Origin of the sequence: Pseudomonas sp. Je.1.5.c, from assembly GCF_051129895.1 — a bacterium.
In the GTDB taxonomy this organism is placed as follows: domain Bacteria; phylum Pseudomonadota; class Gammaproteobacteria; order Pseudomonadales; family Pseudomonadaceae; genus Aquipseudomonas; species Aquipseudomonas urmiensis.
The window spans coordinates 57165-114254 of record NZ_JBCPSP010000014.1; the positions used below are offsets into that span (position 1 = coordinate 57165).

General features: G+C 62.6%; 53 protein-coding genes (1 of these 53 cut by a window edge). 30 read left to right on the forward strand and 23 right to left on the reverse strand.

Translation table 11 applies throughout. From position 1 onward, the window contains the following. Nucleotides 1–1163, forward strand: partial view of an ABC transporter ATP-binding protein gene (locus AAZU54_RS12915; protein ID WP_186557479.1) — the 3' portion only. 670 nt of this gene lie to the left of the window's left edge; only the last 1163 of its 1833 coding nucleotides appear in the window; its start codon lies off the left edge, out of view; its stop codon occupies nt 1161–1163. Between the two features lie 138 nt (nt 1164–1301). Here AAZU54_RS12915 and AAZU54_RS12920 read toward each other — a convergent pair whose 3' ends face one another. Then, entirely contained in the window at nt 1302–2429 is a 1128-nt protein-coding gene (locus AAZU54_RS12920; RefSeq protein ID WP_434727240.1) for a GNAT family N-acetyltransferase, read from the reverse strand. Between the two features lie 252 nt (nt 2430–2681). Here AAZU54_RS12920 and AAZU54_RS12925 point away from each other — a divergent pair, with 252 nt between their 5' ends. Further along, complete coding sequence (locus tag AAZU54_RS12925) at nt 2682–3926, forward strand: putative porin (RefSeq protein WP_186557477.1); 1245 nt, start codon at nt 2682–2684, stop codon at nt 3924–3926. A gap of 574 nt (nt 3927–4500) precedes the next feature. Here the strand turns inward: AAZU54_RS12925 and AAZU54_RS12930 are convergent. The 4 genes from AAZU54_RS12930 to hrpA form a co-directional block, all read right to left on the reverse strand. Beyond that, nucleotides 4501–5343, reverse strand: a complete 843-nt coding sequence (locus AAZU54_RS12930; protein WP_434727258.1) for an IS3 family transposase — start codon at nt 5341–5343, stop codon at nt 4501–4503. Beyond that, entirely contained in the window at nt 5340–5648 is a 309-nt protein-coding gene (locus AAZU54_RS12935; RefSeq protein WP_434727241.1) for a transposase, read from the reverse strand. The genes AAZU54_RS12930 and AAZU54_RS12935 overlap by 4 nt, the downstream gene beginning before the upstream one ends. A gap of 742 nt (nt 5649–6390) precedes the next feature. Next, nucleotides 6391–7512, reverse strand: a complete 1122-nt coding sequence (locus AAZU54_RS12940) for a beta-ketoacyl-ACP synthase III (RefSeq protein ID WP_264237078.1) — start codon at nt 7510–7512, stop codon at nt 6391–6393. Between the two features lie 240 nt (nt 7513–7752). Continuing rightward, nucleotides 7753–11658 carry an ATP-dependent RNA helicase HrpA gene (hrpA, locus tag AAZU54_RS12945; protein WP_434727242.1) on the reverse strand — a complete coding sequence of 1302 codons (3906 nt, stop codon included), beginning with the start codon at nt 11656–11658 and terminating at the stop codon, nt 7753–7755. 506 nt (nt 11659–12164) lie between these two features. Between hrpA and AAZU54_RS12950 the strand changes: the two genes are divergently transcribed. Further along, nucleotides 12165–13529: a glutamine synthetase family protein gene (locus tag AAZU54_RS12950; RefSeq protein WP_186557725.1), complete on the forward strand. Its 1365-nt coding sequence runs from the start codon at nt 12165–12167 to the stop codon at nt 13527–13529. 30 nt (nt 13530–13559) lie between these two features. Next, the gene (locus AAZU54_RS12955; RefSeq protein WP_434727243.1) at nt 13560–14867 is read left to right on the forward strand and encodes an NAD(P)/FAD-dependent oxidoreductase; all 1308 of its coding nucleotides are present in this window, start codon (nt 13560–13562) and stop codon (nt 14865–14867) included. A gap of 60 nt (nt 14868–14927) precedes the next feature. Here the strand turns inward: AAZU54_RS12955 and fadD1 are convergent, their stop codons facing one another. Further along, nucleotides 14928–16625: a long-chain-fatty-acid--CoA ligase FadD1 gene (fadD1, locus tag AAZU54_RS12960; RefSeq protein ID WP_186557723.1), complete on the reverse strand. Its 1698-nt coding sequence runs from the start codon at nt 16623–16625 to the stop codon at nt 14928–14930. Between the two features lie 338 nt (nt 16626–16963). Beyond that, on the reverse strand, nt 16964–18652 hold the full coding sequence (gene fadD2 / locus AAZU54_RS12965) for a long-chain-fatty-acid--CoA ligase FadD2 (protein ID WP_405129660.1): 1689 nt from the start codon (nt 18650–18652) through the stop codon (nt 16964–16966). A gap of 203 nt (nt 18653–18855) precedes the next feature. Between fadD2 and AAZU54_RS12970 the strand changes: the two genes are divergently transcribed. After that, nucleotides 18856–19800, forward strand: coding sequence for a lysophospholipase (locus AAZU54_RS12970; RefSeq protein WP_434727244.1), 945 nt, complete (start codon nt 18856–18858; stop codon nt 19798–19800). A gap of 33 nt (nt 19801–19833) precedes the next feature. Beyond that, a complete protein-coding gene (locus AAZU54_RS12975; protein ID WP_186557720.1) occupies nt 19834–20304 on the forward strand; it encodes a MaoC family dehydratase in 471 nt (156 codons plus the stop codon). 134 nt (nt 20305–20438) lie between these two features. Here the strand turns inward: AAZU54_RS12975 and AAZU54_RS12980 are convergent, their stop codons facing one another. From AAZU54_RS12980 to AAZU54_RS12995, 4 genes are read right to left on the reverse strand one after another with little or no spacing between them, the layout of a single operon-like run. Further along, nucleotides 20439–21677 carry an RNA polymerase sigma factor gene (locus tag AAZU54_RS12980; RefSeq protein WP_312153003.1) on the reverse strand — a complete coding sequence of 413 codons (1239 nt, stop codon included), beginning with the start codon at nt 21675–21677 and terminating at the stop codon, nt 20439–20441. Next, nucleotides 21677–22159, reverse strand: a complete 483-nt coding sequence (locus AAZU54_RS12985) for an SRPBCC family protein (protein WP_186557718.1) — start codon at nt 22157–22159, stop codon at nt 21677–21679. Before AAZU54_RS12985 ends, AAZU54_RS12980 begins: the two co-directional genes overlap by 1 nt. An 18-nt stretch (nt 22160–22177) precedes the next feature. Next, a complete protein-coding gene (locus AAZU54_RS12990; protein ID WP_186557717.1) occupies nt 22178–22522 on the reverse strand; it encodes a YciI family protein in 345 nt (114 codons plus the stop codon). Nucleotides 22523–22579: 57 nt separating this feature from the next. Beyond that, on the reverse strand, nt 22580–23005 hold the full coding sequence (locus AAZU54_RS12995) for a YybH family protein (RefSeq protein ID WP_186557716.1): 426 nt from the start codon (nt 23003–23005) through the stop codon (nt 22580–22582). 1157 nt (nt 23006–24162) lie between these two features. Between AAZU54_RS12995 and AAZU54_RS13000 the strand changes: the two genes are divergently transcribed. After that, nucleotides 24163–24954 (forward strand): helix-turn-helix domain-containing protein, encoded by a 792-nt coding sequence (locus tag AAZU54_RS13000; RefSeq protein WP_434727245.1) that lies wholly within the window; start codon nt 24163–24165, stop codon nt 24952–24954. Here AAZU54_RS13000 and AAZU54_RS13005 read toward each other — a convergent pair. Both AAZU54_RS13005 and AAZU54_RS13010 read right to left on the reverse strand, forming a co-directional pair. Next, on the reverse strand, nt 24924–25562 hold the full coding sequence (locus AAZU54_RS13005) for a LysE family translocator (protein ID WP_312155736.1): 639 nt from the start codon (nt 25560–25562) through the stop codon (nt 24924–24926). The two genes, AAZU54_RS13000 and AAZU54_RS13005, sit on opposite strands and share 31 nt — an antisense overlap. Before the next feature lie 121 nt (nt 25563–25683). Continuing rightward, entirely contained in the window at nt 25684–26637 is a 954-nt protein-coding gene (locus AAZU54_RS13010; protein WP_186557435.1) for a threonine dehydratase, read from the reverse strand. A gap of 77 nt (nt 26638–26714) precedes the next feature. On the opposite strand from AAZU54_RS13010, the gene AAZU54_RS13015 reads away from it, so the two are divergent. Then, nucleotides 26715–28076 carry a PLP-dependent aminotransferase family protein gene (locus AAZU54_RS13015; RefSeq protein WP_186557436.1) on the forward strand — a complete coding sequence of 454 codons (1362 nt, stop codon included), beginning with the start codon at nt 26715–26717 and terminating at the stop codon, nt 28074–28076. Here the strand turns inward: AAZU54_RS13015 and AAZU54_RS13020 are convergent, their stop codons facing one another. Continuing rightward, complete coding sequence (locus AAZU54_RS13020) at nt 28077–28334, reverse strand: DUF2790 domain-containing protein (RefSeq protein ID WP_434727246.1); 258 nt, start codon at nt 28332–28334, stop codon at nt 28077–28079. It abuts the gene before it with no gap. A 321-nt stretch (nt 28335–28655) separates the two neighbouring features. Between AAZU54_RS13020 and AAZU54_RS13025 the strand changes: the two genes are divergently transcribed. After that, nucleotides 28656–29105, forward strand: coding sequence for a GNAT family N-acetyltransferase (locus AAZU54_RS13025; RefSeq protein WP_409456873.1), 450 nt, complete (start codon nt 28656–28658; stop codon nt 29103–29105). Here the strand turns inward: AAZU54_RS13025 and def are convergent. From def to AAZU54_RS13040, 3 genes are all read right to left on the reverse strand, one after another. Continuing rightward, on the reverse strand, nt 29060–29596 hold the full coding sequence (def, locus tag AAZU54_RS13030; protein ID WP_186557438.1) for a peptide deformylase: 537 nt from the start codon (nt 29594–29596) through the stop codon (nt 29060–29062). The two genes, AAZU54_RS13025 and def, sit on opposite strands and share 46 nt — an antisense overlap. After that, on the reverse strand, nt 29596–30555 hold the full coding sequence (locus tag AAZU54_RS13035; protein WP_186557439.1) for a YihY/virulence factor BrkB family protein: 960 nt from the start codon (nt 30553–30555) through the stop codon (nt 29596–29598). The genes def and AAZU54_RS13035 overlap by 1 nt, the downstream gene beginning before the upstream one ends. Before the next feature lie 165 nt (nt 30556–30720). After that, the gene (locus AAZU54_RS13040) at nt 30721–30900 is read right to left on the reverse strand and encodes a CsbD family protein (RefSeq protein ID WP_186557440.1); all 180 of its coding nucleotides are present in this window, start codon (nt 30898–30900) and stop codon (nt 30721–30723) included. A gap of 243 nt (nt 30901–31143) precedes the next feature. Here AAZU54_RS13040 and AAZU54_RS13045 point away from each other — a divergent pair, with 243 nt between their 5' ends. Both AAZU54_RS13045 and AAZU54_RS13050 read left to right on the forward strand, forming a co-directional pair. Then, a complete protein-coding gene (locus tag AAZU54_RS13045) occupies nt 31144–32616 on the forward strand; it encodes a right-handed parallel beta-helix repeat-containing protein (RefSeq protein WP_186557441.1) in 1473 nt (490 codons plus the stop codon). A gap of 162 nt (nt 32617–32778) precedes the next feature. Continuing rightward, complete coding sequence (locus AAZU54_RS13050) at nt 32779–33159, forward strand: hypothetical protein (RefSeq protein WP_186557442.1); 381 nt, start codon at nt 32779–32781, stop codon at nt 33157–33159. On the opposite strand, the gene AAZU54_RS13055 is transcribed toward AAZU54_RS13050, so the two are convergent. The 3 genes from AAZU54_RS13055 to AAZU54_RS13065 form a co-directional block, all read right to left on the reverse strand. Continuing rightward, nucleotides 33160–33996, reverse strand: a complete 837-nt coding sequence (locus tag AAZU54_RS13055) for a CvfB family protein (protein ID WP_186557443.1) — start codon at nt 33994–33996, stop codon at nt 33160–33162. Nucleotides 33997–34122: 126 nt separating this feature from the next. Next, nucleotides 34123–35139: a hypothetical protein gene (locus AAZU54_RS13060; protein WP_434727247.1), complete on the reverse strand. Its 1017-nt coding sequence runs from the start codon at nt 35137–35139 to the stop codon at nt 34123–34125. 125 nt (nt 35140–35264) lie between these two features. Next, nucleotides 35265–35414: a hypothetical protein gene (locus AAZU54_RS13065; RefSeq protein ID WP_186557445.1), complete on the reverse strand. Its 150-nt coding sequence runs from the start codon at nt 35412–35414 to the stop codon at nt 35265–35267. On the opposite strand from AAZU54_RS13065, the gene AAZU54_RS13070 reads away from it, so the two are divergent. Next, nucleotides 35413–36282 carry a DUF6279 family lipoprotein gene (locus AAZU54_RS13070; RefSeq protein WP_186557446.1) on the forward strand — a complete coding sequence of 290 codons (870 nt, stop codon included), beginning with the start codon at nt 35413–35415 and terminating at the stop codon, nt 36280–36282. The two genes, AAZU54_RS13065 and AAZU54_RS13070, sit on opposite strands and share 2 nt — an antisense overlap. A 15-nt stretch (nt 36283–36297) precedes the next feature. Here the strand turns inward: AAZU54_RS13070 and aceK are convergent, their stop codons facing one another. Then, nucleotides 36298–38016 carry a bifunctional isocitrate dehydrogenase kinase/phosphatase gene (gene aceK, locus AAZU54_RS13075; protein WP_186557447.1) on the reverse strand — a complete coding sequence of 573 codons (1719 nt, stop codon included), beginning with the start codon at nt 38014–38016 and terminating at the stop codon, nt 36298–36300. Between the two features lie 287 nt (nt 38017–38303). Here aceK and AAZU54_RS13080 point away from each other — a divergent pair, with 287 nt between their 5' ends. From AAZU54_RS13080 to AAZU54_RS13165, 18 genes are all read left to right on the forward strand, one after another. Beyond that, a complete protein-coding gene (locus AAZU54_RS13080; protein ID WP_186557448.1) occupies nt 38304–39188 on the forward strand; it encodes a DMT family transporter in 885 nt (294 codons plus the stop codon). A gap of 395 nt (nt 39189–39583) precedes the next feature. Continuing rightward, on the forward strand, nt 39584–40420 hold the full coding sequence (locus AAZU54_RS13085) for an ABC transporter ATP-binding protein (RefSeq protein ID WP_434727259.1): 837 nt from the start codon (nt 39584–39586) through the stop codon (nt 40418–40420). A gap of 31 nt (nt 40421–40451) precedes the next feature. Next, nucleotides 40452–41453 (forward strand): ABC transporter substrate-binding protein, encoded by a 1002-nt coding sequence (locus AAZU54_RS13090; protein WP_434727248.1) that lies wholly within the window; start codon nt 40452–40454, stop codon nt 41451–41453. A gap of 30 nt (nt 41454–41483) precedes the next feature. Further along, entirely contained in the window at nt 41484–42260 is a 777-nt protein-coding gene (locus AAZU54_RS13095) for an ABC transporter permease (protein ID WP_186557451.1), read from the forward strand. Beyond that, nucleotides 42257–43024, forward strand: coding sequence for an SDR family oxidoreductase (locus AAZU54_RS13100; RefSeq protein WP_186557452.1), 768 nt, complete (start codon nt 42257–42259; stop codon nt 43022–43024). Before AAZU54_RS13095 ends, AAZU54_RS13100 begins: the two co-directional genes overlap by 4 nt. 15 nt (nt 43025–43039) lie before the next feature. Further along, on the forward strand, nt 43040–43579 hold the full coding sequence (locus AAZU54_RS13105) for a cupin domain-containing protein (protein ID WP_186557453.1): 540 nt from the start codon (nt 43040–43042) through the stop codon (nt 43577–43579). A gap of 4 nt (nt 43580–43583) precedes the next feature. Continuing rightward, nucleotides 43584–44555, forward strand: a complete 972-nt coding sequence (locus tag AAZU54_RS13110) for an alpha/beta fold hydrolase (RefSeq protein WP_186557454.1) — start codon at nt 43584–43586, stop codon at nt 44553–44555. Beyond that, nucleotides 44552–45379: an IclR family transcriptional regulator gene (locus AAZU54_RS13115; RefSeq protein WP_434727249.1), complete on the forward strand. Its 828-nt coding sequence runs from the start codon at nt 44552–44554 to the stop codon at nt 45377–45379. Before AAZU54_RS13110 ends, AAZU54_RS13115 begins: the two co-directional genes overlap by 4 nt. 1 nt (nt 45380) lies before the next feature. Next, entirely contained in the window at nt 45381–46178 is a 798-nt protein-coding gene (locus AAZU54_RS13120) for an SDR family oxidoreductase (protein ID WP_405129665.1), read from the forward strand. Further along, a complete protein-coding gene (locus AAZU54_RS13125; protein ID WP_434727250.1) occupies nt 46171–47853 on the forward strand; it encodes a thiamine pyrophosphate-binding protein in 1683 nt (560 codons plus the stop codon). Before AAZU54_RS13120 ends, AAZU54_RS13125 begins: the two co-directional genes overlap by 8 nt. 10 nt (nt 47854–47863) lie before the next feature. After that, nucleotides 47864–48667, forward strand: a complete 804-nt coding sequence (locus AAZU54_RS13130; RefSeq protein WP_434727251.1) for an aspartate dehydrogenase — start codon at nt 47864–47866, stop codon at nt 48665–48667. A 10-nt stretch (nt 48668–48677) separates the two neighbouring features. Further along, on the forward strand, nt 48678–50168 hold the full coding sequence (locus AAZU54_RS13135; RefSeq protein WP_434727252.1) for an aldehyde dehydrogenase: 1491 nt from the start codon (nt 48678–48680) through the stop codon (nt 50166–50168). Then, the gene (locus tag AAZU54_RS13140; RefSeq protein ID WP_186557460.1) at nt 50165–51133 is read left to right on the forward strand and encodes a VOC family protein; all 969 of its coding nucleotides are present in this window, start codon (nt 50165–50167) and stop codon (nt 51131–51133) included. Before AAZU54_RS13135 ends, AAZU54_RS13140 begins: the two co-directional genes overlap by 4 nt. A 10-nt stretch (nt 51134–51143) precedes the next feature. After that, complete coding sequence (locus AAZU54_RS13145) at nt 51144–51371, forward strand: recombinase-like helix-turn-helix domain-containing protein (RefSeq protein WP_186557461.1); 228 nt, start codon at nt 51144–51146, stop codon at nt 51369–51371. 20 nt (nt 51372–51391) lie between these two features. Next, complete coding sequence (locus AAZU54_RS13150) at nt 51392–52426, forward strand: Rieske 2Fe-2S domain-containing protein (protein ID WP_434727253.1); 1035 nt, start codon at nt 51392–51394, stop codon at nt 52424–52426. 22 nt (nt 52427–52448) lie between these two features. After that, entirely contained in the window at nt 52449–53408 is a 960-nt protein-coding gene (locus tag AAZU54_RS13155) for a PDR/VanB family oxidoreductase (RefSeq protein WP_434727254.1), read from the forward strand. A gap of 448 nt (nt 53409–53856) precedes the next feature. After that, nucleotides 53857–55086: a hypothetical protein gene (locus AAZU54_RS13160; protein WP_186557464.1), complete on the forward strand. Its 1230-nt coding sequence runs from the start codon at nt 53857–53859 to the stop codon at nt 55084–55086. 148 nt (nt 55087–55234) lie between these two features. Then, nucleotides 55235–55705 (forward strand): DUF4265 domain-containing protein, encoded by a 471-nt coding sequence (locus AAZU54_RS13165; protein ID WP_186557476.1) that lies wholly within the window; start codon nt 55235–55237, stop codon nt 55703–55705. 36 nt (nt 55706–55741) lie between these two features. Here the strand turns inward: AAZU54_RS13165 and AAZU54_RS13170 are convergent, their stop codons facing one another. Together AAZU54_RS13170 and AAZU54_RS13175 are read right to left on the reverse strand one after the other, a co-directional pair. Next, nucleotides 55742–56635 carry a DMT family transporter gene (locus AAZU54_RS13170; RefSeq protein ID WP_434727255.1) on the reverse strand — a complete coding sequence of 298 codons (894 nt, stop codon included), beginning with the start codon at nt 56633–56635 and terminating at the stop codon, nt 55742–55744. A gap of 113 nt (nt 56636–56748) precedes the next feature. Beyond that, nucleotides 56749–56916, reverse strand: coding sequence for a hypothetical protein (locus AAZU54_RS13175; RefSeq protein ID WP_186557466.1), 168 nt, complete (start codon nt 56914–56916; stop codon nt 56749–56751). Between the last annotated feature and the right edge of the window lie 174 nt (nt 56917–57090).

Here is a 57090-nt window from a genome sequence, read left to right on the forward strand (position 1 = left end):
GCATTGTCGATGGCTACACCAACATCGCCACCCTCAAGCTGTTCGCCCATACCGACTACGAGCAGCAATACGCCCGCGAGGCGATCCGTGAGCAGACCGAGAAAACCCAGCTGGCCGCTCGCGTGGTGACCAGCATGGACGTGGTGATCACCACCCTCAACGGCTTGCTGGTCGTCACCACCACAGGGCTTGCGCTGTGGCTGTGGACCCAGTCGCTGATCACGGTCGGTGCCATCGCACTGGCTACTGGCCTGGTGATTCGTATCGTCAACATGTCCGGCTGGATCATGTGGGTGGTCAACGGCATCTTCGAGAACATCGGCATGGTCCAGGATGGCCTGCAAACCATCGCCCAGCCGGTGACGGTCACCGACAGCCCCAACGCACCGGTGCTCAAGGTCACTCGCGGTGCAGTGCGCTTCGACAACGTGGGTTTCCATTACGGCAAAGGTGGCAAGGTCATCGACGGCCTCAACCTGGACATTCGCCCTGGCGAGAAGATCGGCCTGATCGGCCCCTCTGGGGCAGGCAAATCGACCTTGGTCAATCTGCTGCTACGCCTGTACGACCTGGAAAGCGGGCGCATCCTGATCGATGGCCAGGACATCGCCGAAGTGAACCAGGCCAGCCTGCGCGCGCAGATCGGCATGATCACCCAGGACACCTCGCTGTTGCACCGCTCGATCCGCGACAACCTGCTGTACGGCCGCCCCGATGCCAGCGAACAGGCGTTGTGGGAAGCTGTGCGCGGGGCACGGGCCGACGAGTTCATCCCGCAGCTGTCCGATGCCCAGGGGCGCACTGGCTTCGATGCGCATGTGGGTGAGCGCGGGGTCAAGCTGTCTGGCGGACAGCGTCAGCGTATCGCCATCGCCCGGGTGCTGTTGAAGAACGCACCGATCCTGATCATGGATGAGGCTACCTCGGCGCTGGACTCAGAGGTGGAAGCGGCGATTCAGGAAAGCCTGGAGACCCTGATGCAGGGCAAGACGGTGATTGCCATTGCCCACCGGCTGTCGACCATCGCCCGGATGGACCGGCTGGTGGTGCTGGACAAAGGGCATATCGTCGAAAGCGGAACCCATGCCGAACTGCTCGCGCACCAAGGGCTGTATGCGCGGTTGTGGCATCACCAGACTGGCGGTTTTGTCGGCGTCGATTGAGTTTCAGGCTGGCGCGCCCCCATCGCGGGGCAAGCCCGCTCCCACGCTAACCAGCTATGCGGCTATGCGGCTATGCGGCTATGCAGCCATTGCGTGGGAGCGGGCTTGCCCCGCGATGAGGCCACAACAGCCCACCCATCAACCCCGCCGATAAGGCAGCATCCCCCGCGCCTCCTTGGCATAAGCCCTGACCCCCTCGCGCTCCTGCCCAAGAAAATCCTCCACCGCCCGCCTCAACCCCGGATGCAACAGATAGTGCCACGACCGCGTGATCACCGGCTCAAACCCGCGAATCAGCTTGTGTTCGCCCTGTGCCCCCGCATCGAAGCGCTGCAAGCCTTGGGCAATGGCAAAGTCCATCCCCTGGTAGAAGCACGTCTCAAAGTGCAACCGATCGAACTCGGCCAGGCACCCCCAATAGCGCCCATACAAGCTATCGCTGCCCACCAGGCTCAGCGCCATGGCCACATCCCGCCCCGCCTGGCGCGCCACCACGACGCGGATCGCCTCGGGCATGCGCTCGGCCAGCAGGCTGAAAAACGCCCGCGTGAGGTACGGCGTTCGCCTACGTACGGCATAGGTGTTGGCGTAACACAGATACACGAAATCCCACTGCGCTTGGCTCAGCTCATCGCCGCGATACCACTGGAACTCGATACCCTGCCCCAGCACCTGCTCACGCTCCTTGCGCATCTGCTTGCGCTTGCGCGAGCTGAGAGTATCGAGAAAGTCCTGGAAATCCCGATAGCCCTGATTGCGCCAATGAAACTGGCAACCCAGGCGCTCCATCCAGCCCGGCAGACCGGCAATCGACTGGTCCAGGGCGCTGTCGGTGAAATTGATGTGGGCGCCCGACAAGCCACCCTTGCCCAGATACTCAGGCAGCGCCTGCAGCAACAGCAGGCCATCGGCAGGATCCTCGGTTAGCAATCGCGGGCCACTGACCGGGCTGAACGGTACGGCGCCCAGTAACTTGGGGTAGTAGGCAATCCCGGCGCGCTCACAGGCATCGGCCCAACCGTGATCGAACACGTACTCGCCGAACGAATGCCATTTGCGATAGGCCGGCAGCACCGCGCGCACCTGCCCGTCACGCTCCAGGATCAAGTGCTCGGCAGCCCAGCCGGTGGCGGGCACGACGCTGCCGCTGTCCTCCATCGCGGTCAGAAACGCATGCCGTAGAAACGGCTGGCCGGCGGGCACCAGCGCATCCCAGGTCGCCGCTGGCAGGTCGCGCAAATGGGCAAGGCTGTACAGGCTGATCACGGTTTCACTCTCCAAGAGGCGCCTGCCAGTATCCCGGATGCAGGGCGCGACTGACAAACCTCAAGCGCACTGACAGCGGTTTTCTTAACGGCAGTGCCACTAAATAGACATTATTCTGTCATCCCCCCTCGCAATACTTGCGCCTGTTTTCCGGAACCCCAGCGACCTGTCTATTCAGGCCTTTTCCGAAGACTTGCCAACTCGGGGGCGGGCGCACAAGCCTCCCCATACTTTTCCAACAGGGAGAACCTTATGCGTCTTGTTTCTACACTTACTGGAGTGAGCCTCACCGGCCTGATGCTGGCTCTGAGTACTCCAGCCAGTGCTGCAGTCGACGCCAAGCTGCTCGAAATGCTCCGCGCCAACGGCTCGATCAACCAGGCGCAGTACAACGAACTGCAGGCCGACCTGTCGAAGGAAACCAAGGAAAAGGCAGACATGAAGGCTCAATCCGAGCGGATGAGCTCCTTTGAACAGAAAGTCGCCTGGGCCGCCAAGACCCAGATCAAGGGCGATGTGCGCCTGCGCTACGAAGACGTCAATGTCGACGAACCGAACAGCTCCAGCGGCAACCAGGACCGTCAGCGCGTGCGTGCCCGTGTTGGCTTCTACAGCGAGATCAACCCGCAGGTCGACGCCGGCATCCGTGTCGCCACCGGCAGCAGCGCTGACCGTCGCTCGACCAACCAGAGCCTGGACAACTACTTCGACAAGAAGTCGCTGTGGGTTGACCTGGCCTACCTCGACTGGCACCCAACCGCCCTGCCCGGCCTGCACCTGATCGGCGGCAAGATGGCCCAGCCTTGGGTCAGCATGGGCGACATCATCTGGGACAGCGACATCAACCCGGAAGGTGTGGCTGCTACCTACAAGACCGACCTGGGCGGCGCCGAAGTGTTCGCCAGCGCGGGTCAATACACCCTCAAGGACAACGTCGACGGCGACGGCGTGCAGTACAAGCACGACGCCCAGGTCTACCACGGCCAGCTGGGGGCGAAGTTCGCGCCGATGGATGCCCTCAAGGTCACCGTGGGTGCGAGCATCTATGGCTATGACAACGACAAGGAAGCCACCATCCTGCAGTCGTTCGGCAACACCACCAACGAGTTCAACCTGGTGGAAGGCTTCGGTCAGATCGACCTGACTGGCCTGGCTGTACCGCTGTCGGCCTATGGTCAGTACGTGAAGAACACCGAGAGCACCGATGGCGAAGACCAGGCTTGGCTGGCGGGCCTGAAGACCAAGCTCGGTGCCTGGAGCCTGGACTATAACTACCGCGATGTGCAGCGTAACGCTGTGGTCAGCCTGTTCACCGACTCTGACTTCGGTAACGGCTTCACGGGTTCGCGCGGTCACAAGTTCAAGGTGGGTTACGAGATCGACAAGAACTTCTCGGTGGGTGCTGCTTATCTGATGGCCAAGACCGATCTGTCGCAGCTGCCTAACAGCAATGCTGATGTCGATACGTTGCAGGTGGATCTGGAAGCTAAGTTCTAAGGTGTAGTTGCTCTGCGTTAGTGAAAGCGGGAAGTGCCGAACCCCATCCGGCGCTTCTCGCTTTTTTTCGTTTGGGTTGGGCTTGGGCTTTTAGAGGTTTGAGCATATCCATTGGCTAGGGTGGCGCTGAGTCACCTTTCCGCCCTTACGGCGGGTCACTTTTGGCAGACGCCCCAAAAGTAACCAAAAGGTCTGCGCTCCACCATCCGGCCCTACGCTGCGCTTCGGGTCCCCTCGCTTCGGTGCCTTCCGGGCCCGCGCGGCCTACGATTTGCTACGCAAATCTACATCTCGCGCCTTCGGCTACGCCGAAGGGTGCTGACGCACCTGGCCCTACAGACACCTACGCTCGGCCTCCTGAAGTCGCGAAGTTAGTGGCGGCGACTGGGCTGGCGTTATCTGGCGATAGTGGCAGGTGTGGTGGATAGTCGGCCGTCATCGCGGGCAAGCCCGCTCCCACGGGTACCGTCAGCCGCAAGAGCGGCGCAATACTAGTGGCAAATGTGGTGGATGTTCCGGCCTCTTCGCGGGCAAGCTGTTCTGGTCAAGTTTTGCCGGACACCGTTTACGGTGATCAAGCTGCCTGCTGCTCCATAGCTATTGGCGACAGGTAGTTGTTATAGCTGTGGAGCCTGATTCGGTTGTATCTCATGAAGAAGCTGGTCATATCCTGCCTGGCTTCTTCAATTGCCGCGTAGCCCTTGGCGGGCACCCACTCCGACTTGAGCGTCCCAAAGAAGCGCTCTGTTGGCGCGTTGTCCCAGCATTGCCCTCTGCGGCTCATACTTTGCGTTATTCCGTGCTCAAGCAGTTCGGACTGGAAGCGTTGGCTGGTGTATTGGCAGCCTTGGTCTGAATGAAACATCAAGCCTGCATGTTTTCCTCTAATCTCCACCGCCATTCTCAGCGCCTTGCTAACCAGGTTGGCGTCATTGATCAGAGAAAACGCCCAACCAACAATTCGGCGGGCGAACAGATCAATGACCACTGCCAAGTGATACCAGCGCTTACCGACCATCAGGCTGGTAACGTCGCCGCACCAGACTTGGTTGATTGCCGTTGGCTCGAAGTTACGGTCGAGCAGGTTTTTGGCCACAAATGCCTCGACGCCCTTGGAGCGATACTGATGACGACGGCGCTGCCTGCTGGCCAGGTTAGCCTCCGCCATGAGCCTTCCGGCCAGATAACGCCCCACCTTGAGTTGTTGAGCTTTCAAGTGCTGAGAGATCATCCGCGCGCCCACGCTTCCCCGGCTTTCAACGTGCAATTGCACGACTTTCGCTCTGAGCGCGTCACGCTTGGTATTCGGCGCTGAACGGCGGCGAAGCCAGTCATAAAACGCACTGCGGGAAACGCCCAGGGCGTCGCAAAGCAGGCTGGTCGGATACGAGTCCGACTCTCTCAGCTCCTCAATCAGGAAAAACGATCGGGATCCGACATCAAGAGAGCCGTAGCCTTTTTTAAGATTTCAGCCTCGGTCTCCAGTCGCTTGACCTTGGCTCGCAGTTGTTGGAGCTCTCGCTGTTCGTCGCTGATTGCCTTGGTGCCTGCCACTGGCTGGCCTTTCTGGCGCTCTTTTCGAACCTGATCCACCCAACGGCGCAGCGCCGTAGGGCCGACGTCCATTGATGCGCAGACGTCAGGAATCGAGCAGTTGTCATCAAGAACCATGCTTGCAGCACGGTGCTTGAACTCGCGGGTATAGGTCTTTCGTTCTTGCATGGAACCTCCTGATTGGGCGAATCATATCGCCCTTAAGAGGTGTCCGGGATCATTAGGCCAGTTCAAGCCCGCTCCCACAGGCTCACCGTCAGCCGCAAGAGCGGCGCGGTACTTGTGGCAGGTGTGGTGGATATTCTGGCCTCTTCGCGGGCAAGCCCGCTCCCACAGGTTCACCGCCAGCCGGAAGAACCGCGCGGTACCTGTGGGAGCGGGCTTGCCCGCGAAGAGGCCGGAACAAACCACACAAAAGAAAAATTCAAACCTTGGCTTTGGCTTTGGCTTTGGCTTCTGCGAGAGCGTAGCAATTCGCTGCTCTTGATCTTCATGCGCGCAATTCCAGGCGCCGCAGATTCGCGACTTCAGGAGGCTGAGCAGAGGTGCCTGGAGGGCCAGGTGCGCCAGCACCCTTCGGCGTAGCCGAAGGCGCGAGATGTAGATTTGCGCAGCAAATCGTAGGCCGCGCGGGCCCGGAAGGCGCCGGCGCGAAGGGACCCGAAGCGCAGCGGAGGGCCGGATGGTGGAGCGCAGACCTTTTTGGTTACTTTTGGCTGGGCCGGCACACCGGGCGTCTGCCAAAAAGTGACCCGCCGTAAGGGCGGAAGGGGCCAGTAGCAGCGCCCCAAAAAACGGATAAGCTCACATTCCAAGAACTCAACTCAAAACCAGCGCTAACCCCCACAAAATGGCCGCAAAGGTGACTCAACGCCACCCCCGCAACCAGAAAAAACCCAAACCCCAAAAATCACCGCTTACGCAAAATCACACTACCAATCGAATACCCAGCGCCAAACGAACTCAGCACCCCCACCGCCCCCACAGGCAAATCATCCTGATACAGGTGCAGGGCAATCACCGACCCCGCCGAACTGGTATTGGCATACCGATCCAGAATCACCGGCGCATCTTCCTCAGCCACATCCCGCCCAACCAGCTTCTTGACGATCAAGTGATTCATGCTCAAGTTGGCCTGATGCAACCAGAAACGCTTCACATCGCTCGGCTGCAGACCATTCTCTTGCAAGTGCTGGCCGATCAGCTCAGCCACCATCGGACACACCTCACGGAACACCTTGCGCCCTTCCTGAACGAACAGTTTGTCCGCTGCCCCCTCACCCTCCTCCGCCGCACGGTTAAGGAAGCCGAAGTTGTTGCGGATGTTGTTGGAGAACTGAGTCAGCAACTTGCTGCTGACGATCTCGAACTGATGCGCCGAAGTCGCCAGGTCAGCACGCTCGAGCAGCACGGCGGTAGCGGCATCGCCAAAGATGAAGTGGCTGTCACGATCACGGAAGTTCAGGTGAGCGGTACACACCTCAGGGTTGACCACCAGCACCGCACGGGCCTGGCCCAGCTGAATGCTGTTGGCGGCGGTCTGGATGCCGAAGGTGGCCGACGAGCAGGCAACGTTCATGTCGAAGCCAAAACCGTTGATGCCCAACGCCTGCTGCACTTCGATGGCGATAGCCGGATACGGGCGCTGCAGGTTGGAGCAAGCGACGATCACTGCATCGACATCGGCGGCAGTGCGACCTGCACGCTCAAGGGCCTGGCGGGCGGCGGTCACGGCCATCTCACAGAGGATCGAGGGCTCGTCATTGGAGCGCTCCGGCAACCGTGGCTTCATGCGCTGCGGATCGAGAATGCCGGCCTTGTCCAACACGAAGCGGCTCTTGATCCCCGACGCCTTCTCGATGAAGGCGGCGTTGGATTCGGCCAGGGCTTGGACTTCGCCACGCGCGATGGCCGCCGCGTTGTCCTGGTTGTACTGCGTGACCCAGGTATTGAACGACTCCACCAGTTCTTCGTTGGAAATGCTCTGGGCCGGGGTATACAGGCCGGTGCCGCTGATTACGACGTTATGCACGGTCGTTCCTCTGGTCAGAGGCCATCGCCGCGCGGCGCTGGCCGAAATAAGGGGCAAGATAATGGCACCTTGGTGCCAATTTACAATTGCAACTTCCCGCTGAAACGGGAGAACCAGCGAGGGCTATGCCCTCGTTCGCGGGTAAACCTGCTCCCAGAGTTCTCGTGGGAGCCAGTCTAGCTCGCGAATGACCGCAAAGCGGCCGCAAAACTCCAGCAAGTTTGCCACATTTGCAGCGGTTTAGCCCTCTACCAGGCTCCACTGTTTGCTCAAGCGTTTGTCGGAAACCGGCACCTTGGTGCCCAGCTGCTGGGCGAACAGCGATACCCGATATTCCTCCAGCAACCAACGGTACATGAGCAACTGCTCGTCGCGCTTGCCCTCCTGGGCATGCTTGTCGGCGCGTGTCTTGTACTGGGTCCAGAGAGTGGCCAATTCGCCACTCCAGACGCGGTCCTTCTGCACTTGCGAGCCGAGTTTCTCCAGGCGCAATTCGATGGCTTTGAGGTAGCGGGGCAATTCCTTGAACCACACCCCAGGCGTATCGCGCACAAAACCGGGGTAGACCAGGTTGGCCAACTGCAGCTTGATGTCGTTCAAGGCAACCGCCTGGTTCAAGTCGATCTTGCCTTTGAAGCGCTTCTGCAAACCATGCCACAGCTTGAGCACCTCAAGCGTCAGCCTGGCCAAGCGCTCGGCGTGCTCAGCCCAACTGCCGCGCTTGCGCTCGGCCAACGAAGCAAGGCCCGCCCCATCGCGCGGCAGCTGCACTTCACCTTCCAGGATGCAGCTGTCGAGACTGGCCAGCAGGATGTCCTCGACCAACGCCTCGACCCGGCCCATGTCGCGGTACAGCAGCCCCAGCTCGGTCAGCCCGGGCAACTTGCCCCGCAGGAACTTGGCCGGCTCTGCCAGCTGTTGCAAAAGCAAACGTTGCAATGCGCGGCGATGCTGGAACTGGGCCTCGGCGTGGGTCGAGAAACGTCCTTCACGTACGCTGCCGTTCTCTTCGACCAGCGCCGGGTAGACCGTCATCGACAGCCCGGCGATCTTTTGCTGGGCGGTTTCAGCGACGTCGGCGAAGGCCTTGGCCTGCACCGGCTGCTCGGACTTTTCCGTACGCGGCATGGCCAGTGCAGCTTGGCTTGCTGCGACAAATCGGGAAGTCAGCTCGGCCAGATCGCGCCCTTCGCCAAGGAACTTACCCTGGCCGTCGACCACTTCGATGTTCATCCGCAGGTGGCTCTCGACCAGCTCAGCCGCTTGCGCCCAAGCCTCATCGGTGACCCGCGCGCCGGTCATGCGCAGCAGCTCCTGACCCAGCGCCTGGGGCAAACCGCCCTGGCCAAAGGTCATCCGCGCCAGGGCGGCCTTGACGAAGTCCGGCACCGGCACGAAGTTCTTGCGCAAGGCCTTGGGCAGGTTGCGTACCAGGGCAATGCACTTGGCCTCGAGCAAGCCTGGCACCAACCATTCCAGGCGCTCACCCGGCAGGCTCGGCAGCAACGGCGCCGGCACCCGCACAGTGACGCCATCGCGCGGATGGTTCGGCTCGAAATGGTAGCTCAGCGGCAGGCTCAGCTCGCCCACCTTGAGGCTGTCAGGGTATTGCGCGGCGGTCACTTCACTGGCCTCGCGGGCCAGCACATCCTCTTCGCGCATGATCAGCAGATGGGCGTCTTTCTGGCTGGTCATGCGATACCAGGCGTCGAACGTCGCCGTCTGGTGAATCTCGGCAGGCAGGCGCGCTTCATAGAAGGCGTAGAGAGTTTCCTCATCGGCGAGAATGTCGCGTCGGCGCGCCTTGGCCTCGAGCTCGTCGAGCTGTGCGAGCAGGCGTTTGTTAGCCGCCAGGCACTTGGCCCGCGACTGAATCTCACCGCCAACCAAACCCTCGCGGATAAACAGCTCGCGTGATACCACCGGATCGATCGGCCCGTAGTGCACCGGGCGCCGGCCGACCAGGATCAAGCCATACAGGGTGATCTGTTCATAGGCCACCACTTGCCCGCGCTTTTTCTCCCAGTGCGGCTCGAAGTGGTTTTTCTTGATCAGGTGCCCCGCCAGCGGCTCGATCCAGTCTGGCTCGATCTTGGCCACCATGCGCGCATACAGCTTGGTGGTTTCGACCAGTTCGGCGGCCATCACCCATTGCGGGCGCTTGCGGCCGATGCCGGACGAGGGGTGGATCCAGAAGCGGCGCTGGCGCGCGCCCTGGTAGTCACCCTCTTCGGTCTTGTGGCCGATCTGGCTGAGCAGGCCACTGAGAATGGCCTTGTGCATGCGCTGATAGTCAATGGGTTCTTTATTAACGGTCAGTTGCAGGTCGCGACAGATCAGCGACAACTGGCGATGGGCATCGCGCCATTCGCGCAGGCGCAGGTAATTGAGGAAGTTCTTCCGGCACCAGTTTCGCAGCGGGTTGGCGGTCAGCGCCTGACGCTGCTCTTCGAAACCGCGCCACAGATTGACCAGCGCGGCAAAGTCCGAATCGACGTCTTTCCACTGCGCGTGGGCTTGATCCGCTGCCTGCTGACGCTCCGGCGGACGCTCGCGTGGATCCTGCACCGACAGCGCGCTGGTGACGATCAATACTTCCTGCAGACTGCCCAAGCGGGCGCCTTCGAGCAGCATGCGGCCCAGCCGCGGATCGATAGGCAAACGCGCCAGTTGCCGGCCGAGCGGGGTCAGCTGGTTCTCGCGATTGACCGCCGACAGCTCCTGCAGCAGGTTGAAACCGTCGCTGATGGCCTTGCCATCAGGCGGTTCGATGAAGGGGAAGGCATCAATCGCACCCAGGCGCAGGTGGAGCATCTGCAAGATCACCGCCGCCAGGTTGGTGCGCAGGATCTCCGGATCGGTGAACGCCGGCCGGCCGTTGAAGTCGTCTTCGCTGTACAGGCGCACACAGATGCCCGGCTCGACCCGCCCACAGCGTCCCTTACGCTGGTTGGCACTGGCTTGCGAGACCGCCTCGATAGGCAGGCGCTGAACCTTGGCGCGATAGCTGTAACGGCTGATCCGCGCGGTGCCACTGTCGATCACATAGCGGATGCCGGGCACCGTCAGGGAAGTCTCGGCCACGTTGGTGGCGAGCACCACGCGCCGGCCTGGGTGCGACTGGAAGATCTTCTGCTGCTCTGCCGGCGACAGCCGGGCGTACAGTGGCAAGATCTCGGTGTGACGTAGCTGGGCCTTGCGCAAGATCTCGGCAGCGTCGCGAATCTCACGCTCGCCGGGCAGGAACACCAGCACATCACCCGGCCCCTTGCCGACACTGCGTTCGTGCGCGGCGATTTCATCGAGGGTAGCCAGGATCGCCTGATCAACTGTCAGGTCGTCTTCAACCTGGTTGCCTTCCTCGTCCTGCTCGCTGGTCAGCGGCCGATACCAGGTTTCTACCGGGTAGGTGCGGCCCGAGACTTCAATGATCGGCGCGTTATCGAAATGCTTGGAGAAGCGCTCCAGATCGATGGTCGCTGAAGTGATGATCAGCTTCAGCTCGGGCCGGCGATGCAGCAAGGTCTTCAGATAACCGAGCAAGAAGTCGATGTTCAGACTGCGCTCGTGGGCCTCGTCGACGATGATCGTGTCGTAGCGCTCAAGAAACCGATCATGCTGGGTTTCGGCGAGCAGGATGCCATCGGTCATCAGCTTGACCAGGGTGTTGGAATCGCTCTGATCCTCGAACCGCACCTGGTAGCCGACCAGCGCACCCAGCGGCGTGCCGAGTTCTTCCGCGACCCGCGCGGCAACGCTGCGTGCGGCGATCCGCCGGGGCTGGGTGTGAGCGATCTGGCCGTGGCTGCCACGGCCCAGTTCCAGGCAGATCTTGGGCAACTGAGTGGTCTTGCCCGAACCGGTTTCGCCGGCGATCACCAGGACCTGGTGTTCACTCAAGGCCTTCTTGATCTCGTCGCGTTTGGCGGCGATCGGCAGATTATCGTCGTAGCGGATACTCGGCACGCTTTGCTGGCGCGCAGTGACCTGGGCGAACGAGGCCTGGACCTTGTCCACCCACTGCGCCAGCTTGGCCTCGTCAGGGCGCTTGCGCAGCTCATGCAATTGCCGACGCAGACGATGGCGGTCGGCGATCATGGCGTGGTCGAGGTTGTTCAGCAGCTGGTCGATGGCGTGGTCTGTCATGGGGCTTTTTAATGATGCAGGTGAGCCTGCTTGTGCATGATCGGCATTCGAAGGGCTGCGATTGTCGCATAACGTAGCGCTTTATGGAGGTTCGCGTGGGAGCGGGCTTGCCCCGCGATAGCCCTTTACCCGCTATCGCGGGGCAAGCCCGCTGCCACGCCAACATCCTACAAGGTGGCTGCATTTGTTTAGCCAAGCGCGAACTGAAGGTAGCCATTCACTGATTTAATCAACCTTACAGCCCATGGGAGTATCGAGCCATGATCCTCCTCCCCAGCATCGCCCAGCCGCCGTCACGCCCTTCCTTGCCGAAGGTCCGGGCCTGCGCTGGCGAAAATCCGCTGGTGCACATCATCCTCGCCTTCTGGGCCTTGTGGCACTGCCGTCACGCGCGCCCACCGGATGCTTTACTCACGCTTGACTGACCCATTCCGGCCCACCGGCCGGCTGACCCAGTATGACCTGGCGCCTGTTGTGCGCAGGTCCTGTGCGCGAGCGAATCCATCATGCACTTTGCTCCTATCGAGCAGGCCGAACGCTTTTTGGCCGACAACCCTGATATCGACCTGATCGAGCTGTTCATCCTCGACGCCAACGGCGTGCCACGCGGCAAGCTGCTGCACCGCGATGAGCTGTTGGCGGTATACGAAAGTGGCCGGCCATTGCCCAGTACCATCCTCGGCCTGACCCTCAATGGCGATGATGTCGAGAACTCCGGGCTGGTCTGGGACGTCGGCGATATCGACTGCCGCGCCTACCCGCTCGACGGTAGCCTGGTCCGTCTGCCGTGGCGGCGTGTGCCTACCGCTGCTGTGCAAGTCAGCATGCACCCCAGCGAAGGCCTACCCGCCAGCGTTGCCGATCCACGCCACGTACTGCTGCGCACCATCGAGGCGCTCAAGGCTGATGGCTTGCATCCGGTGATGGCCTGTGAGCTTGAGTTCTACCTGCTCGACCAGCAGCGCGATGCCCACGGCCGCCCGCAGCCAGCGCTGGACAACGACGGCGGCCGGCCACGCGCCACCCAGGTCTATGGCCTGCGCGAACTGGAGCAGATCGAGCCGTTCCTCGCCGACCTGTACGCGGCTTGCAAAGCCCAGGGCATCCCGGCGCGCACGGCGATTTCCGAATACGCCCCCGGCCAGGTGGAGATCACCCTGGAGCATGGCGACGCCTTGGCGGCGATGGATCAGGCGGTGCGCTACAAACGCCTGGTCAAGGGCATCGCCCATGCCCACGGCATGCAGGCCTGCTTCATGGCCAAACCGTTTTCGGATCTGGCCGGCACCGGCATGCACATGCACCTGAGCCTGGCCGATGAGCAGGGCAACAATCTGTTCGCCAGCAGCGATCCGGCAGGCACCCCGCTGCTGCGCCAGGCAGTCGCTGGCATGCTGTGCCACCTGCACGAATCGCTGTTGCTGTTCTGCCCCAACGCCAACTCGTTCCGGCGCTTCCAGGCCAACAGCTATGCGCCGCTGGCGCCGACCTGGGGCGTCGACAACCGCACCGTCAGCCTGCGCGTGCCGGGCGGCCCGGCCAACAGCCGGCATGTCGAGCACCGCATCTGCGGCGCCGATGCCAACCCCTACCTGGCCGCCGCCGCGATCCTCGCCGCCAGCCACCAAGGCATCCGCCAACAGCTCGACCCCGGCGCGCCCGTGCAAGGCAACGGCTATGCCCAGGCTACCGAGCACCTGCCCACTGACTGGCTGACCGTGCTCGATGCCCTGGAGCAGTCGAGCTGGGCCAAAGAAGCGCTGGGCGAGGCCTTCCTCGGTGTGTACCTGAAGGTCAAGCGTGCCGAGTATCGCCAGTTCATGGCCGAAGTCGGCGAGCAGGACTGGCGCTGGTACCTGCACCAGGCCTGAGCCCTACCCTCTTTCTGTCAAGGAACCACCATGAACGCAGCACTGAACAACGGCGCGGCCCAGCGCGCGCCGTCCTACTACAGCGCCACCCTCAACGATTCGACCCAATACCCGACCCTGCAGGGCACCCATCAGGTCGACGTGGCGATCATCGGCGGTGGCTTCACCGGCGTCGCCACCGCCGTGGAGTTGGCCGAGCGCGGCCTTAAGGTGGCGATCGTCGAAACCCACCGCATTGGTTGGGGCGCCAGCGGGCGCAACGGCGGCCAGGTCACCGGCAGCCTGTCGGGCGATGAAGCGATGCGCACGCAAATGCGCGATCGGCTCGGCGCCGAAGTCGACGACTTCATCTGGCAGCTGCGCTGGCGCGGCCACCAGATCATCGAGCAGCGAGTGCAGCGTTATGGCATCGATTGCGACTTGAAGCGCGGCCATCTGCATGCGGCGATGAAGCCTTCGCACATGGACGAGCTGCGCAGCTTTGAGGCCGAGGCGCAGCGTCGTGGCATGGGCGATCAAGTCGAGTTGCTTGATCGCCAAGCGGTGGCTCGCCAGCTGCAAAGCCCGCTGTACCTGGGCGGCCTGAAGAACCGCCGCAACCTGCACCTGCATCCGCTCAACCTGTGCCTGGGCGAGGCCCGCGCCGCCCACAGCCTGGGCGCGCTGATCTTTGAAAACTCCGAAGTGCTGGAGATCATCCACGGCCCGCGCCCGGCGGTGGTCACTGCCCAGGGCCGGATCGAGGCCCGCCAGGTGATGCTGGCCGGCGATGTCTACCACAAGCTGGAAAAGCGCCAGCTCAAGGGCAAGATCTTCCCGGCCATGGGCGGCATCGTCACCACCGCACCCCTGGGGGAACTGGCCGCGCAGATCAACCCCGAGGACCTGGCGGTGTACGACTGCCGCTTCGTCCTCGACTACTACCGCCTGACAGCCGACAAGCGCTTGCTGTTCGGCGGTGGCGCCAATTATTCAGGCAAGGATTCGCGGGATATCGCCGGCGAGCTGCGACCGTGCATCGAGCGCACCTTCCCCGCGCTCAAGGGCGTGCCGATCGAGTTCCAGTGGAGCTGTGCGATGGGCATCGTGGTCAACCGCATTCCGCAGTTGGGCAAGCTTTCGCAGAATGTCTGGTACTGCCAGGGCTATTCCGGGCACGGCATCGCCACCAGTCACATCATGGGCGAGATCATGGCCGAGGCACTGACGGGGACGCTGGAGAAGTTCGACACCTTTGCGGCGTGCAAGCACATCAAGGTGCCGATGGGGGATCTGTTGGGCAATCCGCTGTTGGCGGCGGGGATGTGGTACTACCAGATGCTGGAAAAACTACGCTAGAGCCCTCATGGGAGCGGGCTTGCCCCGCTCCCATGCAGCCTGTTCGAAGTCGTCTGGACCTCAGGCGATCTTCTTCAAGCCCTGCTTCTTCAGCTCTTCGTCACGCAACTCACGGCGCAGGATCTTGCCGACGTTAGTGGTCGGCAACGCATCGCGGAACTCGATGTAGCGCGGCACCTTGTAGCCCGTGACGTTGGCGCGCATGTGCTCCATCACCTGCTCCTTGGTCAGGGTCATGCCTGGCTTGACCACGATGAACACCTTGATCAGCTCGCCCGACTTCTCGTCCGGCACGCCAATCGCAGCGCACTGCAGCACGCCCGGCAAACCGGCCAGGACGTCTTCGAGCTCGTTGGGGTACACGTTGAAGCCCGAGACCAGGATCATGTCTTTCTTGCGATCGACGATGCGCATGTAGCCATCGAGCTGGATCAGGGCAATGTCGCCGGTCTTCAGCCAGCCGTCGGCGTCGAGGATCTCGGCGGTAGCGTCTTCGCGCTGCCAGTAGCCCTTCATCACCTGCGGGCCCTTCACGCACAGCTCGCCGACTTCACCCAGGCCAAGCTCCTGGCCGTTGTCATCGATGACCTTGCACAGGGTCGAGGGCACCGGAATGCCGATGGTCCCGACCTGGTTGGCCTCGGCCGGGTTGACCGCTGCTACCGGGCTGGTCTCGGTCATGCCGTAGCCTTCACAGATGGCGCAGCCGGTGACGGTCTTCCAGCGCTCGGCCACGCTCAGTTGCAAGGCCATGCCACCAGACAGGGTGATCTTCAGCGCCGAGAAATCCAAAGCACGGAAGGCTTCGTTGTTGCACAGGGCCACGAACAGGGTATTGAGGCCAACGAAACCGCTGAACTTCCACTTGCCCAGTTCCTTGACCATGGCCGGCAAATCGCGCGGGTTGCTGATCAGCACGTTGTGGTTACCGATCAGCATCATGGCCATGCAATGGAAGGTGAACGCATAGATGTGGTACAGCGGCAACGGGGTGATGAGGATCTCGCACCCTTCATGCAGGTTGGCACCCATCAGTGCCCGGCACTGCAGCATGTTGGCCACCAGGTTGCGGTGGGTGAGCATGGCGCCCTTGGCCACACCGGTGGTCCCACCGGTATACTGCAGCACGGCAACATCGTTGGGCTGCGGATTGGCCTCGGTAACCGGCTGGCCATGGCCTTTGGCCAAGGCATCGTTGAAGCGCACGGCGCCTGGCAGGTGGTACGCCGGAACCATCTTCTTCACGTACTTGATGACGCTGTTGATCAGCAGGCGCTTGATCGGCGGCAGCAGGTCGGCCACTTCGGTGACGATGACATGCTTGACCTGGGTCTTGGGCACGACCTTTTCAGCCAGGTGGGCCATGTTGGCCAGGCACACCAAGGCCTTGGCGCCGGAGTCGTTGAACTGGTGCTCCATCTCCCGCGCGGTGTACAGCGGGTTGGTGTTGACCACGATCAGCCCAGCGCGCATGGCGCCGAATACGGCTACAGGGTATTGCAGGACATTAGGCAGCTGTACGGCAATCCGATCACCTGGCTTGAGGTCGGTGTGCTGTTGCAGCCAGGCAGCAAAAGCTCCTGACAAGGCATACAGCTCGCCATAGGTGATGGTTTTGCCCAGGTTGCTAAAGGCCGGTTTGTCGGCAAAGCGTTGGCAGGACTGCTTGAGTACCGCTTGGATATTGGGGAATTCGTCAGGATTGATTTCCGCCGTAATCCCGGCTGGGTACTTATCCTTCCAAAAATTTTCGATCATGGAAGCCCACTCCTTCAGCAACAGCGAATTCATCACGCGTTTATGCGTTTATTATTGATATGAGATGACGGTTCATTGCAAACCGTATCCTCTGAAAGCGGGCCGAGAGTAACAGCTTTACCAGGGGTCGCCTAGAGGCCAAAACAGGCCTGACGGTCACGAAAATGACTCAATGAATTATATGAGTCATTTTTAGAGTATTTAACCAAAATGTCGCAAATCGGGCTGTATTGCGCATTTTAGAGGGGTTTGAACGCCATCGCGGGGCAAGCTCGCTGCCACGTCTGTTTTATACGTGAGAGCCAGCTTGCCCCGCGATGGCGAAGGACAGCAGGTGATCAAGCGATGTCGCGCAACTCCCGGCGTAGGATCTTGCCTACCGGGGTCATCGGCAGCGAATCGCGCAGGACAATGTGCTTGGGCACCTTGTAGCCAGTGAAGTTGGCCTTGCAGTAGGCCTTGAGCTCCTCGACGCTGAGCCCGCCCTCACGCGGTACCACGAACAACTTCACCGCCTCGCCCGAGCGCTCGTCGGGCACGCCGATTGCCGCACAGTTGGCCACCTGTGGATGGCCCATGATCACGTCCTCGATCTCGTTGGGATACACGTTGAAGCCGGAGACGATGATCATGTCTTTCTTACGGTCGACGATGCGGGTAAAGCCATCGGGGTCGATCACCGCGATATCCCCGGTCTTGAACCAGCCCTCGGCATCCAGCGCCTGGGCGGTCGCCTCGGGCTGCTGCCAGTAGCCCTTCATCACCTGCGGGCCCTTGATGCACAGCTCGCCACGCTCACCCAGCGGCAACTCGTTGCCGTCATCGTCGATCACCTTGAAGGCGGTGCCTGCCACCGGAATGCCTACCGTGCCCAGCCGGGCCAACTGGCCATAGGGGTTGGTGCTGGCCACCGGCGAGGTTTCGGTCAGGCCATAGCCTTCGACGATGCGACAGCCGGTGAGGCTCTCCCAGCGCTCGGCGGTGGCCTTGACCAGCGCCGTGCCACCGGAGTTGGTGACCTTCAGCGCAGAGAAATCCAGCGACTTGAAGCCTGGGTGATCCATCAGTGCGACGAACAAGGTATTCAGACCGAGCAGAGCCGAGAAACGCCACTTGCCCAGTTCCTTGATGAAGCCCGGAATATCCCGCGGGTTGGTGATCAGCACGTTGTGATTGCCAGTGACCATCATGCACATGCAGTTCGCCGTGAACGCATAGATGTGGTACAGCGGCAGCGGTGCGATCATTACCTCCTGGCCCTCCTTGATCAGCTTCTGCCCGTCCGGCCCGTGCTGGGAGAAGCAAGCGAGCACCTGGAGCATGTTGGCGACCAGGTTGGCGTGGGTCAGCATCGCGCCCTTGGCCAAGCCCGTGGTGCCACCGGTGTACTGCAGCACGGCGATGTCGTCGAGGGTCAGCGGCACTGGTTTGTGGGTCAGCTCCCTGCCCTGGCGCAGCACCTGCTTGAACGGCACTGCCTGCGGCAGGTTGAAGGCCGGCACCATCTTCTTGACCTTGTCCACCACGGTATTGATCAGCCAGCCCTTGGCCGTGGGCAGCAGGTCGCCCATTTTCGCTTCGATCAGGTACTCGATGCCGGTATCGGGTAGCACCTCCTGTACGCGCTTGCCGAACATGTTCAGGTAGACCAGGGCACGGGCGCCGGAATCCTTGAACTGGTGGCGCATCTCACGCTCGGTGTACAGCGGGTTGGTATTGACCACGATCAGCCCGGCGCGCAAGGCGCCGAACACGGCGATGGGGTACTGCAACACGTTGGGCATCTGCACCGCGATGCGATCCCCAGGGGCCAGATCGGTGTTGTGCTGCAGCCAGGCGGCGAAGGCCGCCGAATGGCGCTCAAGCTCAGCGTAGCTGAGGGTCACGCCCAGGTTGCTGAACGCCGGGCGGTCGGCGAAACGCTTGCAGGAGCGCTCGAACACTTCGACGACGGAGCGGTAAGCATGGATATCAATGGTGGAAGGCACGCCCGCCGGGCGCTTGTCATTCCAGAAATCGGCTTGCATTTATTGTTGTTCCTCTTTGCCTGGACCGTCCCTGACCTGATTGCCTGATGGCAATTAGGCGTTCAGCCGACGTTAGCAGGTAAGCAGGAGGTGGCAAATACGCCAAGTGCTGCCATTAACATTGTGAATCTTATTTGTGCCCTTCCTGCAATTTGGCCGATTGTGCATAAACTGTGCTCGAACCCGCGCGCAAAGGACCCGCCATGCCCCATGACGCCTTCTGGCTGCCTGCCAGCGAGCATTGCAGCCTGTACGTCCATCAGTGGCTGCCAACTACACCGGTCAAGGCCGCTGTGTTGCTGGCCCACGGCATGGCCGAGCACGCTGGGCGCTACCGCCGCCTGGGTCATGCCCTGAGCGAGGCAGGCTTTGCCCTGTTCGCCCCTGACCTGCGCGGCCACGGGCGTACCGCCGAGCTTGGCCACTTGGGCCTGTTTGCCCGCCATCATGGCTGGAATGCCGTGGTCAACGACCTCGGCCTGCTCGCCCAGCACATCGGCCAGACGTATCCGGGGACTCCGCTGTTCCTGTTCGGCCACAGTATGGGCAGCTACATTGCCCAGGCCTACCTGCTGCATCACAGCGCCAGTGTGCAGGGGGCGATCCTCAGCGGTTCGAATTTCCAGCCGCCAGCGCTCTCTCGAGCGGCTGCGGCCATTGCCCGCGTCGAAGCCTGGCGCCAAGGTGCCATGGGCAAGAGTGCGCTGATCGAGTGGCTGTCGTTTGGCTCGTTCAATAAGGCCTTCAAGCCTAACCGTACCGCCTTCGACTGGCTCAGCCGCGACCCTGAAGAGGTCGACAAGTACGTCGCCGACCCCTTGTGCGGCTTTCGTTGCAGCAACCAGTTGTGGCTCGATCTACTGCAAGGCCTGGCGCAAATCAGCCAGCCGGGTAACCTGGCGCAGATTGATCCGAACCTGCCGATCCTGGTAATTGGCGGCGAATGTGATCCGGTCAGTGCCGGCAAGCGTCTCAAGGATCTGGCCGCCGCCTTGAGCGCGACCGGCAATCGACATGTGCAGCTGCGCCTGTACCCTCAGGCGCGGCATGAGCTGCTCAATGAAACCAATCGCGACGAGGTCTGCGCCGATATACTCGGCTGGCTCGAACAGGCGCTGGCCCTTGGCCGCCCTGCTCGCAGTGAATGATATGCGCCCTCGTCCGCCTACAAGGAAGCCCTGATGACCCAGGTCACCAACACCCCTTACGAAGCCCTCGAAGTGGGTCAGAAAGCCACCTTTGAGAAGTCCGTCGAAGAACGTGACATTCAGCTGTTCGCCGCGATGTCCGGTGACCACAACCCGGTGCACCTGGATGCCGAGTTCGCGGCCAAGAGCATGTTCCGCGAGCGTATTGCCCACGGCATGTTCAGCGGCGCGCTGATCAGTGCGGCAGTAGCCTGCACCCTGCCTGGCCCGGGCACCATCTACCTGGGTCAGCAGATGAGCTTCCAGAAGCCGGTGAAGATTGGCGACACCCTGACCGTGCGCCTGGAGATTCTGGAAAAGCTGCCCAAGTTCAAGGTGCGCATCGCCACCAATGTGTACAACCAGAACGATGAACTGGTGGTATCGGGCGAGGCCGAGATCCTGGCGCCACGTAAGCAGCAGACCGTTGACCTGGTTTCGCCGCCGAATTTTGTTGCCAGCTGAGTGATTGAATTGCGTCATTTGGCGCCTGTGCGGGCGATCATCGCAGGCTGCGCCAGCTCCCACGCCTCCCTGATAGGGCGGACAGGTGGGAGCGGGCTTGTCCCGCGATGAGGCCAGAGCTGACCCCCCTGCGCTCATTCCAGCGCCTTCAACCGCCGCTCTATATACCGCCGCTGCGGCCCCTGCTGGGTAAGCGCCAGGGCCTGCTGCCAGGCAGCACGCGCCTTGCTAACCTGCCCCAACTGAACATGCAGCTCTGCCTTGGCCGCATGCGCCAAGTGATAATCGCGCAGCTCCCCCCGATCCAGAATCGCCTGCACCGCCACCAAGCCCACCTGCGCACCATCGCGTTTGGCCAGTGCCGCTGCGCGGTTGAGCTCGACCACAGCTGACGGCCAATACCGCAGCAGCACGTCATACAAGCCGACGATCTCCTGCCAGTCGGTGTCTTCTGCCCGCTCAGCCTGGGCATGCACTGCGGCGATCGCCGCTTGCAGGCTGTACCCACCAAACTGCCGACTGCGTAAGGCCTGCTCCACCAGCTGGATGCCTTCGGCGATCTGCTGACGGTCCCACAGGCTGCGGTCTTGCTGGTCGAGCAGCACCAGCTCTCCTTGCGCATCGCTGCGCGCACGCTGCCGCGAAGCTTGCAGCAGCATCAGCGCCAGCAGGCCAAGCACCTCGGGGTCGGGCAACAACTGAACCAGCAGGCGCCCCAGGCGAATGGCTTCATCGCACAGCTCGCGCTGCACCAGATCCTCGCCCGAGGAGGCCAGGTAACCTTCGTTGAACACCAGGTAGATGACGCGCAACACGCTTTCCAGACGCTCAGGCAGCTCAGCCATCTCCGGCACCTGATACGGAATGCCTGCGTCGCGAATCTTCGCCTTGGCACGCACGATGCGCTGGGCGATGGTCGCCGGACTCTGCAGAAATGCCCGGGCGATCTGCTCGGTAGTCAGGCCACACACCTCGCGCAGGGTCAACGGCACTTGGGCATCGGCCGCCAGGGCTGGGTGGCAGCAGGTGAAGATCAACCGCAGGCGGTCATCGGCGAGTAACTCCTCCTCACTGGGATCACGCCCCTCACTGTCCAGCAGCATGATCAAATCCGCCTGGGAGCGATCGAAACGCATGCGCCGACGCAAGGCATCGATGGCCTTGAAGCGCCCAGTCGAGACCAGCCAGGCGCGCGGGTTATCCGGGATGCCATCACGCTGCCAGCGCTCGACGGCAATGAAGAAGGCATCGTGCATGGCCTCCTCGGCCAGGTCGAAGTCGCCCAACAGGCGAATCAGGGTCGCCAGGATGCGCCGCGAGTCGCGCCGATAGACCGCCTCGACTTGCTCACGTACGCGCTCTGGGCCAAGCATCAATCAGGCATCCGCTGGGTGACCACCTCCACCAGGCGGTCCAGGCTTTCTCCCCAGCCTTGATGAAAGCCCATTTCTTCATGGGCGCGGCAGTCGGCAGCATTCCAGTGCCAGGCACGGGCGGTGTAGCGGGTCTTGCCCAGCTCGTCGTCGAACGTCACCACAGCGGTCATGAAAGCCTTCTCCGATGGCACCCAGCCCGGCCCGAAGGCATCGGTGAACACCAGCCGCCGCGGTGCGGCGATCTCCAGGAACACGCCCTGGTTAGGGTACTCAGTACCATCGGGGGCGCGCATCAGGGTGCGGAACAGACCGCCAACCCACAGCTGCATCTCGCATTCGGGGGTGGTCATGCCGTGCGGCCCCCACCACTGCATAAGCCACTCCGGTTCGCTCCAGGCGCGGAACACCTTGGCTGCAGGCGCATCGATCAGGCGGCTGATGGACAGTTCGTGTTGCGGGCCAGGTTGGGCGTCGGTCATTGTTATTGTGCTCCGCTGTCAGGGTTGCAGTTCGCGTACCGGGCGCACCTCGACACTGCCCACGCGTGCGGCAGGAATGCCTTTGGCAATGTTCAACGCCTCATTCAGATCGCGAGCATCGACCAGATAGAAACCGGCCAACTGCTCCTTGGTCTCGGCGAAGGGCCCGTCGGTCAGGCTCATGTGGCCAGCGCGCACGCGTACCGTGGTGGCTGTCTGCACCGACTTGAGCGCCTCGGCCGCAAGCATGCGCCCGGAGCCATGCAATGAGTCCGCGTAGGCTTGGCACTCGGCGTCTTGCGGGCTCTCGGGCAGGCTGTGCAGCAGCCCTTCGTCACAATAGACCAGGCACAGGTATTTCATGGTCGTCTCCAGCGCTTGCGCACAGTGCGTTTGGCGATAAACCCGGGGGTTTTCAGTTCAAGGTTTGAGGTCGAACAGGGCTTTCTGGGTTTCCATGTCGAACGGCGCTGACCAATGCTCGTGGATCACCTGCCATTGCCCACCGCTACGACGATAGCCGACCGTGGCGCGCATGAAGCCGCACTGGCTTTGGTCATCCGACGGGCCGCAGCGATTGAGCCAATGGGCCAAGCCCAGGTCACCGTCGGCATGTATGGTCAGTTGTTCCATCTCGAACACCATCGGGCCGGTGCAGAAGCTCATGCACATTTCCCAGTGGGCGCGGTAGGCGGCCTTACCTTTGAATTGCAGCTCTTTGATGGCGTCGAAGGCGAGGATGTCGTCGGCGTAAGGGGCGGCGATACCGTCTAGGTCGCGGTCGCGGACGGCTTGCATCCAGGTGTCGATCAGTTGGCGGATTTCGGTTTCGGCTGCGCTGTTCATCTGTGGTTTCTCCGATCGGTCATGAGTGCTTGGTGTAGGAGGTTGCTGGGGCTTCATGGTTGGTCGAATGGGCTTGGGAGAAATCGACAGGTTGGTTGGGAATTGTTTTTTCGCGGTTTGGGATTGGAGGTTCTTGGGCTTGGGCTTGGGCTTGGGCTTGGGCTTGGGCTTGGGCTTGGGCTTGGGCTTGGGCTTGGGCTTTTAGAGTTTTGAGCATATCCATTGGCGAAGGTGGCGCTGAGTCACCTTTCCGCCCTTACGGCGGGTCACTTTTGGTCGTGGCCAAAAGTAACCAAAAGCCGTGCGCTCCACCATCCGGCCCTACGCTGCGCTTCGGGTTCCCTCGCCTCGGTGCCTTCCGGGCCCGCGCGGCCTACGATTTGCTACGCAAATCTACATCTCGCGCCTTCGGCTACGCCGAAGGGTGCTATCGCACCTGGCCCTACAGACACCTACGCTCGGCCTCCTGAAGTCGCGAAGTTAGTGGCGGCGACTGGGCTGGCGTTATCTGGCGATAGTGCCAGGTGTGGTGGATAGTCGGACGCCATCGCGGGGCAAGCCCGCTCCCACAGGTCCACCGCCAGCCGGAAGAACCGCGCGGTACCTGTGGGAGCGGGCTTGCCCGCGAAGAGGCCGGAACAAACAACACAGCAGAAAAATCAAAATTTGGCTTTGGCTTTGGCTTTGGCTTTGGCTTTGGCTTTGGCTTTGGCTTTGGCTTTGGCTTTGGCGAGAGCGTAGCGATTCGCTGCTCTTGATCTTCGTGCGCGCAAGTCCAGGCGCCGCAGATTCGCGACTTCAGGAGGCTGAGCAGAGGTGCCTGGAGGGCCAGGTGCGCAGCACCCTTCGGCGCAGCCGAAGGCGCGAGATGTAGATTTGCGCAGCAAATCGTAGGCCGCGCGGGCCCGGAAGGCGCCGGCGCGAAGGGACCCGTAGCGCAGCGGAGGGCCGGATGGTGGAGCGCAGACCTTTTTGGTTACTTTTTGGGGCGTTTGCCAAAAAGTGACCCGCCGTAAGGGCGGAAGGGGCCATTAGCAGCACCCCAAAAAACGGATAAGCCCCCGACACCAGAACACCAGAACACCAGAACACCAAATCCAGCATTGCCCCCCAACCCCAGCTCCGCTAGCGTTACACCACCCACCAAGGAAGTCCCCATGCCATTGACCTGCGAACCCCTGCACGCCTCCCCGCAGCTCGATCTCTCATGGGTAAGAGCCAACGGCAGCGCACACTTCGCAAGGCACACCCATGACGAATACGTACTGGGCGCCAACCTAAGCGGCCACGAACAGATCTGGCTCGACGGCCGCGAACTAGAAGTCCCCCCAGGCCAGGTCACGCTCTACAACCCACTGGCAATACAGGCCTCGGAGTTCGCTGAAGGAGGCGTCGAGTACATCAGCCTGCACCTGAGCACCGATGCCATGAGCCAGGTCATCGGCGACAACAACCTACGTTCGACCACCCAGCCTCCCAGCTTCGAGCAAGGCATCCTGCACCACCCTGCCCTGTTCAGCGCCTTGCTCGAACTGGCCCAGGCGCCTGATGATCAGCACGAACAAGCACTGTTACTGGTACTCGCCCAACTGCTGGAGCAACCATCGAAATCACCAGCAGAACACTCTGTTGCCATCGCCAACAGCTTGGCCTTGATGCGCGCGCACCTGGACCTGCGCCTGGAACTCGATCAACTGGCGCAAGCGGCCGGCCTGAGCAAGTACCATTTCGTACGCTGCTTCAAGAAGGCCACCGGCCTGGCGCCTTTGCAGTACCACATGCAACTGCGCCTGATCGAAGCCCGGCGCCGTTTGCGCATCGGCCTACACCCGCGAGACGTCGCGCTGGACCTGGGCTTTTATGACCAAAGCCACTTCATCACCGCCTATCGCCGCGTACACGGCGTTACCCCGCAGTGCTATGCCGCGACCAGGATGAATTCCCGATAACCCGAGACAATCACATACACCGCGAAGTAGCAGAAGATCGCCGCCGACAGCAGGTATGACCAGGTCAGCAAGCGATCCCCCAGCAAACGCCCGCCATGGCTGGCAATGCCGCACAGGCTCACGCACCAGAGCAACCCAGCGGCAAAGAAGCCACTGAGAAACAACCCCGCATCCAGCATGCTGCCGGCCCCTGAACGGGAGATCAGCACCCCACCCACTGCGGCGAACCAGAGAATCGCGCTGGGCGACGACATGGCCAGGAAGATCCCGCGCAAAAACTCGCGCCAGCCCGACTCCACCACCACCTCGGCCCGGCCATCCATGTGCCCACCGCGCCAGGCCGCCCGCAGCATCTTCACGGCAAACCACACCAGCAACACCGAGCCGCCCAGCCACAAGACCCAGCGCACAGTCTCGAACTGCAGCAACACCGTCATCCCCGCCAGCGCTGCAACGGCATAGACCAAATCACCCACGCAGGTGCCCAGCCCCAGCCAGAAACCCTGAACAAAGCCGCGCTGCATGGCCAGGGTGATCATGGCGATATTGGCAATGCCGATGTCCAGGCACAGGGACAGGCTAAGGAGAAAACCATTGGAAAAAGGCATGGGGGCTCGACTACGAAAGGGCAAGCAGCTATCTAACGGAAGATACGGCAAATTGTATTGGAACAAATTGCTGATGCCGAAACCTTCTACACGCTAACGCGCAGCGCCACTCCCTGCCGGCTTAATCCAGCAGCACTTGTGCATAACGCTGGCGATCGATATTCGCCCCACTGAGCACCACCGCCACCCGCTTGCCCTGCTGGCTGTCGCGCTCCTGGAGCAACGCTGCCAGAGCGGCGGCACCTGCGCCTTCAGCGGTGTTATGGGTGGTCTCGTGGTAAATGCGCATGGCCTGGGCAATCTCCTCGTCGCTGACCCGCACGATCCGCGCCGCATGTTCGCGGATCAGAGCGAAGGCATCAGGGTGAGGTACACGGCACGCCATGCCATCGGCAAAGGTATCGGCCGTCGCGGTGGTGACGATCCGGCCCCGCTCGAAACTCTGCGCATAGGCATCGGCAGCGCTGGACACCACGCCAACGATCTGCGTCTTCAACCCCAGCAGATTGCGCGCCTGGATCAGGCCACAGATCCCTGAGCCCATGCCGATCGGTACGTAGACGCAATCGAGATCCGTCACTGCTTCGAACAACTCAAGCGCGTACGTCGCCACGCCGCGCACCAGTTCAGCGTGGAACGACGGCACCATCTCGTAGCCAAGCTCAGCGGCCAGCCTGGCAGCCTCCTCGCGAGCCACGTCAAAGTCCACCCCATGCTCGATCAGCTCGGCGCCCAGCGCGCGCATGGCAGCGTTTTTTTCCCGCGAGTTGCCCTCAGGCACCACGATCACCAATGGGATACCCGCCTGGCGCGCGGCCAGCGCCATGCTCTGGCCATGGTTGCCGCGGGTAGCCGTGACCAGCCCGCGTGGCGGCTTGCCGCTGGCCAGCAGCGAGCGCACATAGACCAACCCGCCACGCACCTTGAATGCACCGGTAGGGGCATGGTTCTCGTGCTTGACCCACACCTTGCAGCCCACCCGCTCGGCCAGCAAAGGCCAAGCGTGCTGAGCGGTGGCGGGAACATGCTGGTGCACGAAAGCGGCGGCTTCACGCAGGGCAGGCAGGTCGAACATGGCGATCATCCTTCATCGGGGCTGAGGTTGATCCGATCCTAGGCGCAGGGCATTGTATGGGTAAATCGATATATTGCATGGGTAGCAATTTCGTGTGGATTCCCAACCTTGCTGAGAATGGCCAGCCGCGCTATCTGGCGCTGGTCGAGGCGATTGCCGAGGCGATCGAGCGCGGCGAATTGAAAGTCGGTGAGCGCCTGCCACCGCAGCGGCGCCTGGCCTGGAAACTGGGGCTCAACCCCAGCACCACCCAGCAAGCCTATCGCGAAGCTGCCGCGCGCCATCTGGTCGCAGGCGCAGTGGGCCGAGGCACCTATGTCCTGGCGGGCAGCAAGGAGGCGACGCTGTTTCGCCTCAAGCGGCATGACGCACAGCAGCAGGTGATCGACCTGTCGACCAATGTGCCGGTGGTCGACCCGCACAGCCACGATCTGCAACACAGTCTGCGCGCCCTGCTCGATCAGGGTGCCAGTGAACTACTCGACCATTACCTGGACGCCGAGCAATTGCTCCTGGGCCGCCTGCACGGCGCGCGCTGGCTGGCCAATCGCGGGCTGACGCTGGCAATCGATGAACTGCTGCTGTGTGGGGGCGCGCAGCAGGCGCTGGGCTGCGTGCTGCAATCGCTGTGTGCCGATGGCGCGCCGGTGATGGTCGAGGCGTTGACCGCCCCCGGCATCAAGGCCGCCTGTCGCCAGTTGCGCCTGCCGGTGCACGGGGTGGCCCTGGATGAGCACGGCCTGCGTCCGGATGAGCTGGACCGCGTGGCGCGCGCCAGTGGGTCGCGGCTATTGGTGATCACCCCGACCCTGCACAATCCCACCGGCAGTTGCATGGACGCCGCCAGGCGCCAGGCCATCGCCGAGGTGGTAAAGCGCCACAAGTTGCTGGTGGTCGAGGATGACGTGTATGGCGCGCTGACCGATCAACCGCCCTTGTACCCCTTGCTCGATGGCCAGGGCATCCTCATCAGCAGCCTGTCGAAAACCGTCGCCGCCGGTCTGCGCCTGGGTTGGATCGTTGCCCGTCCAGCGCTGCTGGCGCAGATCGATCCGCACAGCCAAGCCACCCATTGGCCAGTTTCACCCTTGAATTTGCGCATCGCCGGTCAGTGGCTAGAAGACGGCACTGCAGCACGCCGCCTGGCCTGCAATCGCACAGAAATTCAAGTGCGTTGGCGCTTGGCGCGTAGTCTGCTGGGCGAGGCGCTGGTCAACGGCCTTATCCCTTCACCGCATATTTGGGTCGCCACCGGCGAAAGCGCAGAAGCGGTGGTGCGCAAATGCCGTGAACGCGCAGTAGAGGTGGTGCCAGCGAGTGTCTTCGCAATTGGCGTCGAACAAGTGCAGGCCGTGCGCATCAGTCTGTCGGCGGCTACCAGCCGGGCACAACTCAAACAAGGGCTGGAAGCCGTGCGACAGGCCTTGGGGCTGGGCTGATCAGCCCTGGCTGCAGCCTTCACCCATGGCGCGGTACTGGATGGTATGGACTTGGCCCTGATGGTCTTCGTAAGTCATGGTGGCAGGCACCACTTCGCAGACATTGGGGATGGTCGACAGGCTGATCACGCGTTTGATGTCGAGGTTGGTTGAGTAATCGTACTGCTCGACGACAGACTGGCTGGAAACAGGCTGGACCTCATCGGCGAGGGCGAACGAGGACATACCGACCAATGCAAGAATCAGTAATGCTTTCATGGAGTGTGGCCTTCAAGGCAATCAAGCTGATCGATTGACTTCAATATGCCGTCAATGGCGCGGAGAAGTTGTCATCAACTGCGAAGATGACACGAAGTACCGATCCCGCTATGTCGTACTGCTGGGGGGATGATTGAATTTTACGCCTGGTCTGCAATAGTTGAACCCCGCAGTCGGACAATCACCCTTGCGCGATTTGCAACAATCTGCGACAAAATACTCCGACCTGATAGGCTGAAAACCGCGTTTTAGAGCAGCTCCAATTGTATTCAATGCCGGCCTCATCCCGCGACCAGGCCAGCACTGACACCCAGGAAAACCATGCCCCCCCTCCAATTCACCCCCTTGACCGGCCTACAGCGACGCTTGCTCGACCACTTCTACAAGCAACACGGCACACGTATGCGCGCAGCCGCCGAGGGCCAGCTGTGGGTAGCGCGAGCGCAGGCAATCATTGCCGGCATGAGCCTGACCCCGGTTGCTCAAGGCCATTGGCTGACCGGGCTGTTGGTCGACCCGCAATGGCGCGGCCGTGGGGTTGCAGGCCAACTGATCGACGCCGCCCTGGCGCAGACCGGCGGCCCTACCTGGCTGTTCTGTCACCCTGATCTGCTGCCGTTCTACTTGCGCCTGGGCTTCAGCCCTTGCCAGAACCTGCCAGAGGCCCTGGCCATGCGCCTGGCGCGCTACCAGCGCAGCAAGAACCTGCTGGCGATGGTGCGCAATCAGTCGTCGGCGACGTCAAGCCCGGGGAACAGCACCTCGGTATAACCGAACTTGGAAAAATCCTGGATCCGCGACGGATACAGCCGGCCAATCAGGTGGTCGCACTCATGCTGAACCACCCGGGCGTGAAAGCCATCGGCAAAGCGGTCGATCGGATTGCCCTGGGGATCGACCCCTGAATAACTGATGTGCTTGTAGCGCGGCACCACCCCGCGCAGGCCTGGCACCGACAGGCAACCTTCCCAACCCTCTTCAATCTCGGTCCCCAACGGGGTGATCAGCGGGTTGATCAAAATGGTCTGGGGCACCGGTTCGGCATCCGGATAACGCTCGCTGCGCTCGAAGCCAAAGATCACCAGTTGCAGATCAATGCCGATCTGCGGCGCCGCCAGGCCGACACCGCCAACATGGCGCATGGTTTCGAACATGTCGTCGATCAGCAGCTTCAGCTCGGCACTGCCAAGCATGTGCTCAGGCACCGGTGGGGCAATGCGCAGCAGGCGTTCATCGCCCATCTTGAGGATGTCACGGATCATCAGGGGTTCGGCTCACGGGTCTGGTGGGGTTCGGCTGCGGCAGGATGCTCATGGCCGAGCACGGTGATGGTTTCCTGCGGCTTGCTGCCGTCGAAATCCTTCTCGCCAGGATCCTTGCCTTCGGCAGACATGTGCTCGATCACCGCATTCATCTCGGCACCGAGCAAGAGTACGGCGGCAGAAATATAGAAGTACAGCAGCAGCACGATGATCGCCCCGATGCTGCCATACATGGCGTTGTAGTCAGCGAATGTCTTGACGTAGTAGCCAAAGCCCAGCGAGGCGATGATCCACACCACCACGGCCAGCACCGAACCTGGGGTAATGAAGCGGAATTTTTGTTTCACATCCGGCATGACGTAGTAGATCAGCGCCACCGCCACCATCATCAGAACGATGATCGCCGGCCAGCGCAGGATGGTCCACACGGTGACGATGAACTCCTGCATGCCGATCTGCGCGGCGATCCACTCCATTACCTGCGGCCCCAAGACCATCAAGGCGGCGGCGGCCAGGAGCATGCCGGCGATGCCGACGGTATAGAAAATCGACAGCGGAATGCGCTTCCAGACCGGCCGGCCTTCTGGCACGTCGTAGGCGGCGTTCATCGCGCTCATCATCAGCCGCACACCGGCCGAAGCGGTCCACAGGGCAATCACGATACCGACTGAAAGCAGGCCGCCCTTGGACTGCTGCAACTGATCGATCACCGGATTGACTTGCTCCAGCGCCTGCGGCGGCAGCACCAGCTCGGACTGCAAGCGAAGCCAGGAGAAAAAGTCTGGCAGGTGCAGGAAACCGATCAGGGCGATCAGGAACAACAGGAACGGGAACAGCGAAAAAAGCATCTGGTAAGCCAGCGCGGACGCATAGGTGGACATCTCGTCATCGAGAAACTCGCTGACGGTACGCACCAACACACGGTGCAAGGGCAGGCCTTGCAGGGCAGGGAAAATCATAGCGTCTCCTTTCGCCGCTCGATCATCTTGGGGCAGGCCGACTACCCGGGCAGGCCTTGTTGATTGCATGCAAGTCTAATAGACCACGCGCCCGCCGTTGCTGCTCATTGCCGCACAAAAGAAAACGGCCACCTATAGGCAGCCGTTTTCCTACACGGCAGTCGGTCAAGGCTTCTTCACGGCATCCTTTACTTCGCCAACCTTTTGCTGAATCTCTCCCTTGACCTCTTGGGCCTTGCCTTCGCCCTTGAGCTTTTCGTTACCGGTGACCTTGCCAACGCCCTGCTTGATGTTACCCACCGCTTCGTTGGCCAAACCTTTAGCTTTGTCTTTGGTGCCACTCATGGGGAAATCTCCTTGAGGCAAAGACACGAGAAAACGTGTCGACATAGGATCGACTCATGCCCCTTGGCCAGAGTTTCAATTGATTTGCTGATCGCCCACCCAACGGCAATCAGCGGGCGAATACCGCACCGATTCAGCCGCACTGCCTGCGCAAGCGGGTACAGCTTCCCTAGAATCCCTGCAAACGGCCGCCCACCGCAGGTGGCCCATTGATAACAACAACAGTTTTGGAATCCCGCACCCATGCGCTTAATGCCTGTGCTGGCAGCCTTGCTGCCGCTGCTTCCCCTACCGGCCCTGGCCACGCCCCAGATTACCCCGCAAACCTTGCAGGTCGACCGCTACGCCGATGACGGTGAGCCCGGCAGCTTGCGCTGGGCGATCGAGACCAACAATGAAAACCCTGGCCGCTACCAGATCGACATCGCGGCGGTCGGTCAGCCGCCCTATGTCATCAAGCCCAACCGCGCCCTGCCTGAAATCAAAGGCCCGGTGCGCATCACCGGCCTCTCCTGGGCACGCGACGGCCAGTACATTGCCATCGATGGCTCCGGCTACATCAAGGACCAAGGCGTCCGCACCTGCCCTGGCGCCCTGCCCGGCCAGTTCGGCACCAACGTGCGCACCACCACCCACCCAGGGCTGGTCCTGCGCGACACGCAAGGGGTGCAGATCAGCGGGCTGGAGGTGCGTAACTTTTGCATTGGCATCTTGGTCAACCGCGCCAGCGGCAACGTCATCGAAGACAACCGCATCGTTGCCAACAAAGGCGGCGCCGGGATCATGCTCACCGGCGATGACGGCGCCGGTAACCCCACCGCCACAACCACGAACAACAACAAGGTCTTGCGCAACCAGCTGATCGACAACGGCGACGGCCTCGAGCTGACCCGCGGTGCCGCGTTCAACCTGGTGGCCGACAACCTGTTCCGTTCGACCGCGGCCAATCCTGAACCCTCGCAAGGCATCGAAATCTTGTTGGGTAACGACAACAGCGTGGTGCGCAACCGCTTCGAGAACTACTCCGACGGCCTGCAGATCAATTGGGGCAAGCGCAATTACCTGGGTGCCAACACCTTCAGCGGCAACTCCATCGGCGTCAGCGTGACCGGCGAGGGCAATATCCTCGATGGCAACCTGATCCACGGTAACCGCATTGGCGTGGCCCTGCGCCCGGAACCAGACACTACCCGCACGCGCCTGACCGCCAACCGCATCTGGGCCAACAGCCAGGACATTCGCCGCTGCGAGGCGGGCGGCTCGTGTGTCGCCGATCAGCGCACCGGTGCGATCATCTTCGGTGTGCCGGCCCAGGCCCATGCACTGTATGTCGGTTCGCGCGGCGTCGGGGCGGATTTGCCCAAGGCCGAGCAAGCGATCATCTGTGACGCCAAGGGTGAGCCCAAGCCTTGCCAGCCGCTGCCTAATCACAACCAGCAGCCACCGAGGCTGACCGCCTTGCGTAATGAGGTGGTACGCGGCGAGGTGCAGGGGCCTGCGTCGAGCCTGTTGCGCATCGAGCTGTTCGGCAATGCCACTGCCCACGCCACGGAAGCGGAGCAGTTCCTGGGGGAAGTGCTGGTCAACAGCGATGCACATGGGCGGGCGCAGTTTGCCCAGTTGCTGGAGAATGCCGCGGGGTTGCACAGTTTTACCGCGACTGTGACGACTGCTGATGGGGCCACTTCGGAGTTGAGTCAGCCGTTAAAGCGCTAAGGCGGCTGACGCTATCGCGGGGCAAGCCCGCTCCCACGCCACCCAGAGCTGAAAGGTAGCGCAGGAGCGGGCTTGCCCGCGAAACGGCCGGTATGCCTTGCTCGGTTTCCTGCCACCCCGCACAATGTCAGGTCATCCAAGCGTCAACCCGCAGGAACCTGCATGAAACTCGACAAACCCACCGCCATCGCCCGGCGCAACCAAGCGTTGGCCCGGCCGGTGCTCAACAGCGACAACTCCCTGTTCGCCATTCTCGACACCAAGCGCAACCTGTGGTGGTTCGAGGTGCCGATGGCGCTGCTGCGCAAAGGCCAGCCCGACTGGGTCAACCTGCTGCTGCACACCCCCGAATCCGATGAGCTGCAGCACCTGAAGGTGCCGATCAACTTCCTGCGTGCCCATCAAGAGCAAATGGAAGTGCGCAAGCCCGGCAAGCGTCGCTCGACCATCAGCCTGGCGCTGAGCGCCGACCGCGACTCACTGTTGCGCGACACCCGCCCGGGCGGCGAGCAACTGGACTTCCGCCCGTTCGTGCAGGTCTGATCAGACCCGTTCGATGCGATCGTCATGGATGACGATCCGGCCCGCCTTGAACAACGCGCCAATGGCCTTCTTGAAGTTGCCCTTGCTGACGTTGAACAGCTTGCTGATCAGCTGCGGATCGCTCTTGTCACACACCGCCAGGGTGCCGCCTTCTGCTTCCAGGCGCGCCATGATCTGCTCTTGCAGGGTATCGGCCAGGGCTTGGCCGACCGGCTGCAGGCTCAGGGCGATCTTGCCGTCGTGACGCACTTCCTTGATGAAACCCTTCTCGTGCATGCCCGAGCGCAGGAACTTGAACACCTCGTTCTTGTGGATCAGGCCCCAATGGCGGTTGTTGATGATCGCCTTGAAGCCCATCGGCGTCTCGCCCGCCACCAGCAGCTCGACCGGCTGGCCCACCGCATACTCGGCCGGGGTGCGGTCCAGGTAACGGTCCAGCCGCGCCGTGGCGGTGATGCGCCGGGTGCGTTTGTCCAGGTAGGCGTGGATCACGCAGTAATCGCCAATTTTCAGCGGCTGCTGCTCTTCGGAATACGGCATCAGCAGGTCTTTGCTCAGCCCCCAATCGAGGAAGATACCGGCGCCGTTGATGTCCTTGACCTTGAGGCTGGCGAATTCGCCGACCTGCACCTTGGGCTTCTCGGTGGTGGCGATCAACTGGTCTTCGCTGTCCAGGTAGATGAACACGTTGAGCCAGTCGTCGAGCTCGGTCGGCGTATCCTTGGGGATGTAGCGCCGCGGCAGGAGGATCTCGCCATCCGCGCCGCCATCCAGGTAAAGGCCGAATTCGACATGTTTGACGATTTGCAGACTGTTGTAGCGCCCAAGTAGAGCCATGTGTGAAAAACCCTCATCACAAGGCACCCAGTCAGTGGACGCCTTGTCGATTGATGCCCGGGCCATGGGGCCAGGGCTGATATGCGTGGTGAAAGGTGCAGGCTGAGCGCGTGTTCGCCAGCGCAGTCAGTCAGCCAATTTGGCCCGACGCTCGGCAAATGCACGAAAATCCCGGTCCTGCCCCCATAATTTTTCCAACTGAGCCCGCTTCTTTTGACTCGGCTGCTGCTTGTCGAGTGCCGCCAGGGCCTTGCCCCACCACACTTCTCGACAAGCCTTCAGATAAGCGCCAGGGCGAGGCGTGCGGCCCAGCAGGTAATACCTGCCGATCTTGCGCAGGTCTGGGTGCAACCGCCACAGCTTGCACTTGTTGGCTACCCTGTCGACCAGGCCCAGGGGCGGTATATGGCTTGGCACCTCGCCTGACGCTTCCACCAAGGCCTGACTGAAGTGCTCCCCATGCGTCTGGAAAAACAGCTTCAGCATCGCGTGGTGGTAGTCCTTCTGCGAATAGTAGTGGTGCACGCAGTCGCGTGCCTCAGCTACCTGCTTGTCCGCCAGCACGAATGAAACGGCAATCTGTTCCAGCGTATGCAACTGAGTGTGCAGGTGCGCCCACTGGTCGATCAGGCCAATGGCTTGATCCATTTGTGCCACACCCTGCGCGGTCATCCCGCAAATGCCACTGTTATACAACCGCAGGCTGGCGGGCGGAGTACCGCCGCTGGCCGCTAGTTGGCTGACCAGCCCGGTGTAATCCTTGCGCTTGGATGCTTCGCGCCAGAGAAACTCGAACTGATCCATCACACACTGATCATCGCTCACACGCTCGAACAGCGCGGCCGGATCGCGGAGGAAAATGGTGTCGGTATCAACGAAAATAGACTTGCGCGCAAGCTCCAGACCCAGGCGAATGGCACAGGCCTTGCGGCGATGAACATACCCTGCAGTGCCCATCCAGTCGGCGAGCGTCGCCTCATCCAATGCCACCACGTGAACCGGCCAGCCAGCCAATGCCTGTGGCTGATCAGTAAGCACGGTAATGCTGAAGCTCTCGCGATGGGTCTGATGACGTAGGGCGGACAGGATGCTGAACTGCGCTTCTTGCCGGTAAATACTTTTTTTACCGTACAAGAAGTACAACAAGTGATTCGGTTGCATAAAACCCAGGTACCAATGCTTTGCGTTGGCTACACGCCAAACCTCGGCATGATGCCATATCCGGCCCAGAGCCTCCAGACGAGCGCTTGGATAGGGGCCTACGCCGGTCAGAAATCCCTGCACTGATCAATCACTGCGCCAATCACGGTGGCCGGATCTATAGTGACAGCAACGACCACCGGGGATTGATCCAGAGGAACCGCCACGGGCACCGGCGCGTCTACACCCTGGCCAGTCTTCAGCAAGGATTCGCTCATGCTCAAGCGCCTGACCAAAGCCCTGCGCCCTATCTTGATCGGCCTCAGTGTTGTCGTGGCCGTCGTCGCCTGCAGCCGCATCGACCTGGCCTATCGCAACCTCGACACCTTGGTGCCGTGGTCGCTGGGCGACTACCTGGACATGAACCGCGAGCAAAAAACCTGGCTCGACCAGCGCTTGCAGCAGCACCTGGCCTGGCACTGCAAGACCCAACTGCCAGGCTATCTGGACTGGTTGGACAAGATGCGCGAGATGGTCGCCCGTGACCAAGTCACCGATCAAGCCCTGCAGCAGCGCACCGCCGAAGCGCGCCAGGCGATTGCTCGGGTCACCGAGGCGATCACCCCATCGGCCACCGAGCTGCTGCGCGGCATGAACGATGCGCAAGTCGAGGAGATGCGTCAGGCGTTCAGGGAGGATATCCGCGAACGTCAGAGCAAATACGTCGAAACGCCACTACCCAAGCAAATCCAGAACCGCGCCAACCGCATGGAGAAACGCCTGACACCCTGGCTGGGAGAGCTCAACGCGGCCCAACGCCAGCGCGTCATGAGTTGGGCGCAGGCCCTGGGCGACCAGAACCGCCAGTGGATCGCCAACCGCGCCCACTGGCAGCAGCAGTTGGTGCTGGCCATGGAGCAGCGTGCCACGCCCAACTTCGAACCGCGCCTGGCGCAGTTGCTGCAACGTAAGGAAAGTCTGTGGACGCCGGAGTATCGCGCCGCGTTTCAGAACTCCGAGTTGCAAGCGCGTAGCTTGTTGGTCGACTTGATGCGCGAAAGCAGCCCTGCCCAGCGCCAGTACTTACAGGAGCGGTTGGTCAAGGTGCGCACCAGCTTCAGTGAGCTCAAGTGTTTGAAAGGTTAATGGACTGTCAGCTAATTACCTTTGCTTACGCCGATACGGAAACACATCGATCACCTTGCCGCCCTCGATCGCCGCCTGCAGCCCCTTCCAGTAATCGGCGTCATACAACTCGCCATGCAAACGGCTGAACAACCTGCGCTGGCCGATATCGGCAAACAGAAACGGCGGAAACTCTTCAGGAAATACATCGTGGGGGCCAATCGAATACCACGGCTCACCTGACATCTCATCTTCCGGGTAGCGCGGCGGCGGGATATGGCGAAAATTCACTTCGCTCAGATAGCAGATCTCGTCGTAGTCATAGAACACCACACGGCCATGGCGGGTAACGCCAAAGTTCTTCAGAAGCATGTCACCGGGAAAGATATTGGCCGCAGCCAGCTGCTTGATCGCCAACCCATAATCTTCCAGCGCCTCCAGCACCTGGGCTTCGCTGGCCTGCTCCAGATACAGGTTGAGCGGGGTCATGCGCCGTTCGGTCCAGCAGTGGCGGATCAGCACCGTATCGCCTTCCAACACCACGGTGGAGGGCGCCACCTCGAGCAATTCCGCCAGGCACTCAGGCTCGAACTTGCCCTGCGGAAAACGAAAATCGGCGAACTCCTGGGTATCGGCCATGCGTCCGACCCGGTCGACGCTCTTCACCAGGCGATACTTGTCGATCACCGTGGCGCGGTCGACAGTTTTCGACGGCGAGAAGCGGTCCTTGATCAGCTTGAATACCGTATTGAAGCCCGGCAGGGTAAACACCGTCATCACCATGCCACGCACCCCTGGCGCCATGATGAAGCGGTCGTCGGTACTGGCCAGGTGGTTGATCAATGCCCGGTAGAATTCCGACTTGCCATGCTTGTAGAACCCGATCGAGGTATACAGCTCGGCAATGTGCTTACCGGGCAAGATGCGCTTCAAGAAAGTGACGAACTCCGCTGGCACCAGCACATCGACCATGAAGTACGAGCGGGTGAACGAGAAGATGATCGACACCTCGGCTTCATCGGTGATCAAGCCATCGGCCTCGATGCCATGCCCCTCGCGGTGCAACAGCGGGATGACCAGCGGCCACTGCTCATCCTGGGTATACAGGCGTCCGACCAGATAGGCACCTTTGTTGCGATACAACACCGGTGAGAACAGCTCGATGGCCAGCGCCGGGTCTTTGCACACCCAATCCGGCAGACAGTCGCGCAACTGCTCCTCCAGCCGTACCAGATCACCTTCCAGGTCGCCATAGGCAACGCTGAACGGGTAATCCGCGAACAGCGCCCGCAGCAGCCCCTTGAGGCCGCCTTCACCGAGTCGATAGGTTCGGGTTTGCGCCGCACGCTCGTGGCTGCGCATCGCCGGCCGGGTGGTGTGGATGAACATGCAGCCATCGCTGATCTGGTCGTGACTGAACAGGCTGCAGAACAGCGAGTTGTACCAGGTCTCGGACAGCTCATCGTCCAAACGCGGATCGATCAGGCGGATGTAGGCGCTCTTAACCAACGGCCACTGCTCGACGTCCAGCAACACGTCTTCATCGAAGGCATCGCGCAACCAGCCATTGACCTCGCCCACCTTCGACTCATACAGATTGATACGCGCAGCGGCAGCGCGCTGGATCTGCTGCCACTGCGCCTGCTCGAAGCGCTCGCGGGCACCCAGGGTGATGCGGCGAAAGTGCTCGCGGTAGTTGTCGAAGCCATCGAGGATCATCCGGGCGATCTCGCTGGCCGGCCAGTGCTGGGTCATACAAGAGCCTCCGCGCGGGGTTCAAGCGCTGAGCTTAGCCACTCTGCGCCTGTTTGGTGAACTCCAGGCCACTATCGCGGGGCAAGCCCGCTCCCACGTATGCGCTGTGCAGGCTGGGATGTGGCGTGGAAACTGGCACCACGCTCTTCGCCGCGCAGAAATGGCGTGGGAGCGGGCTTGCCCCGCGATAGCGCCCTCAAAATCACAGATATACATAGCAACAAAGCACAAGAACCGCTCAGCCCCGTGCCGTACACTGCCGCCCTGCCCTGTTGCCGGAGACCGTTGTGAGCCCCATCGCCCTTGCCCGCCTGTTGACCCTTGCCGCCGTCTGGGGCGCGAGCTTTCTGTTCATGCGCATCATCGCCCCCGAGCTTGGCACCGTGCCGACCGCGTTCTTTCGGGTGTCGATCGCCTGCCTGGGGCTGATCGCCATCCTCGCCGTGGCGCGGGTGCGCTGGGACTTCAACGGCAAACTCGGCGCCTGCCTGGTGCTGGGGATGATCAACTCGGGGATCCCAGCCACCTTTTATTCAGTAGCAGCACAAGTGCTACCGGCGGGCTATTCGGCAATCTTCAACGCCACCACGCCGCTGATGGGCGTGCTGATTGGCGCCTTGTTCTTCCGCGAACCGATGACCGTGCTCAAGCTGTGCGGGATCTTCCTCGGCCTGTTCGGCGTTGGCATTCTCAGTGGTGCTGGCCCAGTGGCGTTGGATCTGGCCCTGCTGCAAGGGGCGCTGGCCTGCTTGGCGGCGACCACTTGCTACGGCTTTGCCGGGTTCCTCGCCCGCCGCTGGATCAGTGGGCTGGACAGCCGCCTGTCGGCGCTGGGCAGCATGCTCGGCGCCACCTTGATGATGACCCCACTGTTCGCCTGGAGCGCCCTGAGCCAACCGCCGGCCAGCTGGGGTGGCTGGCAGGTGTGGCTGTCGCTGCTGGGCCTGGGCCTGCTGTGCACGGCGTTTGCCTACATTCTGTATTTCCGCTTGCTGGCCGAGATTGGGCCGGTCAAGGCCAGTACCGTGACCTTCCTGATTCCGGTGTTTGGCGTGCTGTGGGGGGCGTGGCTGTTGGACGAATCGCTGTCCATGGGCCACCTGTATGGTGGGGTGTTGATTGGCTTGGCGTTGTGGTTGGTGCTCAAGCCGGCGCGAAAGACGCCGCAGTAATCGTGCCTGGGGCTGCTTCGCAGCCCTTCTCGGGCAAACCCGCTCCCACAGGGCTAGCGCCGCTCTCAAGGTTGACGCTAAAGAGCGAGCTTTGCCCGCGCCTTCCCATCCTGCGTTTCACCCATGAAACCAGCCTTTCTCCTCTCGTTACCGCAAATGCCCAACTGCCTCGCATTGATCAATTCAGATGCGCAGTTGCTGTGCATATTTGTGCCACATAAAAAACCATGTTTCATATATAAAACAATAGCAACTTTGCCAAAAAACACTAACCCATTAATAAATATAGACTTTTAATTAACATTAGAATTTTCCTACAACTGGCATTGTTCATGCACTAAACCGCGTATCACCTATAAAACAGACCAGAGAACTCTCCCATGGCTGTGAAAGAGATGTACGCAATCGCCCCGCAGTGGAATACCCCGCACTCCAAGGACGATCAGGCGCCGGCGGAAATCGAATTCCGCAACGTTGGCAAGGCTTTCAAGGCCAAGGGCCAGGCCGAGGCGCCGTTTGCCATCCGTGACGTCAACTTCAAGATCCGCCGTGGTGAAGTGGTGTCGATCATCGGCCCGTCCGGCTGTGGCAAGAGCACCATTCTCAATATGGGCTCTGGTCTGTACCGCCCCACCGAAGGGGAGGTTATGGTCAGCGGTGAAGCGGTCAACGGTCCGGTGCCGAAAGTCGCCTTCATGCTGCAAAAAGACCTGCTCATGCCCTGGCGCAGCATTCGTCGCAATGTCGAGCTGGGCCTGGAGATCCAGGGCATGGCCGCCGCCCAGCGCAAGTCGATTGCAGAAGATCTGCTCAATCGCTGCCACCTGCAAGGCTTTGCCGACCATTACCCGTTCCAGCTGTCCGGTGGCATGCGCCAGCGCGCAGCCCTGGCGCGCACCCTGGCCATCGACCCACAGGTGCTGTTTCTCGACGAGCCGTTCTCGGCGCTCGACGCGCAGACCAAGATGATCCTCCAGCAGGACCTGGCGCGGATGCTCTTCGAGGAGAAAAAGACCGCGCTGTTCATCACCCACGACCTGGTCGAGGCCATCGCCCTGTCCGACCGCCTGCTGGTGATGAGCGCCCGCCCCGGCACCATCATCGAAGAAATCGAGATCGACCTGCCGTTTCGCGACAACCCGCTGGAGCGCCGCAAGCTGCCGGAAATCGGCCCGCTGGCTGGCCGCCTGATGGATCTGCTGAAGGTCGGCGAAGACCTCGACCTGCACTGATCGACGCCCCACTCATCACTTGGGAGTTAGCATGTTCACCACCTCTATCAAGCGCGTGGCCCACACCGCCCTGGCCGCCCTCGCCCTGAGCCTGACCGTCCAGGCCCAGGCCGCACCGACCAAGGTCACCTATCTGCTACCCGCGCCGCCGAGCCTGCCGGCCTTCGCCCCGTGGATCATCGCCAAGGAAAAGGGCTACTACCAGGCGCAGGACCTGGACCTGACCTTCATCGCCGCCAAGGGCGGTGTTGATGTCGCCAAGCAGATCGGTGCTGGCAATGCGCTGGTCGGCGGCGCCATCGGTGACACGCCGATCATCGTGCGCCCCAATGGCATCCCGGTGCGCGCCGTGGCTGTGCTCGGCGGCGGCGGGGTGACCATGATCGCCACCAACGCCGACGAGAGGATCCGCTCGATCCGCCAGCTCAAGGGCAAGACCCTGACCGTGATGTCGTACTCCGACACCACCTACTACGCCCTGCTCGCCTCGCTGCGCAAGGCGGGGCTGAACAAGGACGATGTCGATATCCAGGCCGCTGGCCCCTCGGGCGTGTGGCAGCTGTTCTCGGCCAACAAGGCCCAGGCCATGGCCGGCGTGCCGGACTGGGTGATCAACGCCGAGGACGCCGGCCTGAAGTATGAGTTGATCCCGCGCGAGCAAGTGTTCGAGAGCATGGCCCAAGCGATCCTGGCGTCCGACGACGCCATCGAAAACCACCCGCAGATCGTCCGCGGCGTGGTCCAGGCCACCCTGCGCGGCCTGCAGGACATCATCGACGACCCCAAGGCCGCCGCCGCCAGCTTCGCCCGCGCGGTGCCCGCCTACGCCGGCAAAGAAGCCTCGCTGGAGAAAACCCTGCGCCTGTACGTCGAGTACGTCTATGCCGGCCAGCCGGTGCTAGGCCGCATCGACCCGGAGCGGCTGGATGCAGTGCGCAAGTTCTATGTCAGCGAAGGCATCGTGCCGCGCGAGCCCAAGCTCGACGAGCTGTACAGCAACCAGTTCATCGAAACCAGCACTGCGGCCAAGTGACCGCGTGGATAACGACAAGGTAATCGCCCGATGAGAAACCTCAACCCGTCCGTCGCCGGCAGCGTGGCCCTGCTGGTGCTGTTCCTGGTGCTCTGGCAATGGGGCCCGGGGCTGCTCGGCATGCCGGAGTTCGTCATGCCGCAACTAAGCCGCGTGGCCCAGGAAGGCCTGCTGATGTGGCAGTCCGGCAACCTGCTCGAACACACCCTGATCACCGCCTTCGAGATCATCGTCGGCTTCGCCCTGGGCGCCCTGCTGGGGGTGGCCATCGGCGTCTCGCTGGGCTTGTCGCCATCGGCAGAAGCGATGCTCTCGCCATACATCCTGGCGCTGCAGATCGCGCCCAAGGTGGCCTTCGCCCCGCTGTTCGTGATGTGGCTGGGCTACACCATCTACCCGAAGATCCTCATCGCCATCCTGATCGTGTTCTTCCCGGTGATGATCAACGTGCTCTCGGCGATTCGCACGGTCGACCCGGACATGATCAACCTGGTGCGCACCATGAACGCCAGCCGCTGGCAGATTTTCCGCCTGGTCGAGTTCCCTTCGGCGATGGCCGCGCTGTTCTCCGGCTTGCGCATCGCCTCGACCCTGGCGGTGATCGGCGTCACCGTCGGCGAGCTGGTCGGCGGCAACCAGGGCCTGGGCTTCTTGCTGGTCGATGCCGAAGGCCAGGGCAACACCGCTGGGGTGTTCGTCGCCATCGTCATGCTCACCCTGATCGGCGTGCTGGCCTACGGCGCGGTGGTCTGGGCCGAGAAACGCGTTCTGCACTACCTCCCCAAAGCCATGTTGAGTACCCAATGATGAGCTCCTTCAACAACTTGCTCGAAGGCCGCCGCGTATTGGTCACCGGTGGCGCCCGTGGCCTGGGCTATGCCTTCGCCCAAGCGATCGCCCAGGCCGGCGCCCGAGTGGTAATCGCCGACGTGCTCGCCGGGCGTGTGCAACAAGCGGCCTGCGAACTGAGCGAACGGGGCCTGGATGTCAGCGGGGTCACCCTGGACCTGGCCAGCCCAGACTCCATCGACGCCTGCATGGAACGCACCGTCAAGCGCCTGGGCGGCCTCGATGGCCTGGTCAACAACGCCTCGATCACCAACTCCGGCGGCAAGAGCTGTGAACAGCTGGACATCGAAACCTGGGACCAGGTCATGCAGGTCAATGTGCGTGGCACCTGGCTGATGACCCGCGCGGCCCTGCCGGCACTGCGCGAAAGTGGCCGGGGCGCGGTGATCAACCTGGCCTCCGACACGCCGTTGTGGGGCGCGCCGAACCTGCTCGCCTATGTCGCCAGCAAGGGCGCGGTGATCGCCATGACCCGCAGCCTGGCTCGCGAGCTGGGCAACGCCAACATCACCGTCAACGCCATCGCCCCCGGCCTGGTGCTGGTCGAGGCCACCGCCTACGTGCCCGAGGCCCGTCACCGCCTGTACACCGAACAACGCGCGATCCAGCGCCCGCAACTGCCCGATGACGTCAGTGGCGCGGTGCTGTTCGCCCTGTCCGACCTGTCGCGTTTCATCACTGGACAAACCCTGCCGGTCAACGGCGGGTTCGTCATGCCCTGAGCAAGGAGACTGTTCATGACCGACCTTAATCTGCAACACGCCACCCCGAAAACCTGGGAGCGCCCCGCCGGAGCCGACCTGGCCAGCTGGATGCAGACCCGCATCGCCCGCTACCAGACCCGCCGCTACGACTGGGACGCGCTGAAGTTCCAGGCCGACTACGACCCCAAGTTCCGCCGCGCACAGATGCGCTATGTGGGCACTGGCGGCACCGGTGTGAACAGCGACATGAACACCATCCCGTCCGAGCACTTCACCTTCTCCACCATGGTCATCCCGGCGGGCCACGAAGGCCCACCGCACCTGCATACCGACGTGGAAGAGGTGTTCTTCGTCCTGCGCGGCAAGCTCAAGGTGATCATCGAGAAAGACGGCGAGCGCTTCGAGACCATCCTCACCGACCGCGACCTGATTTCGGTGCCGCCAGGGGTGTACCGCGAAGAGATCAACATCGGTGACGAAGACGCGCTGATGTGCGTGATGCTCGGCGCCAAGAAGCCGGTCACCCCCACCTATCCGCCAGCCCACCCGCTGGCCTCGATCAAGCGCGGGTAAGCCGATGACAACGGTCACCGACAACCTCCTGGCGCCGCTGCTCGGCCAACTTGAGCAGCGCTTTTGCGAACGCCTGCTGCGTCTGCACGACGGTCAGCAAGCGCTGCGCGAAGCCGGCAGTGGCGAGGCCGTGGTGCTGCTGCATGGCATCGGCTCGGGCGCCGCCAGTTGGCTGCAGGTGGCCCTGGGTTTGAGCGAGCGGGCGCGGGTGATTGCCTGGGATGCACCCGGCTACGGCCAGTCGGCGCCGTTGCCGATGGCCAAGCCCAGTGCCCAGGACTACGCCGGGCGGCTGTTGCAGATGCTGGATGCCCTGGGTATCGAGCGCTGCCTGCTGGTCGGCCACTCGCTCGGCGCACTGACCGCCGCTGCATTTGCCCAGGCTCATCCGCAACGGGTCAGCCGCCTGGTATTGCTCAGCCCCGCACGCGGTTACGGCGCGCCGGAGCTGGCCGAACAGGGCCGAGTGGTGCGCGACAAGCGCTTGCATAGCCTGGAGCTGCTGGGCATTGCGCAGCTGGCCCGCGAACGCAGCGCGCACTTGCTGTCGCCCAGCGCCAGCGCAATGGCCCTGGCTTGGGTGCAGTGGAACATGGCGCGGCTGTTGCCCCACGGCTATCGCCAGGCCATCGAGCTGCTGTGTGGCGATCACCTGCTGCGCTATGCGCCTGGCAGTGCTGACGCTATCGCGGGACAAACCCGCTCCCACGCAGCCCGCCGTAGCGTTGCGTGGGAGCGGGCTTGCCCCGCGACAGCGCCGGAACGGACAGCAGATACGCCACCCTGCGAAGTGCACTGCGGCAGCGTCGACGGCATCACCCGCCCTGACGACTGCCAGGCCCTGGCGCAAAGCCTGGGCGCCCCTTTCAGCCTGATTGTCGGTGCCGGCCACGCCTGCGCCATCGAACAACCACACACCGTGATCGGGCTACTGGCCCGGGCACTGGACGCCTCTCTCACAGGTAGCGTGCTATGAACGATACGGATTCGTTAAAGGAAAACCAGGACAAGTACATCGTCCCTGGCCTGGAACGCGGCCTGCTCCTGCTGTGCGAATTCAGCCGGCAGAACCGCACCCTGACCGCCCCCGAACTGGCCCGGCGGCTGTCGCTGCCGCGCTCGACCATCTTCCGTCTGCTGACCACCCTGGAAACCATGGGCTTCGTCACCCGCAGCGGCAACGAGTACCGCCTGGGCATGTCGGTGCTGCGCCTGGGCTTCGAATACCTGGCCTCGCTGGAGCTGACCGAATTGGGCCAGCCGCTGCTGGCGCGGCTGTGCGATCACCTCAACTACCCAAGCAACCTGGTGGTGCGCGATGGCCGCTCGATCGTCTACGTGGCCAAGGTCTCGCCGCCGTCGGTGTTCTCCAGCGCGGTCACCGTCGGTACTCGCCTGCCGGCCCATGCCACGGTACTGGGGCGCATCCTGCTGGCCGACCTGAGCCTGAACGAGCTGCGCGAGCTGTACCCGGAAGAACATCTGGAACAGTTCTCGCCGTGCACACCAAAGACCGTGCTGGAGCTGTTCGACCTGGTTCAGGCCGACCGTGTGCGCGGTTACGTCAACGGCGAAGGCTTCTTCGAATCGACCATCTCCACGGTCGCCGCGCCGGTGCGCGACGCCAGCGGCCAGGTGGTCGCCGCGCTCGGCCTGACCATCCCCACCGTGCAGATCGGTCACGTCAATTTCGCCAACCTGCTCGGCCAGGTACGCGGCAGCGCCGATGAGCTGTCGCGGCTGCTCAACTACACCCCCAACGCAGGCCACGGCCGCGTCACCGTGCTGATGAGGGACTGAGATGAATCCCTACCAACTTCATGAGCGCACGGCGATCGTCACCGGCGGCTCGTCCGGCATCGGCTACGCCTGCGTCGAACTGCTGCTCGAAGCCGGCGCGCGGGTGGCCTTCTGCGGCCGCAATCAAGACCGCCTGCACAGCGCCGAAGCGCGCCTGCGCCAGCGCTTCCCCCAGGCGCAACTGCTGGCCCAGGTGTGCGACGTACTCGACGCCCAATCCGTGCGGGCTTTCGCCGCCGCCAGCCTGGCCGCGCTCGGCCCGGCCCAGGTGCTGGTCAACAACGCCGGGCAAGGCCGCGTGTCGACCTTTGCCGACACCAGCGACGAGGCCTGGAACGAGGAACTGCAGCTTAAATTCTTCTCGGTGATCAACCCGGTGCGCGCTTTCATGGCTCAGTTGCAGGGCCAGCCGAATGCCTCGGTCGTCTGCGTCAACTCGCTGCTGGCCAGCCAGCCCGAGCCGCACATGGTCGCCACTTCCGCGGCGCGTGCCGGGCTGAAGAACCTGGTGCGCTCGATGGCGTACGAGTTCGCCGAACACGACATCCGGGTCAACGGCATTCTTATCGGCCTGGTCGAATCCGGCCAATGGCGCCGCCGCTTCGAAGCCCGCGAGGAGCGCGAACTGGACTGGTCGCAATGGACCCAGCAGCTCGCCCAACGCAAACACATTCCCCTGGGCCGCCTGGGCCTGCCGAAAGAAGCGGCGCAGGCGATCCTGTTCCTCGCCTCACCGCTGTCGGCCTACACCACTGGCAGTCATATCGATGTATCCGGAGGCCTGTCCCGCCATGCGTAACGAAAACACTGTCACCGTCGGTGCCGTCATCACTGCGTTCCTTGAGCAATGCGAGGTCAAGGCGGCCTTCGGCGTGATCTCGATCCACAACATGCCGATCCTCGATGCCTTCGCCGTACGCGGCAACATCCGCTTCGTCATGGCCCGCGGCGAAGCCGGGGCGACCAACATGGCCGATGCCTATGCGCGCAGCAGCGGCGGCCTGGGCGTGTGCCTGACCTCCACCGGCACCGCCGCCGGCAACGCCGCCGGGGCGATGGTCGAAGCGCTGACCGCCGGCACCCCGCTGCTGCACATCACCGGGCAGATCGAAACGCCGTACCTGGACCAGGAGCTGGCCTACATCCACGAAGCGCGTGATCAACTGACCATGCTCAAGGCGGTGTCCAAGGCGGCATTCCGCGTACGCAGTGTCGAGACCGCCCTGAGTACCCTGAAGCTGGCCGTGCAGACGGCCCTGACCGCGCCGACCGGCCCGGTCAGCGTGGAGATCCCGATCGACATCCAGTCGACCTACATCCCCATGCCCAGCGACCTCTCGCCGCTGCCGATCCCGGTCGCCGCACCTGCCGCAGAAGCGCTCGACCTGGTCACCGAACGCCTAGCCAGCGCCACCCGCCCGCTGCTTTGGCTGGGCGGCGGCGCGCGCCATGCCGGCGCGCAGGTCAAGCGCCTGCTGGACATGGGCGTCGGCGTGATCACCTCGACCCAGGGCCGTGGCGTGGTCAACGAAGACGATGAGCGCTGCCTGGGCGCGTTCTCCCAGAACAAGCTGGTCGAAGGCTTCATGCAGACCTGCGATGCGCTGGTGGTGGCCGGTTCGCGCCTGCGCAGCAACGAAACCTTCAAGTACGCCCTGAAACTGCCGCGCACCACCCTGCGCATCGACGTCAACCCGGCCATCGAAGGCCGCAGCTACCCCAGCGACCTGTTCATCTGCGGCGATGCGGCGCTGGCCCTGGATGGCCTGGCCGACCGCTTGCAAGGGCGACTGAACATCGACCCCAACTTCCTCGCTGAACTCAAGGCCGTGCGCGAGCAAGCGCGCAAGCAACTGGTCGCCGACCTTGGCCCGTACTCGGCGATGGTCGAGCAGTTGCAGGCGCAGACCGGGCGCAACTTCACCTGGGTGCGCGATGTGACCCTGTCCAACAGCATCTGGGGCAACCGCCTGCTCAACCTGTATCACCCGCTGTCTGGCGTACACGCCCTGGGCGGCGGTATCGGCCAAGGCCTGGCGATGGGCATTGGCGCGGCGGTAGCGGCAGCGGAAACCGCGCCGGGGCGCAAGGTATTCGTCCTGGCTGGCGATGGCGGCTTCATCCTCAACCTCGGCGAGCTGGCGACCCTGGTCCAGGAAAAGGCCAACGTGGTCATCCTGCTGATGAACGACCAGCGCTACGGCGTCATCCGCAACATCCAGGACGCCATCTATGGCGCCCGCCACGCCTACGTCGAACTGCACACCCCGGACTACAGCAAGCTGGCCGAATCGCTCGGCCTGCGCCATGGCCTGGTCAGCGACCTGAAGGATTTCGGCAGCGTGCTCGATGGCGCCCTTGGCGAACAAGGCCCGTTCCTGCTAGAGGTCGACATGCTCAGCGTCGGCGGCTTCGCCACCCAGTTCGCAGGCCCGCCCAACAGCGAAACCAAGGCGCAGAAGGCCACCGCCTGAGGAGGCTGTCATGTTGCATATCACCATGATCGGCTGTGGCGCGATTGGCGTCGGCGTACTCGAACTGCTGGAGCAAGACCCGCAGCTGTGCGTCGACGCGGTGATCGCCTCGGCAGGTTCGGCAGAACTGGTGCGCCAGCGCCTGGCCCGTTTCCGCCAGCCGCCCCAGGTGCTCACCGCGCTGCCGGCCGATGCGCGCCCCGACCTGCTGGTCGAGTGCGCCGGCCACAAGGCCATCGAAGAACACGTGCTGCCGGCCCTGGAGCGCGGCATCGCCTGCCTGATCGTCTCGGTCGGTGCGCTGTCCGAGGTCGGCCTGGTCGAACGCCTGGAAGCGGCAGCGGCGCGCGGCAACACCCGCATCGAGCTGCTACCGGGGGCAATCGGCGGCATCGATGCGCTGTCGGCCGCCAAGGTCGGGGGCCTGGACTCGGTCGACTACGTAGGGCGCAAGCCTGCGCGGGCCTGGAAGAACACTCCGGCCGAGCAGCTGTGCGAGCTGGACAGCCTTAGCGAGCCGACCGTGATCTTCGAAGGCAGCGCCCGTGAAGCGGCGCGGCGGTACCCGAAGAACGCCAACGTCGCCGCCACCCTGTCGCTGGCAGGCCTGGGCCTGGACCGCACACGGGTGACGCTGATCGCCGACCCGCTGAGCGAGGACAACGTCCATCAGTTTCAAGCCCGTGGCGCCTTCGGCCGCTTCGAGATGAGCCTGCGCGGCAAGCCGCTGCCGGCCAACCCGAAGACTTCGGCGCTGACCGTCTACAGCGTGGTTCGCGCCCTTGGCAACCACGCCCATGCCATTTCCATCTAGGGGACTGCCAATGACACTGGAACAGACCTTACCCATCTGCATCGCCGGCACCTGGCGCCTGGGCGCTGGTGAGCGCTACGCCAGCTGCTATCCGGCCACCGGCGAGCCGGTGGCCTGGCTCAATGCCGCCAGCCTGGACGATGTCGAGGCCGCTGTGCAGGGTGCGCACCAGGCCTTCGTGCACAGCGGCTGGGCTCAGCGCAAACCGCACGAACGCGCCGCCGTGCTGTACCGCATCGCCGAGCTGATTCGCCAACGCGCCGAAGAACTGGCCCAGCTGCAACGCCAGGACAACGGCAAGCCGATCAACGAAACCCGCGCCCTGGTCGCCAGTGCCGCCGGCACCTTCCAGTTCTTCGCCGCAGCGTGCGAAACCCTGGAAGAAACCATCACCCCCTCGCGCGGCGACTTCCTCAGCATGAGCGTCTACGAGCCGATGGGCGTGGTTGCGGCGATCACGCCGTGGAACTCGCCCATTGCCAGCGAAGCGCAGAAGGTCGCCCCGGCCCTGGCCGGCGGCAATGCGGTGGTGATCAAACCGGCGGAGATCACCCCGCTGCTGGCCCTGCAACTGGCCCAGATCTGCGAGGACGCCGGCCTGCCCAAGGGGCTGATCAGCGTGCTACCGGGCAAAGGTTCGCTGCTCGGCGATGCCCTCACCCGCCACCCGCTGGTCAAGCGTGTGTCGTTCACCGGCGGCACCCGCACCGGCAAGCACATCGCCCATATCGCCGCCGACAAAATGATGCCGGTGTCGCTGGAACTGGGCGGCAAGTCGCCGACCATCGTCCTTGACGACGCCGACCTCGACCACGCCGTGGCCGGGGTGCTGTATGGCATTTTCAGCTCCTCGGGCGAGGCGTGCATTGCCGGCTCCCGGCTGTTCGTCGCCCGCGCCCTGTACGAGCCTTTCATGACTCGCCTGAGCGCTGCCGCCGCACAACTGCGCCTGGGTGATCCGGCCGATGAGCGCACGCAGATGGGCCCGCTGATCAGCGCCGCTCACCGCGAGTCGGTGGAGCGCTACGTGGCCCTGGGCCTGGCCGAAGGTGGCCGCCTGCGCCTGGGCGGCGAGCGCCCCAGCGGCGGCGTGTTCGACCAGGGCTACTTCTACCCGCCGACCATTCTCGAAGGCCTGGGCAATCACCAGCAGGTGTGCCAGGAAGAAATCTTCGGCCCGGTGCTGGTGGCCCTGCCCTTCGACAGCGAAGAGCAATTGATCGAGCAGGCCAACGACAGCCTGTATGCCCTCGCCGCTGGCATCTGGAGCCGCGACTACAAGCGCGCCTGGGCCCTGGGGCGCAAGTTGCAGGCCGGCACGGTGTGGATCAACACCTACAAGCAGTTCTCCATCTCGACCCCGTTCGGCGGCTGGCGCGACAGCGGCCTGGGCCGTGAAAAAGGCCGTCTGGGCATCCTGCAATACATGGAACAGAAAAGCCTCTACTGGGGCATGAACCAACAGCCGCTGGCCTGGGCCGGCGTGGAGGCAGGGCAATGAGCGTACTGGGCATCGACGAAGTCACCTATGGTGTGGAAGACCTCGACAGCTGCGTGCGGTTCTTCGCCGACTGGGGCCTGAGCAAGGTCAGCGAGCAACCCGACCAGGTGATCTTCGAAACCCTCAATGGCTGCCGGGTGGTGCTGGCGGCCATCGACAAACCCGGCCTGCCGCCGGCCATCGAGCCCGGTTCGACCGTGCGCGAAGTGGTCTGGGGCGTGGCCAGCCAGGCCGATCTGCAGCTGTACAGCCAGCGTATTGCCAACGACCCAGGCTTTGTCGAAGGTGACGGGCGCATTGGCTGCACCGACCCCAACGGCCTGGCGATCCGCCTGCAGGTCACCCGCAAGCGCGCGCTGGACATCGAATGCAGCGGCCACAACACCTGGCAGAGCAAAGGCCGGATCAACAAGCCGGCGCCAGTCTACGAACGTGCCACTCCCATCGAAGTGGGCCATGTGGTGTTCTTCGTCAAGGACGTCAACGCCTGCGAGGCCTTCTACCACGAGCGCTTCGGCTTCCAGGCCTCGGACCGCTACCCCAACCGCGGCGCCTTCCTGCGCACCGCCGAGGAAGGCGGTCACCACGACCTGTTCATGCTGCAGTTGCCAGCGCCCCGCGCCGGGCTCAATCACGTCGCCTTCACCGTGCGCGACCTGCATGAAGTGTTCGGCGGCGGCATGCACATCTCGCGCTGCGGCTGGGCCACTGAAATCGGCCCGGGCCGCCACCCGGTGTCGTCGGCGTTCTTCTGGTACTTCAAGAACCCAGCCGGCGCCCTGGTCGAGTACTACGCCGATGAAGACCAACTGACCGGCGAATGGCAACCACGCGAATTCGAACCCGGCCCGACCGTGTTCGCCGAGTGGGCGATTGCCGGCGGCATCGATGGCAACACCCGGCGCCAGCAACACGTCGAGGCGCCACAAGGCAAATTCCTCACCGACAAGCCCAAGAACAACTGAGGTCGATCCCATGAGCACACCCGAGGTTTACCTGCAACCGCACCAGGCGCGCAAACGCCCCAACACGCCGTTCGAAGACCTGCTCGGCGACTCCATCGAACGCGCCTTCGGCAATGGCGTGAGCGAGCTGGGCGACTTGCTCGCCCACCTCAACCTGGCCGGCCCGCCCTGCCCGCTGACCAGCGGCGAGTGGACTGCAGAGGCCTACCAAACCCTGATGGCGCGGCTGGGCGCATGACCCACCGGAGGTAAAACAAAATGAATATGCACGTAACCGTCGACCCTGTTGAACAACACCTGGCCAATGGCCTGAAAGACCTTTGGTTCCCGGTCCTGCCGTCGGATCTGCTGAGCGATAAACCGGTGTCGATTCGCCGCCTGGGCTACAAGATCGCCCTGTGGCGCGATAACGACGGCAGCGTCCATGCCCTGGAAGACCACTGCCCGCACCGCGGCGCGCCGCTGTCGCAAGGGCCGGTGCTGGGCGATCGCCTGCAGTGCCCGTACCACGGCGTCGAAGTGCGCTGCGACGGCACCGTGACCAAGGTGCCCGGCAGCCCTGGCTGCAAGCTCGAAGGCAGCCGACCGACGCGGATGTTCCATACCCGCGAAGCGGCAGGCGCAATCTTTTTGTTCAACGCCACCGACCCGCACCTGGAGATGCCTCCCGAGCTGGTGCTGCCCGAGCAGCTGATTTCGCCCGAGTGGAGCAGCTTCCTTTGCTACACCGAGTGGAAAGGCGACTACCGCTACGTGCTCGACAACGTCATGGACCCGATGCACGGCACCTACCTGCACAAGATGTCGCACTCGATGAGCGAGGGCGAAGCCACCGCCAAGTTCGTCACCCGCGACACCGAGCAGGGCTTCTTCTTCGAAAAAGAAGGCCAGCGCGGCGTCAACTTCGACTGGACTGAGTTCCTCGACAACGGCTGCCATTGGCTGCGCCTGGAAATCCCCTACCCGAAGACCGGCGGCCCAGGCGGCAACTTCACCATCATCGGCAGCTACACCCCAAGCAGCCGCGCCCTGTCGGCGGTATTCCACTGGCGCGCGCGGCCGCTGAGCGGCTGGCAGCGCGACACCTGGCGCTTCCTCTACAAGAACCGCCTGGAAGCGCGCCACTGGGCGGTGCTGGAGCAGGACCGGGTGCTGCTGGAGTTCATGGAGTTCGACGCCAACCAGCGCGAGAACCTCTACCAGCATGACCTGGGCGTAGTGCGCCTGCGCCGCTACCTCAAAGGCAAGGCCAAAGAACAACTGGCCCTGATCGACGCAAAGCAACTGCCTTGAGCTATTGAACCTGAGGTGACCGATGTCCAACTCCTCCACCATCAGCGCGTTGGTGCACACCCTGCGCCATGAAGCCGAAGGGATCATCAGCGTCGAGCTGCGTCCCTGGGGCGATACCGTGTTCGCGCCGTTCGAGGCCGGCTCGCACATCGACCTGCATTTGCCCAACGGCTTGGTGCGCAGCTACTCGCTGCTCAACTCGCCGAGCGACCAAGGCCGTTATGTGGTCGGCATCCTGCGCGATCGCAACAGCCGCGGCGGCTCGCGCTTTGTCCACGAGCAACTGCGCGTGGGCACAGAGCTGAAGATCTCCCAGCCGCGCAACAACTTCGCCCTCGACAGCCGCGCCAGCCACAGCGTGCTGGTGGCCGGCGGCATCGGCATCACGCCGATCTACTGCATGTTCCGCCAGTTGCTGGCGCTGGGTCGCTCGGCCGAGCTGATCTACTGCGCCCGCTCGCGTCGCGAGGCAGCGTTGCTGGAACAGATCGCCGAGCTCGGGGCCAAGGTGATCTATCACTTCAACGATGAAAAAGATGCCTTGCCGGATCTGCCCGGGTATCTGGCCGGGCGCCCGGCAGACACCCACTTCTATTGCTGCGGGCCGACGCCGATGCTCGATGCGTTCGAGAGCGCCTGTGAGAACTTGGGCTATGCGCATGCGCACATCGAGCGGTTCACTGCCGCCGAGTTACCGCCAGCGGAGGATGCCCAGGACAGCTACAGCGTCGAGCTGAGCAAGTCGGGCAAGACGCTGCATATCGAGCCAGGGTTGAACCTGCTCGATGTGTTGCTCGAGGCCGGTTGCGATATCGAGTACAGCTGCCGTGAAGGGGTGTGCGGGTCTTGCGAGACACGCGTGCTGGAAGGTGATATCGATCATCGCGATGGCGTGCTGACCAAGGCCGAGCGAGCGGCCAATGGCTCGATGATGGTGTGTGTTTCCGGGTGCAAGAGTCGCCGCCTGGTGCTTGATCTGTGAACTGACCCCATTGCTCGCACGCGCAGTTGACCGGCCCTTGGTGGCCGGTTTTTTTTGGCCCGATGAACGGGCCTCATCGCGGGGCAAGCCAGCACCGGGTTTCGTGGGAGCGGGCTTGCCCCGCGATGAGGCCACGCATCGTGCACTTATGCGCAATCTCTGGGCATTTACGTAACTGCTTTCAGGTGCTGTTTCGAGGGCGATACAAATTGCCGCGTTTCAAATATAAATAATTGTTTTAACTGATAATTTAATTAATTAAAAACACTGGCACAAAACCTGCTCTAGCCCTTAGGCATTCACACTTGAAACACCGTATCGCCCCTAAAACAATAAAACCAACTCCACCCGTTATCCGCCGGTAAAAACAGGTTGCCTCGCACACATCCCACTGTGGATGACGCCCCCGTTTTGCCCGCAGAAACGCCCCAACCTTGCAGGGCATGGTATGAACAGATATGTGATAAGCCTCGGTCTGATCGTCAGCAGTTGTGCCAGCTTCGCCTCCGAACCCGGCCCAGCTGCCCCCGACCAACCGCCAGCGGTAAAAAAGCCATTCCCGCATATCGCCTGGCGCAGCGATGACGGCCAAAGCAGCCTGGATATCGGCGGCGCCCTGCGTATCAACTACCGCGACGAGCACTGGGACACCACCGAGAACAACGGTCGGTTCCTGTTCGACACTTTCCGCCTGGATGTCCAGGCCAGCCACCGGCAGCTGTTCAGCGATGTCGGCTACTGGTTCCAGGACGACGGCAAGCGTTCCATCGACCGTGGCTACATTGGCTATCGCTTCAACCCCCAGTCCAACCTGCAACTCGGTGCACCGTTCAAGCCGTTCGGCCTTGAGCCCTACCCACAGTTTGGCTGGAGCTACCACATCCCGTTCTTCATGGGTTACGGGGTCAGCGCTGGTACGGGCCTGAAGTACAGCTACAAGGATCAGGACTGGGACCTGCAACTGGGCTATTTCCCCCGCATGCTGCCCTCCAGCCTGCGCTACTCGCCGGAGGTCGGCCGCTATGCCGACCTCAACGACAACGCCGTGCCCTTCACCCAGTCGCGCCAGGACAACGAAAAGCGCAACCAGCTCAACGCCCGCGTTGCCCGAACCTTCACCGGCGAGGGCTGGAAGACCGAGATCGGCGCCTCGCTGGCCGCCGCCCAGCTGTACAACGCCACCACTGACGATGATGGCGACTATTGGGCAGGCGGTGTGCACGCCCTGTTCAATCATGGCCCCTGGACCGTGACCGGCCAGGCGATTCGCTATGAGTATGACCCGAGCAACCCCGCAGGGGTCAGCGACGATGCGGTGCTGATGGGCGGCAACGGCCTGACGCCGGCCTACCTGATCGCCTCGAAAGCAACCATTGCCGCGGTCAACCTGGGTTATGACGTGTACACGCCAAGGCTTGGCCAGCTGAAGAAGATCAAGCTGTACACCGACTACAGCCGGATGATGAAAGACAAAAGCGGCTGGGATGATTCGCAGATGTTCACGGTCGGGGCGCAGTTCCTGGCGATGCCGATCATGGCCTGGATCGACCTGACCTGGGCGCGCAACGCCAACCCATTTGGCGGGGCGGAAAATGGCACCGGCTGGACCAGTACCAGTTCCGTCGGCAGCAATGACTGGTACTACCGGACCAACATCAACATCGGCTACTACTTCTAAGTCGCTATCGCGGGGCAAGCCCGCTCCCATGCAGAACTCTACCTGGTGGTTCTGCATGGGAGCGGGCTTGCCCCGCGATGACGTCGCTACAGACACCCTGGCCAATCCGCCGTACGATGTCCAGCAGTCCACCCCTGCAGCCCCAACCATGACCGTCCAACCCCAGCCCCATTTCAAGAAAATCCTGTTTCGCCTGGAGCAGGACGCCCAAGGCTACCCACCCGCCTCGGTCGAGGGCCTGTGGGCCAAACAGGTCGACGCCGGCTACCTGATCGACAGCATCCCGTTTTATACCTACGGCATTGCACCCGGCGACACCATCAGCGTCACCGACGAGGGTGAGCAAACCTGGTTTGCCGCCCTGCACGGCAATGGCGGTGCATCGGTCTTTCGGATAGTGGTCAAGGCGCCAGGCGCGTTTGAACAGGTCCGCGCGGCCTTAAGCGATTTCGGCTGCCCCAGCGAAGTCGAGCAAGCCGTGAAGATGCTCGCCGTGCACGTGCCCCCAAGCCTGTCGCTCGATACCCTGCTCTACTACCTGTTGACCCAGCGCGAAGCCGGTACCCTGGAGTTCGAGGAAGGCGTGTTGCGCCACACCATCCCCGCAGAGTTTCTGTGATACCAGGCCATCGTCTGCCGATGGCCTGGCCAACCCTTACGCTTCTCGACTGGCCTGTGCCAGGCGCGTCGCAGGCTTCCTGAACACGAACAGCAAGCCGATCACGATCAGCCCCATCCCCAGCAAGCTCAGCGGCGCCAGGCGGTTACCGAAGATCAGCAAGTCCATCACCGCAGTCACAGCCGGCACCAGGTAGAACAGGCTTGTGACATTGACCAGGTTGCCCCGGGCGATCAGCCGGTAGAGCAACAGCGTCGCCAGCAGCGAGACCACCAGGCTCATCCACAACAACGCACCGATGAAGCCTGTGTTGAAATCCACCTCCAGGGTTTGCAACGGCGCGAACAACGCGCACAAAACAACCCCGGCCAGGTACTGCAACGGCAAGGTGCCCATGGGGTTGTCAGTGATGCGCTTTTGCAGGATCGAGCCAAAGGTCATGCTCGCCAGCGCCAGCAAGGCGAACAGCATCCCGACCAGGGACACCCCGCCCAGGTTGATGCCCTGGTAGACCACCATGATCAACCCGGCCAAGCCCAAGCCCAGGCCGAACAAGCGGCTCCAGGAGCGCTGACGCTCCATCAGCACCACGGTGAGGATCGGTTGCACGCCCATCACCGTGGCCATCACCCCTGGGGTGACATGGGTACTCAACGCCAGCAGGTAGAAGATCTGGTAGGCGCCGAGCAACACGCAACCGGTGCCCAGGGCCTGCAGGATGGCCCGCAGTGAACGCGGCCAGCGCAGGCCCAGCAGCGGCCCGATCAGCAACAAGCCACACAGCGCCAAGGCTGAGCGCAACAAGAGAAACGCGAACGGGCTGGCATGCGCCAGGCCGAGTTTGGAGACGATCGCCCCGCTGCTCCACAGCAGGACGAACAGGCTGGTAGTGGCCGCCGAGGCCACGGATGCTTTATTGAAGACGAACATATGCCACCTGTATGCAGGCAAATAAGCCAAACGGCGGGCGTGTGCTTCAGCGAGCGAAGGTGCCGACCGTGTTCAGTAGCTTGCGGGTGCGGGAGGGTTCGGCAAGACGCCGATCAGCCCAGCACGACCACGCAAGGAGGCGCGGTTACTACGCCCCCGGCAACGCCACTGACAGGTGGTGGTGGGTAGTGACTGAGCATGACCGGCTGCTGGCTACCACGCACGACCATGCCCGCGACAGGCGCGATGGCAAAGGCGTTGCTGACAGGGATGGCGGACATGCACAGGCTCTTGGGTGAGGTGAATGGGTTTGACTATAGCGTTGCGCTCATCGCGGGGCAAGCCCGCTTGTATGGTTAGACTTGAAGGGGTGGTGGGACTAAATGCCCGATTCTGACTGTTCGCAGCAGTACAGACCGTGGGAGACATCGCCCCACCCCTTCCACCAAAGCGCC

Excerpts from the sequence above, each read along its gene's own strand:
- AAZU54_RS13010 (WP_186557435.1), bottom strand. The coding sequence starts at position 26,637 with ATGTTCGACCTGCCTGCCCTGCGTGAAGCCGCCGCTTTCGTGCACCAG.
- AAZU54_RS13015 (WP_186557436.1), top strand. The coding sequence starts at position 26,715 with ATGGGTAGCAATTTCGTGTGGATTCCCAACCTTGCTGAGAATGGCCAG.
- AAZU54_RS13175 (WP_186557466.1), bottom strand. The coding sequence starts at position 56,916 with ATGTCCGCCATCCCTGTCAGCAACGCCTTTGCCATCGCGCCTGTCGCG.
- aceK (WP_186557447.1), bottom strand. The coding sequence starts at position 38,016 with ATGACCCAGCACTGGCCGGCCAGCGAGATCGCCCGGATGATCCTCGAT.
- AAZU54_RS13165 (WP_186557476.1), top strand. The coding sequence starts at position 55,235 with ATGACCGTCCAACCCCAGCCCCATTTCAAGAAAATCCTGTTTCGCCTG.
- AAZU54_RS13110 (WP_186557454.1), top strand. The coding sequence starts at position 43,584 with ATGACAACGGTCACCGACAACCTCCTGGCGCCGCTGCTCGGCCAACTT.
- AAZU54_RS12975 (WP_186557720.1), top strand. The coding sequence starts at position 19,834 with ATGACCCAGGTCACCAACACCCCTTACGAAGCCCTCGAAGTGGGTCAG.
- AAZU54_RS12990 (WP_186557717.1), bottom strand. The coding sequence starts at position 22,522 with ATGAAATACCTGTGCCTGGTCTATTGTGACGAAGGGCTGCTGCACAGC.
- AAZU54_RS13025 (WP_409456873.1), top strand. The coding sequence starts at position 28,656 with ATGCCCCCCCTCCAATTCACCCCCTTGACCGGCCTACAGCGACGCTTG.
- AAZU54_RS13135 (WP_434727252.1), top strand. The coding sequence starts at position 48,678 with ATGACACTGGAACAGACCTTACCCATCTGCATCGCCGGCACCTGGCGC.
- AAZU54_RS12950 (WP_186557725.1), top strand. The coding sequence starts at position 12,165 with ATGCACTTTGCTCCTATCGAGCAGGCCGAACGCTTTTTGGCCGACAAC.
- AAZU54_RS13050 (WP_186557442.1), top strand. The coding sequence starts at position 32,779 with ATGAAACTCGACAAACCCACCGCCATCGCCCGGCGCAACCAAGCGTTG.
- def (WP_186557438.1), bottom strand. The coding sequence starts at position 29,596 with ATGATCCGTGACATCCTCAAGATGGGCGATGAACGCCTGCTGCGCATT.
- AAZU54_RS13055 (WP_186557443.1), bottom strand. The coding sequence starts at position 33,996 with ATGGCTCTACTTGGGCGCTACAACAGTCTGCAAATCGTCAAACATGTC.
- AAZU54_RS12970 (WP_434727244.1), top strand. The coding sequence starts at position 18,856 with ATGCCCCATGACGCCTTCTGGCTGCCTGCCAGCGAGCATTGCAGCCTG.
- AAZU54_RS13160 (WP_186557464.1), top strand. The coding sequence starts at position 53,857 with ATGAACAGATATGTGATAAGCCTCGGTCTGATCGTCAGCAGTTGTGCC.
- AAZU54_RS13070 (WP_186557446.1), top strand. The coding sequence starts at position 35,413 with ATGCTCAAGCGCCTGACCAAAGCCCTGCGCCCTATCTTGATCGGCCTC.
- AAZU54_RS13065 (WP_186557445.1), bottom strand. The coding sequence starts at position 35,414 with ATGAGCGAATCCTTGCTGAAGACTGGCCAGGGTGTAGACGCGCCGGTG.
- AAZU54_RS13130 (WP_434727251.1), top strand. The coding sequence starts at position 47,864 with ATGTTGCATATCACCATGATCGGCTGTGGCGCGATTGGCGTCGGCGTA.
- AAZU54_RS13155 (WP_434727254.1), top strand. The coding sequence starts at position 52,449 with ATGTCCAACTCCTCCACCATCAGCGCGTTGGTGCACACCCTGCGCCAT.
- AAZU54_RS13045 (WP_186557441.1), top strand. The coding sequence starts at position 31,144 with ATGCGCTTAATGCCTGTGCTGGCAGCCTTGCTGCCGCTGCTTCCCCTA.
- AAZU54_RS12985 (WP_186557718.1), bottom strand. The coding sequence starts at position 22,159 with ATGACCGACGCCCAACCTGGCCCGCAACACGAACTGTCCATCAGCCGC.
- AAZU54_RS13120 (WP_405129665.1), top strand. The coding sequence starts at position 45,381 with ATGAATCCCTACCAACTTCATGAGCGCACGGCGATCGTCACCGGCGGC.
- AAZU54_RS13040 (WP_186557440.1), bottom strand. The coding sequence starts at position 30,900 with ATGAGTGGCACCAAAGACAAAGCTAAAGGTTTGGCCAACGAAGCGGTG.
- AAZU54_RS13000 (WP_434727245.1), top strand. The coding sequence starts at position 24,163 with ATGCCATTGACCTGCGAACCCCTGCACGCCTCCCCGCAGCTCGATCTC.
- AAZU54_RS12980 (WP_312153003.1), bottom strand. The coding sequence starts at position 21,677 with ATGCTTGGCCCAGAGCGCGTACGTGAGCAAGTCGAGGCGGTCTATCGG.
- fadD1 (WP_186557723.1), bottom strand. The coding sequence starts at position 16,625 with ATGATCGAAAATTTTTGGAAGGATAAGTACCCAGCCGGGATTACGGCG.
- AAZU54_RS13100 (WP_186557452.1), top strand. The coding sequence starts at position 42,257 with ATGATGAGCTCCTTCAACAACTTGCTCGAAGGCCGCCGCGTATTGGTC.
- hrpA (WP_434727242.1), bottom strand. The coding sequence starts at position 11,658 with ATGACAGACCACGCCATCGACCAGCTGCTGAACAACCTCGACCACGCC.
- AAZU54_RS12925 (WP_186557477.1), top strand. The coding sequence starts at position 2,682 with ATGCGTCTTGTTTCTACACTTACTGGAGTGAGCCTCACCGGCCTGATG.
- AAZU54_RS12995 (WP_186557716.1), bottom strand. The coding sequence starts at position 23,005 with ATGAACAGCGCAGCCGAAACCGAAATCCGCCAACTGATCGACACCTGG.
- AAZU54_RS13090 (WP_434727248.1), top strand. The coding sequence starts at position 40,452 with ATGTTCACCACCTCTATCAAGCGCGTGGCCCACACCGCCCTGGCCGCC.
- AAZU54_RS13005 (WP_312155736.1), bottom strand. The coding sequence starts at position 25,562 with ATGCCTTTTTCCAATGGTTTTCTCCTTAGCCTGTCCCTGTGCCTGGAC.
- AAZU54_RS13115 (WP_434727249.1), top strand. The coding sequence starts at position 44,552 with ATGAACGATACGGATTCGTTAAAGGAAAACCAGGACAAGTACATCGTC.
- AAZU54_RS13125 (WP_434727250.1), top strand. The coding sequence starts at position 46,171 with ATGCGTAACGAAAACACTGTCACCGTCGGTGCCGTCATCACTGCGTTC.
- AAZU54_RS12935 (WP_434727241.1), bottom strand. The coding sequence starts at position 5,648 with ATGCAAGAACGAAAGACCTATACCCGCGAGTTCAAGCACCGTGCTGCA.
- AAZU54_RS13150 (WP_434727253.1), top strand. The coding sequence starts at position 51,392 with ATGAATATGCACGTAACCGTCGACCCTGTTGAACAACACCTGGCCAAT.
- fadD2 (WP_405129660.1), bottom strand. The coding sequence starts at position 18,652 with ATGCAAGCCGATTTCTGGAATGACAAGCGCCCGGCGGGCGTGCCTTCC.
- AAZU54_RS13140 (WP_186557460.1), top strand. The coding sequence starts at position 50,165 with ATGAGCGTACTGGGCATCGACGAAGTCACCTATGGTGTGGAAGACCTC.
- AAZU54_RS13085 (WP_434727259.1), top strand. The coding sequence starts at position 39,584 with ATGTACGCAATCGCCCCGCAGTGGAATACCCCGCACTCCAAGGACGAT.
- AAZU54_RS13105 (WP_186557453.1), top strand. The coding sequence starts at position 43,040 with ATGACCGACCTTAATCTGCAACACGCCACCCCGAAAACCTGGGAGCGC.
- AAZU54_RS13035 (WP_186557439.1), bottom strand. The coding sequence starts at position 30,555 with ATGATTTTCCCTGCCCTGCAAGGCCTGCCCTTGCACCGTGTGTTGGTG.
- AAZU54_RS13095 (WP_186557451.1), top strand. The coding sequence starts at position 41,484 with ATGAGAAACCTCAACCCGTCCGTCGCCGGCAGCGTGGCCCTGCTGGTG.
- AAZU54_RS12955 (WP_434727243.1), top strand. The coding sequence starts at position 13,560 with ATGAACGCAGCACTGAACAACGGCGCGGCCCAGCGCGCGCCGTCCTAC.
- AAZU54_RS13145 (WP_186557461.1), top strand. The coding sequence starts at position 51,144 with ATGAGCACACCCGAGGTTTACCTGCAACCGCACCAGGCGCGCAAACGC.
- AAZU54_RS13170 (WP_434727255.1), bottom strand. The coding sequence starts at position 56,635 with ATGTTCGTCTTCAATAAAGCATCCGTGGCCTCGGCGGCCACTACCAGC.
- AAZU54_RS13020 (WP_434727246.1), bottom strand. The coding sequence starts at position 28,334 with ATGAAAGCATTACTGATTCTTGCATTGGTCGGTATGTCCTCGTTCGCC.